At 56.4% G+C, this 57,671-nt stretch carries 46 protein-coding genes, 2 tRNA genes and 2 pseudogenes (1 of these 50 running past the window's edge); 34 read left to right on the forward strand and 16 right to left on the reverse strand.

The genetic code is table 11. From position 1 onward, the window contains the following. A partial coding sequence (locus QP381_RS06590; RefSeq protein ID WP_285068167.1) for a transposase occupies positions 1-144 on the forward strand: 144 nt, incomplete at its 5' end. Here QP381_RS06590 and QP381_RS06595 read toward each other — a convergent pair. Both QP381_RS06595 and QP381_RS06600 read right to left on the reverse strand, forming a co-directional pair. Next, positions 134-553: a hypothetical protein gene (locus tag QP381_RS06595; RefSeq protein ID WP_179369986.1), complete on the reverse strand. Its 420-nt coding sequence runs from the start codon at positions 551-553 to the stop codon at positions 134-136. The two genes, QP381_RS06590 and QP381_RS06595, sit on opposite strands and share 11 nt — an antisense overlap. A gap of 91 nt (positions 554-644) precedes the next feature. Beyond that, entirely contained in the window at positions 645-1,049 is a 405-nt protein-coding gene (locus QP381_RS06600; RefSeq protein WP_285068115.1) for a hypothetical protein, read from the reverse strand. Positions 1,050-1,386: 337 nt separating this feature from the next. Here QP381_RS06600 and QP381_RS06605 point away from each other — a divergent pair. After that, positions 1,387-1,581: pseudogene (locus QP381_RS06605) on the forward strand (terminase TerL endonuclease subunit); the annotation flags it as partial. Here QP381_RS06605 and QP381_RS06610 read toward each other — a convergent pair. After that, a complete protein-coding gene (locus QP381_RS06610) occupies positions 1,551-2,342 on the reverse strand; it encodes a hypothetical protein (RefSeq protein WP_179369987.1) in 792 nt (263 codons plus the stop codon). The pseudogene QP381_RS06605 and the gene QP381_RS06610 sit on opposite strands and share 31 nt — an antisense overlap. A gap of 137 nt (positions 2,343-2,479) precedes the next feature. On the opposite strand from QP381_RS06610, the pseudogene QP381_RS06615 reads away from it, so the two are divergent. The 6 genes and pseudogenes from QP381_RS06615 to QP381_RS06640 all read left to right on the forward strand — a co-directional run. After that, positions 2,480-2,611: pseudogene (locus tag QP381_RS06615) on the forward strand (ATP-dependent Clp protease proteolytic subunit); the annotation flags it as partial. A gap of 407 nt (positions 2,612-3,018) precedes the next feature. Next, positions 3,019-4,806 carry an ABC transporter ATP-binding protein gene (locus QP381_RS06620; RefSeq protein WP_285068117.1) on the forward strand — a complete coding sequence of 596 codons (1,788 nt, stop codon included), beginning with the start codon at positions 3,019-3,021 and terminating at the stop codon, positions 4,804-4,806. After that, complete coding sequence (locus QP381_RS06625; protein ID WP_285068119.1) at positions 4,803-6,551, forward strand: ABC transporter ATP-binding protein; 1,749 nt, start codon at positions 4,803-4,805, stop codon at positions 6,549-6,551. The genes QP381_RS06620 and QP381_RS06625 overlap by 4 nt, the downstream gene beginning before the upstream one ends. A 35-nt stretch (positions 6,552-6,586) precedes the next feature. Beyond that, a complete protein-coding gene (locus QP381_RS06630; protein ID WP_285068121.1) occupies positions 6,587-7,183 on the forward strand; it encodes an MptD family putative ECF transporter S component in 597 nt (198 codons plus the stop codon). Beyond that, positions 7,176-7,862, forward strand: coding sequence for an energy-coupling factor transporter transmembrane component T family protein (locus QP381_RS06635; protein WP_006680335.1), 687 nt, complete (start codon positions 7,176-7,178; stop codon positions 7,860-7,862). Before QP381_RS06630 ends, QP381_RS06635 begins: the two co-directional genes overlap by 8 nt. Continuing rightward, positions 7,859-9,271, forward strand: coding sequence for an ABC transporter ATP-binding protein (locus tag QP381_RS06640; protein WP_285068123.1), 1,413 nt, complete (start codon positions 7,859-7,861; stop codon positions 9,269-9,271). Before QP381_RS06635 ends, QP381_RS06640 begins: the two co-directional genes overlap by 4 nt. A 510-nt stretch (positions 9,272-9,781) precedes the next feature. Here QP381_RS06640 and QP381_RS06645 read toward each other — a convergent pair. Beyond that, positions 9,782-11,005, reverse strand: a complete 1,224-nt coding sequence (locus tag QP381_RS06645; protein WP_101628603.1) for an MFS transporter — start codon at positions 11,003-11,005, stop codon at positions 9,782-9,784. Between the two features lie 93 nt (positions 11,006-11,098). On the opposite strand from QP381_RS06645, the gene QP381_RS06650 reads away from it, so the two are divergent. The 7 genes from QP381_RS06650 to QP381_RS06685 all read left to right on the forward strand — a co-directional run bounded on the left by QP381_RS06650 (position 11,099) and on the right by QP381_RS06685 (position 22,360). Beyond that, a complete protein-coding gene (locus QP381_RS06650) occupies positions 11,099-11,800 on the forward strand; it encodes a TetR/AcrR family transcriptional regulator (protein ID WP_285068126.1) in 702 nt (233 codons plus the stop codon). Positions 11,801-12,698: 898 nt separating this feature from the next. After that, entirely contained in the window at positions 12,699-14,444 is a 1,746-nt protein-coding gene (locus QP381_RS06660) for a glycerol-3-phosphate dehydrogenase/oxidase (RefSeq protein ID WP_101628601.1), read from the forward strand. 343 nt (positions 14,445-14,787) lie between these two features. Beyond that, positions 14,788-15,231 carry a hypothetical protein gene (locus tag QP381_RS06665; RefSeq protein ID WP_101628600.1) on the forward strand — a complete coding sequence of 148 codons (444 nt, stop codon included), beginning with the start codon at positions 14,788-14,790 and terminating at the stop codon, positions 15,229-15,231. Positions 15,232-15,854: 623 nt separating this feature from the next. Further along, complete coding sequence (locus tag QP381_RS06670) at positions 15,855-16,061, forward strand: type II toxin-antitoxin system Phd/YefM family antitoxin (RefSeq protein WP_101628599.1); 207 nt, start codon at positions 15,855-15,857, stop codon at positions 16,059-16,061. A 16-nt stretch (positions 16,062-16,077) separates the two neighbouring features. After that, positions 16,078-18,102, forward strand: a complete 2,025-nt coding sequence (locus QP381_RS06675) for a type I restriction-modification system subunit M (RefSeq protein WP_243381299.1) — start codon at positions 16,078-16,080, stop codon at positions 18,100-18,102. Further along, positions 18,102-19,373 carry a restriction endonuclease subunit S gene (locus QP381_RS06680; RefSeq protein WP_101628597.1) on the forward strand — a complete coding sequence of 424 codons (1,272 nt, stop codon included), beginning with the start codon at positions 18,102-18,104 and terminating at the stop codon, positions 19,371-19,373. Before QP381_RS06675 ends, QP381_RS06680 begins: the two co-directional genes overlap by 1 nt. Continuing rightward, entirely contained in the window at positions 19,373-22,360 is a 2,988-nt protein-coding gene (locus QP381_RS06685; protein WP_285068168.1) for a type I restriction endonuclease subunit R, read from the forward strand. The genes QP381_RS06680 and QP381_RS06685 overlap by 1 nt, the downstream gene beginning before the upstream one ends. Before the next feature lie 459 nt (positions 22,361-22,819). Here QP381_RS06685 and QP381_RS06690 read toward each other — a convergent pair. Beyond that, positions 22,820-22,890 (reverse strand) — tRNA-Gly (locus tag QP381_RS06690). A 377-nt stretch (positions 22,891-23,267) separates the two neighbouring features. On the opposite strand from QP381_RS06690, the gene QP381_RS06695 reads away from it, so the two are divergent. From QP381_RS06695 to QP381_RS06730, 8 genes are all read left to right on the forward strand, one after another. After that, positions 23,268-23,702: a (deoxy)nucleoside triphosphate pyrophosphohydrolase gene (locus QP381_RS06695; protein ID WP_179369995.1), complete on the forward strand. Its 435-nt coding sequence runs from the start codon at positions 23,268-23,270 to the stop codon at positions 23,700-23,702. Between the two features lie 70 nt (positions 23,703-23,772). Beyond that, the gene (locus QP381_RS06700; protein WP_040318330.1) at positions 23,773-24,459 is read left to right on the forward strand and encodes a TetR/AcrR family transcriptional regulator; all 687 of its coding nucleotides are present in this window, start codon (positions 23,773-23,775) and stop codon (positions 24,457-24,459) included. Positions 24,460-24,679: 220 nt separating this feature from the next. Beyond that, entirely contained in the window at positions 24,680-25,042 is a 363-nt protein-coding gene (trxA, locus tag QP381_RS06705; RefSeq protein WP_103632972.1) for a thioredoxin, read from the forward strand. Between the two features lie 61 nt (positions 25,043-25,103). Beyond that, positions 25,104-25,928: a sensor histidine kinase gene (locus QP381_RS06710; protein WP_219810995.1), complete on the forward strand. Its 825-nt coding sequence runs from the start codon at positions 25,104-25,106 to the stop codon at positions 25,926-25,928. Beyond that, the gene (locus QP381_RS06715; RefSeq protein WP_285068130.1) at positions 25,928-26,620 is read left to right on the forward strand and encodes a response regulator transcription factor; all 693 of its coding nucleotides are present in this window, start codon (positions 25,928-25,930) and stop codon (positions 26,618-26,620) included. Before QP381_RS06710 ends, QP381_RS06715 begins: the two co-directional genes overlap by 1 nt. A gap of 214 nt (positions 26,621-26,834) precedes the next feature. Then, positions 26,835-28,214 (forward strand): MFS transporter, encoded by a 1,380-nt coding sequence (locus QP381_RS06720; protein WP_285068132.1) that lies wholly within the window; start codon positions 26,835-26,837, stop codon positions 28,212-28,214. An 82-nt stretch (positions 28,215-28,296) separates the two neighbouring features. Further along, a complete protein-coding gene (locus QP381_RS06725) occupies positions 28,297-30,843 on the forward strand; it encodes a substrate-binding domain-containing protein (RefSeq protein ID WP_285068133.1) in 2,547 nt (848 codons plus the stop codon). After that, positions 30,840-31,952 carry an ABC transporter ATP-binding protein gene (locus QP381_RS06730; RefSeq protein ID WP_285068134.1) on the forward strand — a complete coding sequence of 371 codons (1,113 nt, stop codon included), beginning with the start codon at positions 30,840-30,842 and terminating at the stop codon, positions 31,950-31,952. The genes QP381_RS06725 and QP381_RS06730 overlap by 4 nt, the downstream gene beginning before the upstream one ends. A 66-nt stretch (positions 31,953-32,018) precedes the next feature. Here the strand turns inward: QP381_RS06730 and QP381_RS06735 are convergent, their stop codons facing one another. Together QP381_RS06735 and QP381_RS06740 are read right to left on the reverse strand one after the other, a co-directional pair. Beyond that, on the reverse strand, positions 32,019-33,068 hold the full coding sequence (locus QP381_RS06735; RefSeq protein ID WP_179369999.1) for an aspartate-semialdehyde dehydrogenase: 1,050 nt from the start codon (positions 33,066-33,068) through the stop codon (positions 32,019-32,021). Between the two features lie 153 nt (positions 33,069-33,221). Further along, entirely contained in the window at positions 33,222-34,538 is a 1,317-nt protein-coding gene (locus QP381_RS06740; RefSeq protein ID WP_285068135.1) for an aspartate kinase, read from the reverse strand. A 238-nt stretch (positions 34,539-34,776) separates the two neighbouring features. On the opposite strand from QP381_RS06740, the gene ptsP reads away from it, so the two are divergent. The 5 genes from ptsP to QP381_RS06765 all read left to right on the forward strand — a co-directional run bounded on the left by ptsP (position 34,777) and on the right by QP381_RS06765 (position 40,268). Next, positions 34,777-36,471: a phosphoenolpyruvate--protein phosphotransferase gene (gene ptsP, locus QP381_RS06745; protein ID WP_179370001.1), complete on the forward strand. Its 1,695-nt coding sequence runs from the start codon at positions 34,777-34,779 to the stop codon at positions 36,469-36,471. Between the two features lie 230 nt (positions 36,472-36,701). Continuing rightward, positions 36,702-37,700 (forward strand): ABC transporter substrate-binding protein, encoded by a 999-nt coding sequence (locus QP381_RS06750; RefSeq protein ID WP_285068137.1) that lies wholly within the window; start codon positions 36,702-36,704, stop codon positions 37,698-37,700. Positions 37,701-37,798: 98 nt separating this feature from the next. Next, on the forward strand, positions 37,799-38,746 hold the full coding sequence (locus QP381_RS06755; protein WP_006680395.1) for an ABC transporter permease: 948 nt from the start codon (positions 37,799-37,801) through the stop codon (positions 38,744-38,746). Next, positions 38,746-39,546 (forward strand): ABC transporter ATP-binding protein, encoded by an 801-nt coding sequence (locus QP381_RS06760; RefSeq protein WP_006680396.1) that lies wholly within the window; start codon positions 38,746-38,748, stop codon positions 39,544-39,546. Before QP381_RS06755 ends, QP381_RS06760 begins: the two co-directional genes overlap by 1 nt. 344 nt (positions 39,547-39,890) lie before the next feature. Continuing rightward, entirely contained in the window at positions 39,891-40,268 is a 378-nt protein-coding gene (locus QP381_RS06765) for a TM2 domain-containing protein (RefSeq protein WP_083856915.1), read from the forward strand. A 61-nt stretch (positions 40,269-40,329) separates the two neighbouring features. Here QP381_RS06765 and recR read toward each other — a convergent pair whose 3' ends face one another. The 5 genes from recR to QP381_RS06790 all read right to left on the reverse strand — a co-directional run bounded on the left by recR (position 40,330) and on the right by QP381_RS06790 (position 47,589). Further along, positions 40,330-40,926 (reverse strand): recombination mediator RecR, encoded by a 597-nt coding sequence (gene recR, locus QP381_RS06770; protein WP_006680398.1) that lies wholly within the window; start codon positions 40,924-40,926, stop codon positions 40,330-40,332. A gap of 2 nt (positions 40,927-40,928) precedes the next feature. Further along, complete coding sequence (locus tag QP381_RS06775; RefSeq protein WP_285068141.1) at positions 40,929-43,784, reverse strand: DNA polymerase III subunit gamma and tau; 2,856 nt, start codon at positions 43,782-43,784, stop codon at positions 40,929-40,931. A 546-nt stretch (positions 43,785-44,330) separates the two neighbouring features. Beyond that, the gene (gene hemQ, locus QP381_RS06780) at positions 44,331-45,074 is read right to left on the reverse strand and encodes a hydrogen peroxide-dependent heme synthase (RefSeq protein ID WP_103632965.1); all 744 of its coding nucleotides are present in this window, start codon (positions 45,072-45,074) and stop codon (positions 44,331-44,333) included. A 66-nt stretch (positions 45,075-45,140) separates the two neighbouring features. Beyond that, a complete protein-coding gene (locus QP381_RS06785; RefSeq protein ID WP_285068144.1) occupies positions 45,141-46,445 on the reverse strand; it encodes a ferrochelatase in 1,305 nt (434 codons plus the stop codon). Beyond that, on the reverse strand, positions 46,390-47,589 hold the full coding sequence (locus QP381_RS06790; protein WP_179370005.1) for a glutamyl-tRNA reductase: 1,200 nt from the start codon (positions 47,587-47,589) through the stop codon (positions 46,390-46,392). The genes QP381_RS06785 and QP381_RS06790 overlap by 56 nt, the downstream gene beginning before the upstream one ends. A gap of 152 nt (positions 47,590-47,741) precedes the next feature. Here QP381_RS06790 and hemE point away from each other — a divergent pair, with 152 nt between their 5' ends. The 6 genes from hemE (at position 47,742) to hemL (ending at position 54,871) form a co-directional block, all read left to right on the forward strand. Beyond that, positions 47,742-48,851: a uroporphyrinogen decarboxylase gene (gene hemE / locus QP381_RS06795; RefSeq protein WP_285068146.1), complete on the forward strand. Its 1,110-nt coding sequence runs from the start codon at positions 47,742-47,744 to the stop codon at positions 48,849-48,851. Continuing rightward, a complete protein-coding gene (locus tag QP381_RS06800) occupies positions 48,848-50,398 on the forward strand; it encodes a protoporphyrinogen/coproporphyrinogen oxidase (protein WP_285068148.1) in 1,551 nt (516 codons plus the stop codon). The genes hemE and QP381_RS06800 overlap by 4 nt, the downstream gene beginning before the upstream one ends. Positions 50,399-50,600: 202 nt before the next feature. Continuing rightward, positions 50,601-51,617: a hydroxymethylbilane synthase gene (gene hemC / locus QP381_RS06805; RefSeq protein WP_179370306.1), complete on the forward strand. Its 1,017-nt coding sequence runs from the start codon at positions 50,601-50,603 to the stop codon at positions 51,615-51,617. Beyond that, on the forward strand, positions 51,614-52,453 hold the full coding sequence (locus tag QP381_RS06810) for a uroporphyrinogen-III synthase (protein ID WP_285068150.1): 840 nt from the start codon (positions 51,614-51,616) through the stop codon (positions 52,451-52,453). The genes hemC and QP381_RS06810 overlap by 4 nt, the downstream gene beginning before the upstream one ends. A gap of 6 nt (positions 52,454-52,459) precedes the next feature. Further along, entirely contained in the window at positions 52,460-53,443 is a 984-nt protein-coding gene (gene hemB / locus QP381_RS06815; protein WP_285068152.1) for a porphobilinogen synthase, read from the forward strand. 108 nt (positions 53,444-53,551) lie between these two features. Beyond that, a complete protein-coding gene (hemL, locus tag QP381_RS06820) occupies positions 53,552-54,871 on the forward strand; it encodes a glutamate-1-semialdehyde 2,1-aminomutase (protein ID WP_285068154.1) in 1,320 nt (439 codons plus the stop codon). 306 nt (positions 54,872-55,177) lie between these two features. Here the strand turns inward: hemL and QP381_RS06825 are convergent, their stop codons facing one another. From QP381_RS06825 to QP381_RS06840, 4 genes are all read right to left on the reverse strand, one after another. Then, complete coding sequence (locus QP381_RS06825; protein ID WP_285068156.1) at positions 55,178-56,410, reverse strand: N-acetylglucosamine-6-phosphate deacetylase; 1,233 nt, start codon at positions 56,408-56,410, stop codon at positions 55,178-55,180. After that, positions 56,392-57,168, reverse strand: coding sequence for a glucosamine-6-phosphate deaminase (gene nagB / locus QP381_RS06830; protein WP_179370010.1), 777 nt, complete (start codon positions 57,166-57,168; stop codon positions 56,392-56,394). Before nagB ends, QP381_RS06825 begins: the two co-directional genes overlap by 19 nt. Positions 57,169-57,408: 240 nt before the next feature. Beyond that, positions 57,409-57,497: transfer RNA gene (locus tag QP381_RS06835), tRNA-Ser, on the reverse strand. A 150-nt stretch (positions 57,498-57,647) separates the two neighbouring features. Further along, positions 57,648-57,671, reverse strand: the end of a protein-coding gene (locus QP381_RS06840) for a hypothetical protein (protein ID WP_285068157.1). The gene runs 1,659 nt beyond the window's last position; the window shows 24 of its 1,683 coding nt (coding positions 1,660-1,683); the start codon falls outside the window, past its right edge; its stop codon occupies positions 57,648-57,650.

Genomic DNA, 57,671 nt, shown 5'->3' on the forward strand with positions numbered 1-57,671 from the left:
TTCACCACCGGCGGTGCGACCAACGGCAGCACCGAAGCCATCAACGGCATCATCGAACTCGTCAGACGCATCGCACGTGGCTTCCGCAACCCCGAAAACTACCGCCTCCGCACACTCCTCGTCAGCGGAGGACTCAACCTATGACCCACGCCCAAGTACGAAGAGCCGCTAAACGAATCAGGTAGCCTGCCATGAAAATAACAGCTGGGATTCCGTAAAGTCCGCACCATTTAACATCCCAAGGGGAATTTGGAGCTACTGGATACCAAATGTGATTTCCGGTTGAAAACACGCTTCCTCCAGTTGAAATCCAAAATGCCATAATGTCAGCAACCAAGCCAAAGCAGTAAAGCAAGAGTGGCAAAACAAAAAAGTTTAGCTGCCAGTCTGCTACCTGGATTTTCCGGGTGATTAATAATGCGACTACAGCTATGAGAATCGGTTCAATGACTACCGCAGGGTACAGCACCCACACCAGGTCGCTGAGAAAAACAGTCTGGAATACCAGAACACATACGGCATAGACCAGAGCGATTTTGACGATATCACGCATCAGTGCCCTTTCCCTCACCATACCTAGTCAAAGATAAGCCAACTTCACTAGAGATTCGTTTGGCAGCTTGCCGAAAGCTAGCTGAATTCATCTACCGATAATTGATTTGGTCTTTTCCTTGGTGTGGCGCTTGGGTAAAAACGCTAAACCCAAGCGCTACACCACCAGCAACAAGAGCGCCGATGGCGGGAACGGAAAACTGGCTCAGCAGTTGAGAAAAAGAATCACTATGAACTAACGAGCCGACACCATCGAGTGAAAAGAGAAAAGCTGAGAGTCCGATAAAGGCTCCTGCTGAAAGTTGCAACGCGCGGGCAGATTGAATACCGATGATATGTTTATTGAAAAGCAGAAGAAGAATCGTGAAACACACATACATGAGTGGCATCAATAAGAAGACCACAAAAAATCTCTGATCCTGATCCTTGCACCGTTGAAAGATGGCGGCGAAAAGCCACGCGCCGACAAAATATGCCAGAGCGGATACAAGAAACACAGATATTTTTTTGATGACCAGTCCCTTCAACTTTTCGCTACACATTTTGATACGGCAACGGCATCAGGAGTTGTATGCCCCAATAGGTTTTCATTCTACAAGAAGGGTTTCCCTGCATTGCTATGGATAATGCTGATCGGGGCGGATATCGCTTGAATGCGGGCACGAGGCCTGGTGCGTTGAACCCGACAGTCACAAAAAGGCGCACGGGAGCGCCTATACCAGAGGCTCCCGAGTATCTGTCTGATGCTTCTATATTTGTCAAGCTACTAGAGTGACGTGTTTCTTGGTTAGTTCTTTGCTGAGGAGCTGGTAGATTTTGCGGGCTAGGTGAAGCGTCCTGTCATGGATGGTCGATAACATTCACGTACGCACGGATCCGGCCGGGAACATCAAGCCCGACAAGTAAAAGAGCACGGAGAAGATTGACGGCGTGGTTGCCACCATCATGGCGCTCGATCGTGCGATCCGAAACGGTACCGGACACGTGAGCGGCAGCGTTTATGACGAGCGGGGGCTTCTACTCCTTTGACTCTTTCTAGCTAAACACTCAAGCTTCTCCCAGGCTGGTGAAAAAGCTGTTCCGAGGGTTTCGTTTGATGGCCAACCTCTTGGGTGGTAGTTATTTCTCACGGAAAGCAGGCGGTCATTCCTATCAGAGATGTCCATATCATCAAAGGTGCCCTTTAGAAGTGGGAAGATTTTTTCAAATCCTTCCCATCTCCAGTCTGACGGTTTTATCTTCACGCCGAAAGCGGGAATTAAAATAAAGTTATCTTCGATGGCAAGCAGTCTGCTTAATACTTCGAGATTGGTTGCCAGAATCTCTGCATGATAACTACCTACTTTGTTCCACTTTTGCTGAGCTTCGGAAGGATCCTGATCCACAATAGGAATGAGATTGAAGAAACTCAAGCGAGAGACCGGGTAGAAGTCTTCCGGTAAGTATCCGCCAGCAAATGCGTTGACAATTCTTGCACAAGTTAAATCACCTTGCTTTTTATTTGAATCACCTTCCTCTTTAGTTGAATCACCTCCCTTTCTAGTTGGTCCGAAATACGTCGCCTGGGCGGGGTTCATTCCGATAAAGATGAGATGGGTGCCCGAACTTGAGATCTGTCCAGAAGATGCCTTGACATTTTTTGGCTTATCCTCATTCAAATCGCGCGTGAGAAACCACCGGAATTCAATATCAGGGAATTCATCAATTGGAGCATTGCGCAGGCAAGGTTCGTCATCTTCCAAGGCTACTTCAATGCTTTTCGTCATTTCTGCAACAAAGGCTTCGTCCATTTGTCTATTATTGCACGGAGTCAATCTCAATGAGGCTAATCGAGTGGCTACGTGGTGACACCACCCGGAAAACTGACGATCACACCCTTACCGGCGGTGGCTACTCGTTCTTCTTCGGCGGCACCACGTCAGGCCGTCCGGTGACGATCTGGCTCAATTCGCCTGGCGGTGATGTGGTGGCTGCCGCGCAGATCTACAACATGCTCATCGACTACCCAGGCACAGTCACCGTCAATATCGACGGCATCGCCGCCAGCGCCGCAGACGTATCTCGTGGCCACCCACTGACGGATGTGCTGGATGTGTTCGCCGACAATCGACCAACTGTTGAGGTCGAAGAAGTACACCGAGCTCGATGCGTACTACCCGTAAGACACTCGCACGCAAAACAAGCCTGGAAGCAGATATCGCAGCAAAGACAGCCAAACATGCGGCCGTCACCACAGCCCTAGGCGATCTGGCAGGGGAACCTGCGAGCGAGTTCCGCCCCTCACAGTGGAGCGCACTCATCGATCAGCCATCGTAGGCGAGGACACGATCCGGTTCGTGTTCCGCACCGGTGAGCAGGTGAGGATTGCCCTGAAAGGGTGATGCTCGTATCGGTTGACGCGCACGGTTAAGTACACCTCCCAGAATTTAGATAAGATTAGCCTTGCCTAAGAAGGATGGTGTTTGCATGGACGATAGTGCAATGGATCAGGTTGTTGACGGTGAGTATGGGTCCGCGAAGGAAAAATCTGTCGCTGGCCAGAACGCAATCCGTCAGCTATCGCAGCCGGTGAAAGGCAAGCTGTTCGTCGCGCAGGTTTTGGCTTTTCTCTCTGGTGTGTTAGCTATTGCCCCGTATGTGGCTCTGGTGGAGCTTGGCAGAGAACTTATGCAAGACCAGATGGACCCGGCGCGGGTGAACTGGATTGTCATGCTTCTCGTCAGCGCATACATGACCCGGTTGACCTTATATTTTGTTGCATTGGGCGTGACGCATTTTATTGACCTGTCGTTGCGTAATCAGATGCGTCGGCAAATTGCCGCCCGAATGTCGACTGCTCCGCTGTCGTGGTTTACCCGCGAGGGTGAGGGGAAGATCCGCAAGACCATTCAGGATGATACGTCCACGGTGCACACAGTGATCGCGCACGGGCCGATCGAGAAACTGAACGCGATCGTATCCCCGCTCGCCTTGTTGATATATGCGTTTGTGGTGGATTGGCGACTCGCGTTGCTGTCGATTGCGACGATCCCGCTCTATGTGGGCATGTATGGCATGTCGATGCGTGGGATGAATGAGAAGACCGCCCAAATGGACACCAAGCTCGCTCAGGTTTCGGCAACGATGGCCGAGTTCGTTGCCGGTATCTCAGTGGTGAAAGCGTTCGGCAAGGTTGGCCAAGCACATAAAGCCTATTTAGATGCAGCTAACGAGTTTTCTAAGTTCTACCGGGCGTGGTGTATGCCGCTGGTGTCGATGTCGGTCGCCTCATTTTCGTGGGTGTCGATCCCGGTGTTGTTGATCGTGAACCTTGGCGGTGGCGCGTTGATGATGAACGCCGGTTGGGTGAGCATCTACGAGGTGATAACGACGACGTTGATCGCCTTGGTGTTGCCGGGAGCGTTGATGACGGTGGCAACGATCGCCTGGTCGTACCAGCTCGCAGGGTCTGCGGCAGTGAGGCTGGTGAACGTCATGGAGCTACCGGCGTTGAGTCAGCCCGATGCGCCACAGACACCACACGGTCATGATATTGAGATTCGGGGTGTGTCGTATGCCTATGACGACACCCAGGCATTAGACGAGGTGAGCCTGAGCGTTCCGGCAGGCACGGTGACCGCGCTGGTTGGTCCGTCGGGTGCGGGGAAGTCGACGTTGGCGAGTTTGATGGCCCGCTTCGATGACCCGGACGCTGGCATGATCACCATCGGCGGGGTTGATCTAAAGAGCATTTCCCAGGATGTGTTGTATTCGACGGTCGCATTTGTCCTGCAAGATGCACAGCTTATTCGCGACACCATCCACAACAACATTGCCCTGGGCGCGCCAGACGCAACCTTGGATCAGGTGCGGCAGGCGGCGCGGGCAGCGCAGATCGATGAGTTCATCATGAGCCTGCCAGATGGCTACGACACCGTGTTGGGGGAGGACACCCACGTTTCGGGCGGGCAGGCAGCCCGTATCGCGATCGCCCGGGCGCTCATGGTTGATGCCCCAGTGTTGGTGCTGGACGAGGCGACGGCGATGGCGGACCCGGAATCGGAATCGAAAATCCAACAAGCTCTCTCGACTCTTGCCAAAGGCAGAACCGTGATTGTGATCGCCCACCGACTGGCCTCGATCAGAGGGGCAGACCAAATCGTCGTCATGGAACGCGGGCGCATTGCTGTGGTCGGTACGCACGACGACCTGGTGGGTAATGCGCACTATCAGGCACTTCTTGCCCAAGGTGCATGCGAGGAGATGACACGATGAATCAACTATTGCTGCCACGCTTTAAGCGTTTGATGGAACCCGCCTCGTGGCGAGACCTCTCGGTCGGTCAAGCGTGGGGTGCGGTCTCAGGACTGTGTCACGGCTTTGCCCTGCTGACTTTGCTTCCCGCAGCAAGTGCCCTAGCGACCGGAATGCCGGTGTGGGGGTTATCGTTTTGGGGCTGGCTCATCGCCTTGGCGGTGATCTCGGTAGCGGGTGTAGGCACCGAGTTTTATGGCATGCGCACCGGCTATATCGGCGCGCTCGGATTCATTCACGACGTCCACCAAGCGGTGGGTAACAAGGTAGCCCGCCTACCACTGGGCATGTTCGATTCGGGTAGCTCTGGCCGACTGTCGCGCATGGTCACCCAGGAAATGATGAACCTGGGCGAGTCAGCGGCACATTTCATTTTCTCCCTCGTCCAAAAACTCTCAGCCGTGCTCGTAGTCACTGTGGGAACCTGGTTCTGGGATTGGCGGCTGGGTCTAACCTTGACGATCGCCTTCCCGATCATGCTCGCCTTCCTTCATAGCTCCCGTGTCCTACTCAATAAAGGTAAGCAGATTTCCGAACCAGCCGAATCAGAGTTGGCGGCTCGCATGGTCGAATTCGCCACCTGCCAAGGCGCGTTACGTTCCTGCCACGTCGCCGACGACTACCCGGCCCTTGATCGGGCATTCAAACAGGCTGACCGCAAAAGCCGCAAAGCATTGTGGATCGAAACATTAGCGAACCTGATAAACGGAATGTTCGTCCAAGCGCTTGTCGTAGTAATGATTTGGCTGACCGCCCAACTCGCCCTCGGCGGGCAGATGAATGCGTTGAACGCTGTGGTCACCATCGGCATGTGCCTGCGGTTCACCACCATGCTCCAAGACATCGGTGGCTGCATGACCGGGCTGGAAGAACGCCGCCAGCAGATGAATCACGTCGACAAGGTCATGGACGCTCCCGAACTGTCCGAACCCGATGTCTCCACACCGGTGAGCGCTCCTGGCGATGTTCGTTTCGAGGACGTCACCTTCGGCTACGATCCGGACACTCCGGTGCTGCACGATATTTCCTTCCATGTCCCGCAAGGCGGCATGTGTGCCCTGGTTGGCCCTTCCGGCTGCGGAAAAACCACAATCGCGAGGTTGGTTGCACGTTTCTGGGATGTGCAGTCCGGCAGCGTGCGCGTTGGCGGAGTGGACGTGCGCGAGCAGACCACCGAAGATTTGATGCGCCAGATATCCCTGGTCTTCCAAGACGTCTACCTATTCAATGACACGCTCGAGGCTAACATTCGCCTTGGCAACCCCGAAGCCACCGCTGAAGAGATTCGATGGGCGGCTGATCTGTCGGGCGTGACGGAAATCGTCAACCGGCTCCCAGATGGCTGGGATTCACTGGCCGGAGCTGGCGGACGCGCCCTGTCGGGTGGGGAACGTCAACGTGTGTCCATCGCTCGCGCCTTGGTGAAGAAAGCCCCGATCGTGCTGTTCGACGAGGCCACCAGCGCGTTGGACGCGGAAAACGAAGCCAACATTGTTGCGGCAATGAACGAGCTACGCAGGCACTCCACGTTGATCGTCATCGCCCACAAACTGGAAACCATTCGCCAAGCTGACCAAATCATTGTGCTCTCCCACGGTGGGCGTATCGCCCAGCGCGGGTGCCATGATGAGCTGGTTAACCAGCCGGGTCAATACCGCGATTTCTGGCAAGAACGCATCAATGCTGCCGGATGGCAACTCGTCTAAACACAGAACTGTTCACAATCATGAAAGGAATAACTATGTCCACACGCACGTCCTCGCACCTCAACACGCGCGACTTCATCAACATTGGCGTCTTCACCGCTTTGATGTTCGTCATCGTATTTGCATTCGGAATGCTCGGGTTCATTCCCGCCGCCATGTATGCCGGTTTCTTGCTTTCGATCCTCGTTAACGGCATCGTCTTTGCGCTGTTCACAGCACGCACTCCGAAGATGGGGGCTTTGACAATCACGCTGATTATCATCGAAATCCTCTTTTTCGTGACCGGCCACTGGGTGGGCGGCATCGCGGTGGCCGCTGTGTTCGGCCTGCTCGCCGACCTAGTCATCACCAAGGGGCCGAAGAGCGTGAAGGTTCGCGTTCCGCTGGCATACGCACTGTTTATTCTGCCGATCTACGTGTCACCGTGGATGCCGCTATTTATGAACCAAGACGCATATATGTCGCAGATCGCCGAACAAATGGGCGCAGACTACGCTGCCAAGATGGCGCAGGTCGTCACGATTCCGATTCTGCTGGGCTTCTTCGTCGTGATGCTCATCGTGGGCTGGCTTGCTGGTCTGTTGGGAACCCGGGTGGCGCGTAAGCACTTTGAACGGGCCGGTCTTGTCTAAACTTCCCGACCCGCGCACGATTATCGCAGCGCTCGTCATCGTCTCCACCACGATCTACAGTGCCTACTCGCCGTGGTTCGTGTGTACTCTGGGCGGATTCGCCGCCGTGATGCTGGCGAGCGCTGCGATCAATCCCAACACGCTCGTGCGCCCGAGCTGGGTGGCCGTCTACCTGGCCACGTTTGCGCTCCTCGGCGGGCTCGTCTTCGCGATACCACTGGTGTGGAAGTCAACGGCCAGCGCGTTCCTCGTGCTGTTTTTGCAGTGGATGTGGCGATTCAGTGTCAGCGCAGGAATGGGAGCCTACGCGATCGGCGTGATCCGACCCGCCACCTTGCAAAAAGCACTCGCCAGCTCACGAATCCCAACCTGTTTCACGATCCCAATCTCGGTTGCCTTACGTGTGCTGCCCGTGATCGGCCACGAGGTTAAAGCGATCTCAGATGCGATGAAGCTACGCGGCATGTCCGCGCTTTCCCTGCGCGCGGCCCAGTACTTCACAATCCCGCTGCTATCGACCGTGGTACGCAGCGGGGACGAACTGGCATCTGCTGCCCTCGTGCGCGGACTGGGCGGAACCGCAAAGCCCACCTCAGTCACAGTCGTGAAATTCCGTGTGATCGACGCAGTCATTCTGCTCATCGTTATCGGCTTCGCGATATGGAGAATCGTCCTATGACAACAGCCCAAGCAACTGGGGTCACCTTCACCTATCGAGGAGCAGACCACCCCTCAATCAATGACGCAACCATCACCATCACACCTGGAACCGTCACCTTGCTGTGTGGCGCGTCAGGGTCTGGGAAAACTACCGCGCTACGGCTGTTTAACGGGCTGATCCCGCACTTCCACGACGGCGACCTTACCGGAAGCGTCACAGTCGACAACATTGACGTGGCACGAGCCGACCTGCCACGCCTTGCCCACCACTGTTCGACAGTGTTTCAAAACCCGCGCACCCAGTTCTACACCACTCACGTGCGTCAAGAACTCGCCTTCGGCCCAGAAAACCTCGGCCGCGACCCGCAGGAGATTTGTGCGCGCATTAACGAAGTCGCTACCGAGTTAGGCATCGCCGACCTGCTGGAATCCCGCGTCACACAACTGTCGGGTGGGCAGATGCAACGCGTGGCCTGCGCCGTCGCCATGTGCAACAACACGTCGCTGATCGTCTTTGACGAGCCGACCGCGAACTTGTCCGCTGACGTTATCGATCAACTCGCCACACTCATCGCCAGGCTCAAAGCCGATGGACACACCATCATCATTGCTGAACACCGGCTAAGTTTCCTTTCCGGGATCGTCGACCGCGTCTATTGCTTCGACAAAGGCAAGATAGCCCTCACCGCAACCGGCGAAGAGTTCTACGCTACCTCGGATGAGGAGCGCAAACAGCTTGGACTGCGATCCCTAGTGACTGTGTCTATGCCACAACTTCCGCAACCGGCAGGAGATGGGCTGGAGATCAGCAATCTCACCTTCGCCTACCGGCACGGGAAAACGGTTCTCAACATCGACCATGTGCTCTTTCCGTCAGGGAAAATCAGCGCACTGTTGGGCCCGTGCGGGTCGGGCAAATCAACACTGGCACGGATCCTCTGCGGACTTGAAAAGGCCAAAGGTGCATCCATCACACTCAATGGACAGAAATTCGCCAGCCGGGACACATACCTTGTCATGCAAGACCCCACACGGCAGCTGTTCTCAGACACCGTCATTGACGAAGTCACGCTCGGGATAACGAGAGCCGAAAAACAACACATCGATGCCCAGGCGATCCTTGAAGAACTCGATCTTGCGGAGCACGAGTCCGATCATCCGCAAGCGCTGTCTGGTGGGCAGCGCCAACGCCTGGTCATCGCCACAGCACTTGCAGCGAACAAAAATGTCTACATCTTTGACGAGCCGACCTCGGGTGTGGGCTACAAGCACCTCGTCGCAATCTCTCAAGTGATGCGCAAACTCGCTGATACCGGTGCCGTCGTCATCGTCATCACCCACGACGCCGAACTCGTCACCGAAGCCGCCGACCACGCTATCCACCTCGACCAAATCAACACCTGCTCAGACATGTGCCTACAAGAGTGAACGAGGGATTCACGAGCCGGGTTTCTACAAGGAACTCATCGTGAACGAACACCACCACGATCACGGGCCGAGTGCGCAAGAAGCCGCCACAGATTCACATCTGCGAAAAAGCTCGCCATCGCATTCGGACTCGTGTTTAGCATCGTCCTGGCGCAAGCTATCGGCGCGTTTATGACAGGAAGCTTGGCACCCTCCTCGTCGACGTTGTTCACTCGTTCGCCGACTCTCTTTCCCACTGCGGCTTCTTTTGTCACGATCGCGTAAGCGCTCAACAAAGTTTTCTGTCTTGCCTATATAGCGCCAGGTGTTCTCAATAGCTTCAGGGTCATTACCAATGAAGAATATACACACCATTACAAGCGATTGAGCTGAATGCCCCCGTGTTTACATGGGGTTTTTGAGACGTTTGAGTTTGTTTGAATCTCGCAGCGACTAGACATCATAGTTCTGCTGAAGTCAACACCGCTTTAGCAGGGATTTTTATGGTTTTTGCTTCTAATCATAAAGAGATTATTCGCGGAACTCGGGATGATAAAAACTCAGCAAAACTGCCGTAGCTATCAGAACTGTGCAACATGTCATTGGTAGCCACGGAGAGAGTCCGTAAAGTGCGGTGGAGGCTATCGGTGCCACTACATAGGCTGCACCATTGTTAGCATTAATCAACCCGGCCAGCCCACCTTGCTCTTCGGGCTTCATTTGCAAAGTAGGCGCCGTGTTGTAGCCAGGCATCGCCAGACCTAGACCAAAGCCTGTCAAGATGCTGGCCACGATGAACAGTCCAAGATTTAGTGGATAAACCAAGAGCAGTAACCCGAGAAGAACGATTATTAACCCTCTTCTAAAGAGTTTTTTAGCACCCCAGTTTAACCTTGGAGCCACCAAGGCCTGCGCCAGTATCATCACCACACCCATTATTGACATGCACAAAGCGGTGAACCCTGCTGTGGCGCCGGCCGCTAGCTTCAAAACATCCTGCAGTAAAAAGCCGAAAAGTGTAGCCACGGTAGAAAAAGCGGTAAACATGAGGAAACCGCAAGCCAGGAACACGAATACTCTTGAATCAAAATAGGAAACTTTTGCCGGTTGAGCGACTTTTTCTTCGCCACCTGTGGGTTTGAATGTTAGCAGCAAAACGGCAACGCCTAAAAGCATGACCAGAGGCATCACCAGCAGGGGCATCATGAAACCGCCTATAGCTGCAAGGCTGCCACCCAATAAGGCTCCAAGAATAGACGAGAATCCTTGCGCAGCGCCCAAGATTCCCACACCTTTTACCCGTTGCGTCTCACTGTAGGTATGCGTCACAACGTAGGTTTGCGCGGCTGGGGAAACTGATGCGATGGCACCGCCGTACAGCACGCCCCTAGTTATGACCACTCCTATAATCAACGCTATGCCGGTGAGCAGACCCTTAAATCCTAGCCACACCACCACAGCGAATCCGCCTAGAGCCAGGATTCCGGCAAGCATGCCAATAAGCAAGATACGCCGAGATCCCCATCGCAATGAGACCCGTCCCCACCTGGTGGAGGTAAGAGAAAACATTACGGCTGCTAACGAAATGGTGGCGCCAATGTGCCATTCCTTCAACCCGATTTCGCGCGATAGCGGAGCCAGAATTGGATTAAGAATCATCTGCCCCATATACGCCAGTAACACCGTCAAAAACAGGGGAAACAGTCCCGTTATTTTTGATTCGACTTTCTCGTTTTGTTCGTTAGTGGCGCACATTAAAACATCCTTTCCAAAGTGAACAGCCAATCAAGCTGAAACAATACTAGAACAATGTTCTAGTATTGTCGAGGTTGAGGGTATGCTGTTTTCGTGGGAAATAAAGACAAGCGGGTAAACACGGGTAGACGCGCCTGGCTGACGCAGGAAAAGATCACGCACACCGCAATGGAACTGACCCGAGAGTGCGGTCTAGAAAAATGGTCGATTCGTGACCTTGCGCAGCGTCTGGGAGTAGTTCCCTCTGTCATCTACCACCATTACCAAAACCGTGACGCCATTACCGCTTCTGTAATCGGCGAAATCACTAGCACCATCGAGCTACCGGACGAGCAGCTGGAATGGAAAGATTGGTTCATCTCCCTAGCAGAAAATGTCAGGCCCGTCTTTCTTGAATTCCCCGGAGTCACCGACAAACTGATGTATGGACATATAGACGCCGCGTTTATACCAATCTTGGAGGTGGCTTACGAAAAACTACGGGACGCTGGTTTTAACAAGTACATTCACATCGCATACTCAATTATCACCAACACGACGCTGTGGAGCATCACTGCTCGCAACTTGCGCAGCCCAACCAAGCAGGAACAGCGCCACGACCTAGGCCAAATGATTACCCAACTTCAGCCCCTAGCTGCCTGCTCCACAACGCTGACCGACATAATCCAGGGCTACTTAATTCCGCTAGCCAACCCGAAAAACGAAGACCGCATGAGTCAAGAATACTTTGAAATCATCATAGAAGTCGTACTCACCGGTTTAGAGATAGTGATCTTGCCTCGCGAAAACGCCTAACAAACCCGTGAACAAGAGAAATCATCAATACGCATAAAATATTTCCCAAAATCGCAAGTCATCCAGCTAAGAACAGAGCCTTTCAGCCTCTCCCTCTATTTCCTGCGATTTTCCAATAAACACAAGAAAATCCACCGCATCCAGAGCTTTCCAAACAACTGGTACGACTACATCAAATACGCCACCACCAATGAACTAGCTATCGCTCTTCACAGCACGCAGGCTTCTCCCAGGAATCCGCAGCCTATACCGAAGCCTAAGCCCAGCCTATTGCGTATGGACGAAGAGGAAACATCATGGCAACTGAAGGATTTAAATCCGGCAGACTAACCCTCGACGTCGATGGTCTCTAGGTCGAGGCAGCAGCCGCACTCACCAGGGCAACACTGGATGTCAACGAAGTACTGATGCCCGCTTCGGAAGATGTCAGGACTGTGGTAGCTACCGGATTCCGTGCCGCTAGATGTTTTCTCACACAGTCCACCCTCGCAGAACGGCGTTTAATAAAGGCCGCACAGCGAGGTTACATTGCCCTTAAGTAGAATTGATACTTCCTTTTGGCCGCATCTGTGATTGGCCAACGAAAGCTTGTCGGGGGTTCGATTAATAACCGCCACCCCCATTTTATGTTTCCTTCCGCGCATTAGGGCCTGTTTTGATTGCCCCTTTACTGTTTTAGGGCTTTTAGCGGACCTGGGGAGTTTTCAAAGGACACAATTCTTTCTACTTATTTTAAGTCCGGGTTATTTTTCACGGGTAAATACGTGATTTTATGCCCTAAGGCGAGAGGCCGGTGAAAAAATGTTCAAGCGTGATGACCATTAGTGCTCACTTAGGTTAGCCTAACCTTAGGGGCTGATTGGGTTGCCCTAAATCAACTAATACGACTGGAGCTACGATGTTCACAACGCAGTTATCGCCAAGCAAGCGCGAAGAGGCGCTACGCGACATGGAGGAAAAGCCGCTTGATGTTTTAGTGATCGGCGGAGGTGTTACGGGAGCGGGGATCGCACTGGATGCGGCAAGCCGTGGTTTACGAGTCGGTATAGTCGAGGCGCAAGACTGGGCCTCCGGCACTTCGTCGCGATCTTCAAAGCTGGTGCACGGTGGTCTGCGATACCTTTATCAACTTAATTTTGCCTTGGTTGCTGAGTCTTTGAGGGAACGTGGCTTATTACTTACCCACACGGCTCCACATTTGGTGAAAGCACAGCCTTTTTTGTGGCCCATAAAAATGCGCGTAATAGAGCGGGCTTATTCGGCTGTTGGGGTGGGAATGTATGACGCCATCGCACAGTTTGCACATAGGGGTTCAGTGCCCATTCAAAAGCACTACTCGAAGAAAGGGTCATTGGAGCTTGCGCCCGCGTTGAAAAAAGACGCACTTATTGGCTCTTTGGTTTACTACGATGCCAGGGTGGACGACGCCCGTCTGGTGGTGAATCTGGTTCGCACGGCCGCTCAGTTTGGCGCTTTGGCTGCGAATCGTACCCAGGTTGTTGAAATGCTCAAGGATGGAAACAAGGTGGTTGGCGCCAAACTTCGTGATATGGAAACAGGCGCTGAACATGTGGTTAAAGCAAAATCCATCATTAACGCAACGGGGGTTTGGACTGAGAAAACACAGTCTCTTTCCGGTTCTACGGGTGGCTTGAAAGTTTTGGCCTCCAAGGGCATTCATATTGTTGTGCCGAAGGAAAAGATTGATTCCAAAGTTGGTTTATTCTTGCGCACAGAGAAGTCTGTGTTGTTTATAATCCCGTGGAAGCGTTATTGGGTTATAGGAACTACTGATACCAAATACCATGAAAACAGGTTGGAACCGGTACCTGATTCTGAGGATATTGATTATCTGCTTGAACATGCGAACTCGGTGCTGGCTAACCCGCTAACACGTGATGACATCATTGGGGCTTTCGCTGGGCTACGGCCTTTGTTGCAGCCAGGAACTTTGGACGGAGATAAGGCTAAGTCAACCAAGGTTTCCAGGGAGCACACAGTTACCGAAGCTGCTCCGGGGCTCACTGTTATAGCAGGTGGGAAGCTTACGAGTTACAGGCAGATGGCTGAAGATGCTGTTGATTTTGCCTTGGGTAAGGAGCTGGCTAAGCGAATGCCGTGCGTTACCAGAAGCACTCCGCTTTCTGGAGCTGTTGACTATGAAGCTATGTGGGAACAGCGTGAGGCGCTGGCAAAGAAAAACGGTTTGAGCGTGGATCACGTAGAAGATCTGTTAAACAGGTATGGAAGTGATATCAAGCTGATTTTCAAAATGATTGAGAAGGATCCTTCTTTAGGGAAGGAGCTTAAGGGCGCTGAAGAGTATCTGCGTGCAGAAATAGCGTTTGGTGTTTTGCATGAGGGTGCTTTGCATGTGGAAGACTTACTGGCGCGTCGCACCAGACTCTCTTACGAGCATCGGGATCGCGGATTGGCTGTTATTGACGAGGTTGCGACAATAGCTGCGGATATTCTTGGCTGGGACGAGGCGGCCAAGGCGCATGAGATAGAAAACTACAAGGCGCGGTGTGATGCCGAAGAAAAGGCGGAGGCTATAGTTAGCGAAGCCGAAGCGCAAAAGGTACGTGAGCAGGCGGCGCCTATAACCGAATTTGTTGACGTGTCTCCGCAAATTGACGGTTAAATCCGTGGGGATTTTTCCCTTTTAAATCGCTGACTCTAAGGCCTTGGAGGCGTGTACTCCAAGGCCTTAGACGCGCTTCGGATTCCACTATGCCCGCTCTGGCAACAGAGCAAAATTCAGTTTTAGGCGCTTGCTTTAAAAGCACCTTCGATAATGCGGTATCCCAAAACTGCCCAAAGAATAATCCGCACCCCCATCAGGTAATTTTTGCGATGCGAGAATAGTTTTATCGCAGAAAACTAATTATTAAGACTTTAAGTTTGGGTATTAATTTTTACGCCTCGATTTAGTATACTTTGAGCATCTCGATACATAGAGGAAAATACGTTAGGAGTGTTGAATCGTGGTAAAAAACATGCCCAAACGGATATTTGCACTTATTGCAGGCATCCTATTGCTCACTTTAATAATCGTTGCTATTTTTGTTCTCCTCGATAGAAAAATTGATTCTGAGCAGGAAGAATTTGCGATGAATTCTTCCTGGGTATACGACGAGTTGAAGAGTGGTGACCAGCTTGACACTAGATATGCTAATAAGGAGCCTCTTTACCTTTTCGCTTCTCGTGACTTGCTCGAGACCGGTTATGACTTCACTCAATGCAAACTAGGCAACGATAGCTTGAGCACCCATGATTCACATTTCAATCTTCCATCAAGCTCCGGAACCGCATTATTTCTTGTAGCAAAGTTTGACCGCGCAGTTTCTGAGGATGCAAAACTGAGCTGCAAATCCATTCCAGAAAAAGGTCAGTTAGCGATTGGGTTTCAAAAGGAGAAGAGGAAATAACTCAATATCGTTCTAAGTTTACTGACCTAGAACCAACACCACTGACCCACCGTTAACTCCGGATCAGAGAGGCGCATTTTTCATCTCCGTTAACGAGTTAAACCCCAAAACCCTATCCGAACAGGAAAAACACGATACTAGGTAACGCAAAACCCAAACCCGCTAACGCGGTCGATTTTTCACACCCCCTAAGCGATACTCGCTAACGCAAAAGGGTACTTATCAAATCCGACGTCTAAGTGGATATTAAGACGGCGGATTTGATAAGGCGAACTCTTGCCACATAACCACTGCTTAACGGGGAGTTTGTTGTTTCTGGGGTCGGTTTGGGTGCTCAGCACGCAGCATCTGGGGGACCTCCGTGGGGGTAGCCCACGCTGAAGAGCCACGCCGCTGGCCGTCGAGGGGGTGCGGTTGTTACCTTGCGTTAACGCGTTTCATTCGTGGGGGGTATCCAACTACTAGCAGACGAGCCGCCCCAATCAATACTTAGAAATTTACACAAATTTCTACATGTAATTTAACTAGTTATTCTAAATGTAAATTAAACCCGTGTTTTACATGTGTTTAGACACTTATTTGTGGAAAACTTAAGACAAGACGTTCGAGTTAGAGGGAGAGCTATGGCAGCCAAACGACGCAAACCGCCAATGCGTCACATCAACATTGGCGACCTTTCGCGAGGTCAGGCTTCCAAGCTGATCAAGGAAGCCGTAGAAAAAGATGAGCCCGCCTACATACTGCGCTACGGCAAACCAATCGCGGTGTTGATCTCCAATGAGCGCTACGAACGGCTGATGAATGAAGGGATTGACCCTAGTGAGCACTGAGAAACTAACGAGCCATGTGTCCCTAATATGGAACATCGCAGAGATCCTACGCGGTGACTACAAGGAACACGAATACGGCGACGTGGTCTTGCCCTTCACCGTGCTCACCCGCCTCGATTCGGTCCTGGTCGATACCAAGCAGGCAGTCCTGGACATCAAGGCCACCTCGATGCCGAACCAGATCAAAGAACTCCAGTATGCCAAGGCAACGGGATACCCATTTTGGAACACCTCGAACTTCACCCTAAAAACCTTGCTTGATGATCCCGACAATTTGGAGCAAAACCTGTCGTACTATGTGCAGGCTTTCGCCCCAGCTGCGCGCGAGGTTATGGAGGCCTACAACTTCTACAATGTGATTGAGCGCCTCGACAAAGCTGGCCTGCTCTATCACGTGCTCAGCGAGTTCACCTCCGCGAAGGTAAACCTCCACCCCGACGTGGTCAGTAACGACCAGATGGGTTACATCTTCGAGGAGCTAATCCGCAGGTTCTCTGAATTGTCAAATGAGACCGCTGGTGAACACTTCACCCCGCGTGAGGTCATCAGCCTGATGGTCGATCTCTTATTTAACCCCGAAGAAGACATCAATCGGCTCTGCGCAGACGGAGCCATGGCCTCGCTGTATGACCCTGGGGTCGGCACCGGCGGCATGCTCTCCATCGCTGCCCAGCACGTTGATGACCTGAACGGGACTGCACGCCTCGAGGTGTACGGCCAAGAGCTTAACCCGCAAACCTATGCGGTGGCTAAGTCCGACATCATGATCAAGGGCGAACGCCAAGAACGCATCTACCTCGGCAACTCACTGACTAACGACAAGACAGCAGGCATGCGGTTTGACTACATGCTGTGCAACCCACCCTTCGGCGTGAACTGGAAGAAGTACGCCGACCCGATTCAGGACGAGGCTGAACGCAAGGGCTACCATGGTCGCTTCGGAGCGGGAACGCCGCGCGTGTCGGATGGCTCGTTCCTCTTCTTGCAGCACATGATCTCGAAGATGAAGCCCTACGACCCCAAGGACCTGGTGAATGCCCCTGGTACGCGGATTGGGATCGTGTTCAACGGCTCTCCCCTCTTCACAGGTGGAGCCGGGCAGGGCGAATCTGAGATCCGCCGCTGGATCCTTGAAAATGACTGGTTGGAAGCGATTATCGCCCTACCGGATCAGATGTTCTACAACACCGGCATTCTCACCTACATCTGGGTTCTTTCAAATAAGAAGGAACGTCGCCGCAAGAACAAGGTGCAACTGATCGACGCCACCCAGTATTTCCAGCGGATGCGTAAACCCTTGGGTGAAAAGCGCAAAGAACTCACCGAAGACAATATCGCTGACATCACTCTCATCTACGGCGCGTTCCAAGAAACCGAAGAGTCGAAGATCTTCGACACCGAAGACTTTGCTTACCATGAAGTTGTCGTGGAACGTCCGCTAAGGTTGAGTTTCCAAGCCACCCCGGACGCGATCGAAGCACTCAAACAAACCAAGCCATTCACGGATCTTGCCACGTCGAGGAAACGAACCGAACCTGCGCGCACCGAAGAAATCGAGGCAGGCAAGCGGGTGCAGGACGCTATCATCTCCAGCCTAGAGGCGCTCGACCCTGAGCACGTGTATCTCAATCGAGATGAGTTCACCGATCTACTCCGTGAAGGCATCAAGGATCGTGGTGAGAAGATCGGCATCGCAGCACTACGCAAGATCGTCGCGGAACTCGGCACAAAGAACCCTGACGCGGACATCTGTGTGGATACGAAAGGTAACCCGGAGCCAGACACGGATCTACGCGACACCGAGCAAATACCGTTCCGTGAGGACATTGAAGCGTACTTCCAGCGCGACGTTATCCCATACGCTGGCGATGCCTGGATCGACCACAATAAGACCAAGGTCGGCTACGAGATCCCCTTCACCCGTTATTTCTACAAATACGAAGAACTCGGTGATCCCGCAGAAACCCTCGCCGAAATACAAGCCCTTTCGGCAAGTATTCAAGCCGACATAGCCAAACTCTTCAGCGAGCAGGTGAAGTGATGCGAGGGCAACTCGACGAGTGGATCGATGACTTGCCTGAAGACTGGGACGCGGTGAAAACAAAGTCGCTGTTCAAGATCCTGAAACGGCAGGTTCCCCACGACGGTCAAGCGATCTTGTCTATCACTCAAAGCGGGATCCGGCCGAAGAACATATCTGAAAATGAAGGCCAGATGGCCGGTAACTATGACGGGTACCAAGAAGTGTTCATTGGTGACTTCGCCATGAACTCCATGGACCTCCTGACGGGCTGGGTTGACCAGTCGCGATACGACGGTTTAACCAGCCCCGATTATCGCGTATTCGTCACAACTGACCTTACTCGGGTTTACGGGAGATTCTATTCGTACGTATTCCAGACCCTGTATAGCCGCCATATCTACTATAAATACGGTCAAGGTGTCTCCAACATGGGGCGGTGGCGTCTTCCTGCGCAAACCTTCCTGAACTTCCCGTTGCCAAACCCAACATTCGTAGAACAGCGGGCAATAGTTAGCTTTCTCGATGCAAAGACTGCTGAGATTGATGGGATCATTAACAAATTGCAGCGTGAGGTTCAGCTGTTAGAGCAGTATCGGCGTGAGTTGATCGCTCGCACCGTGACTCGCGGCCTCAACCCTGACGTGCCGATGCGTGACAGCGGTGTCGAGTGGATTGGAAAGGGGCCGACATCTTGGACTCTCTATTCCGCCAAAGCGCTTTTCCAGCGTAGGAAAGAGTTTGAGCGTCCAGCGGATATCCACTTGACCCCTTCGCAGCTATATGGGGTTCTTCCTCAAGAAGAATTCATTAATAAGAGCGGAACGAAGCCTACTCTGAAGCTCTCCGAGGCTGGAAAGATGCGACACGTGGAACCGGGAGATTTTATTATTCACTTGAGAAGCTTTCAAGGGGGGCTTGAACTATCCGAGCTAGCAGGGAAAGTCAGCGCTGCATATACGGTGCTTTCACCCCGAGATTCAGGACTTGTTGATTCCGGGTACTTCAAATGGTTATTTAAATCGGATCCGTTCATTCGATCATTGGCGTCACTAACAAATCAGCTGAGAGATGGCCAATCCATCAACTTCACAACCTTTAGCCGTACAAGTTATTACATACCCTCTATTGACATTCAAAGGTTGATTGCGGCTTTTCTTGATCGAAAGACTCTAGAGATTGATTCGGCTATCACGGGTATCAAGCGACAGATTGAGCTGTTGGGCAAATACCGCAAGCAAATTATTAATGATGCCGTTACCGGCAAGGTTCGTGTGGGAGAGATGGCGTGATGGATACGTCTGAACGCAGGTTTGAAGACGAGATCGAGCACGCGCTGACTCATGTTGGCCCCTCGGAGCTTGACTTGTACGAGTCGCGCGATCCAAACGGATACGACAAGGCGCTCGGCCTGTATCCGCAAGATTTGCTTGACTTTGTGCGGGAGACTCAGCCGCAACAGTGGGAGCGTTTGGAACGTATCCACGGGGCGAAGGCCGGCGAGAAGTTCTGCAAACGGGTGGCCCGCGAGCTGGATCGGCGTGGCGTTGTCGAAGTGTTGCGTCGCGGAGTGGAAGATCTTGGTGCGCGCTTCAAGCTGGTGTTCTTCGCCCCTGGTTCTGACCTCAACGAACTGCTGGCAGAGAAGTACTGGGCGAACCGGATGACAGTGGTCCGTCAGCTGCAGTACTCGACGAAGAACACCAATTCCGTTGACACCGTGTTGTTTGTCAACGGTATCCCCGTGGTGACGATGGAGTTGAAGAATCAGATCACAGGTCAGACCTACAGGGATGCTGTTGATCAGTACAAGCGTTCTCGGCCTGCCTCTGAGTTGTTGTTCGGGCTAAACCGCCGTGCGGTGGTGCACTTCGCTGTTGACACGGACGAGGTGTGGATGACCACCAAGCTGGCAGGGATGGACACGGTGTTTCTCCCGTTTAACCGTGGCTTTGACAACGGTGCAGGTAACCCGCCCGTGCCGGGTAAGTACAAGACGTCTTATCTGTGGGAAGAGGTGCTGGCGAAGGATTCACTGTTAGATATTCTGCATCGCTTTGTCCAGTTCATCCCGCACGAGAACGACCGGCGCAAAGACAAATTGATCTTTCCTAGGTATCACCAACTCGACGCCGTGCGCGCTCTCGTGGCTGACGCGAAGGCTCATGGTGCGGGGAAGAATTATTTGGTGCAGCACTCGGCTGGCTCTGGTAAGTCAAACACTATTGCTTGGCTTGCCCATCACCTGTCGAATCTGCATGACGACCAGCAGCGTGCAGTTTTTGATTCGATCATTGTAATCACTGACCGGCGCGTGCTCGATAAACAGCTCCAAGACACTATTTACGCGATGGACCACACCGCTGGCGTGGTGGTGAGGGTCGACAAGAACGCCCGCCAACTGACGGAGGCGCTAGCCGATGGTTCGAAGATCATCATTTCCACGTTGCAGAAGTTCCCGTTTGTTGACGTGAGCAATGTGACGACGGCTGGTAAGCGCTTCGCCGTCATCGTTGATGAGGCGCACTCGTCTCAGACAGGTGAGGCTTCGGAGAGGCTCAAGCAGGTGCTCGCGGATACTGCCACGGCGGGTAAGGAGTCCGAGGAGGATCTGCTTGACCGCTATGCGGCTGCCGAGGCGCAGGTGGAGGCCGAGCAGCTGGAGATTGATGAACAAATCGCCGAGGAGCTGCGCATGCAAGGACGCCAACAGAACCTGTCTTTCTTCGCGTTTACTGCGACCCCGAAGCAGAAAACGCTCGAAATTTTTGGCACCCCGGTACCTGATGCCACCCCGGTTCCATTCCACGTGTATTCGATGCGTCAAGCCATCGAAGAGGGCTTCATTCTTGACGTGCTCAAGAACTACACCACCTACCAGACCTTTTACCGGGTCGGGAAAACCATTGCGGATGATCCTGAATACTCGACCAAGCAGGCGAACAAAGCTCTGGGAAAGTATCTGAGCCTGCACCCGTATAACTTGCGGCAAAAAGCGGAGATCATTATTGAGCACTTCCGCGCCAACGTCGCCCATAAGATTGGTGGCAACGCCAAGGCAATGCTGGTGACTGGTTCACGCCTGCATGCGGTGCGCTACTACTTCGCTTTCCGTGACTACATCAAACAAAGGGGATACACCGATCTTGGCCTGCTGGTGGCGTTCTCAGGCACGGTCGAGGACAAGGGGGCGGAATACACCGAGGAACAGCTCAACCAGATCCCCGAAGCGGAGTTGCCGGAGAAGTTTGCCACTGGCGAGTACCAACTGCTGCTGGTGGCTGAGAAGTATCAGACGGGCTTCGATCAGCCATTACTGCACACCATGTATGTGGACAAGAAACTCCACGGGGTCAAAGCGGTACAAACCCTGTCGCGGATCAACCGTATGCATCCGGGTAAGACCGACACATTCGTGCTCGACTTCGTCAACACCGCAGAAGATATCCAGAAGTCGTTCCAGGACTACTACATTTCCACCGGGATCACCGAGGAGACCGACCCGAACATCGTCTACGACCTCTACCACTTCCTCGCTTCCTACCATTTGTGGACAGACAAGGAGATCGAGGGCTTTACCAAGGTGTTCTTCACCGAGTCGAAGAAGCAAACGAACCTCGACTTCAGCCGCCTTAATGCTTACCTTGACCCTGCCGTCGCCCGGTTTGACGAATTGACCGACGAGGACAAGCTCGAGGTGAGGGCGCGGATGAATAAGTTCAACCGTAACTACGATTTCCTGACCCACATAATCCGCTACGACGACGAGCGACTCCACCGCTTCGCCGCCTACGCCAAGCTCTTGGTGCGCAAGCTCCACATCGAGGGCGACCCCGCCCCACATTTGGAAGACGAAGTTGCCCTGCAGTACTACCGCCTCCAGCAGGTCTACGAAGGCTCTATCGAACTGGAGGACGAAGAAGGGCAGCTGTCGAATAACCCCGACACCGGCGGTGCGAGCGAGGACGAGAAGGACAACCTGTCCAACATCATCTCCAAGCTCAACGACCGTTGGGGCACCGAGTTCACCCACATGGACAAGGTGATCGAGCAGCTCACCGAAGACATGGTTGAAGATGCCGAGGTCAAGTCACGCGCCCACAACTCTCTCGACATGTTCTCCATCGTGTACGCCGAACGCATCCAAGACATTGTGCTTGATCGGATGAATCAGAACCAAGACTTCGCAATCAAGTATCTGTCGGACCCGCAGTTCAAGGCCGATGTGGACCGGGTCCTCCTCCCGTTGATTCACGCACGCCTCAACCACAAAGACTGATAACTGTCCTAGATTGTAGGTTCGCTCGACACGCCGTCATTGGCGCAAACCAGATCCGGTTCATTTTTAGAACCGGGAAAGAAATCAACGTCAATCTCTAATCCCACGCCCTAACACGGCTAGAGCACCAGACTCGAACCGACACCGCTAGAACAGCGTTATTTGCGATTAAGAGAGGCGCATTTTTCATCTCCGTTAGCGAGTTAAACCCTAAAACCCTACCTGAACAGGGAAAACACGATACTAGGTAACGCAAAACCCAAACCCACTAACGCAAGCGATTTTTCACACCCCCTAAGCGATACTCGCTAACGCAAAAAGGTACTTATCAAATCCGACGTCTCAGTGGAGCGGGCGACGGGATCCCCAGTGCCACACCGTGGCACAGTGGGCCCATTTCGATTCCCGGCCCGACACTAAAACCGACCACAAGGGAACAACCTTGTGGCCGGTTACAAGAGCGGGCGACGGGAATCGAACCCGCCTCTGAAGCTTGGGAAGCTTCCATTCTACCGATGAACTACGCCCGCAATTCATCGCCATTGGCAACAGGTTTGATCATACCAGAGGTCAAACATACTGGTCAGCCAAGGCGACAGACAAAGAGAGGAGGGACGCTGTCCCACAAGGAATCGCGCCCCTCCTCTTGATCAACGCTTGACTAGGCCGACAGCATCAGCCTGGCGCACGCAGATCAACAGCGGCAGAGACGGTGCGCCCACCCCACGCAAGTACCTCCGCGTGGGTTTCGACTCCGTTGGAATTCAGATCAGACCAACGAGATCCATCAGGACCCGTGTGGCCAAGCTTAAAATCGGCAGTTTCAACGGCTCGTTGAAGGGAGATCTTTTCAAGTTCGTATGACCACTATATTACCTTCGTCCCACACACTGCCTACACTGCAGTCATGCCCCGCTTAGTTGTTGCCGCCGCCATCGTCGACTCGCTCGACAACCCAACGCAGTTGCTCTGCGCCGCACGCTCATACCCGCCCGAGCTGGCAGGAAAATTTGAGCTTCCCGGTGGAAAGATCGATCGCGACGAGACCCCGCTTCAGGCACTTCACCGCGAAATACGCGAAGAAATGAACACCGCCATCCGCGTGGGCGCTCAGGTAATGACGGAAGAGGGCACGTGGTGGCCAATCCTGCAGGGGTGCACGATGGGAGTCTGGTTAGCTGAACTAGCGCCGGACGCGCCCGCCCCCACTTTGAATGGTTCCCATAGTGAGTTCCGCTGGACTCCTTTAGACAAGGTCGACACGCTTGACTGGATTGGCCGCGATCTTGAGATTGCGATGGCCGTTGCACGCACATCCGGTTTCGAGCCAGCGGACCGCTAAGAGCCTGAATATATGACCAAATACCTAGATAATTTGGCGACATATGGGGTACATCTGTCAGAATAGTCCTATGCCTAAGATCATCGGAGACTCCCTAGAAAACCACCGCGCTCTGACTCGCCACAAGCTTTTCGACGCGCTCGGAGGGCTCCTCGCCGAACAGTCTTTCGACACGATCACCATGTCGCAGATCGCGTCACGCGCCAACGTCGGACGCACCGCTGTGTACAACCACTTCGAAGATAAAGAAGTTCTGCTCCTTGCCTACATGAACGAGGCAACCGCAGAATTCTCGGCACTTCTTCACGAATCAATCGACACAGAACCCGACCCGATTGAGCGTCTCCGCATCTACGTGCACGCACACTTGGAGATGACCAGTCGCTACCACCTAGCAAGTCGCGTTCACCTGCGCGATCAGATGTCGACGGAAAAGTCCGAACATCTTCACGAGCATGCAGGCGTGATCGGCAACCTCCTTCTCAACATCCTCATCGATGCAATGAAGTGCGAAGCGATCCCCATGCAGGACCCGCACATTCTGGTCGCGCTGATCCACGCCTGCTTGTCCGGGCAACGCCTGCCCTCGGATCCCGACAAGCGACGCGCACTCTGCGTAGCATCGGAAGCGTTCGTCTTGCGCGCAGTTGGAGCCTCGTCGGAGAAAATCCACGCACTCCCCTCGCCGAAAAAGCGCGCCGAAGCCGAAGAGCACAATACCCAGGCCTCTTTTATGCGGTGCCCGGTCGCGCACTGACGCGCAGATACGAGGCCCCCTGAAACAGCCTTACCGTCACAGACGTGCGACGCACACCATACCTCTAAACCAATCACAGGGAATAGATTCACTACTCAGGCCGTTGAACTCTACGAAACGGGAAACCGCAACGAAATAATCAAAGCGATTCCCAGCAATAGATCACGCTCATACAATCGCACCTCGGGTTCACTCGAACCCCGCACATAAGGAGACCGCATTGGCCACCGTCACGCTTCACAACGACAACTTTGAAACCACCGTCGCCGAAAACGCCATCGTCTTGGTTGACTTCTGGGCAACTTGGTGCGGCCCGTGCCGCCAGTTCGGTCCGGTCTACGAAGAAGCCTCCAACAAGCACACCGACATCGTCTTCGGCAAGGTCGATACTGACGCAGAGCAGAACCTTGCTCGCGCAGCTCAGATCTCGTCCATCCCGACGATCATGGCGTTCCGCGACGGCATCGCCGTCTTCCGTCAGTCCGGCGCCCTTCCGGGTGCTGCACTCGACGATCTGATCCAGCAGATCCGCGACCTCGACATGGATCAGGTTCGCGCATCCATTGCCGAATCCCAAAAGTAAACCGGCAGAAAACCCACCTTCCAGGTTTGGCAAGTCGCACTATTAGCGACACACTTGGACCATGAGCCACCCGACGATGATCTTCACAATCGTCGGGTGGCTTTTGTTTATTGCAACCGCAATCACCCTGATTTACGTCATTTCACGGGCGCACAACGGCGAAAAAACGCGAGGTGCCATCCTGCTGAAAAAGAAGAATCACGATGACGAAACAGGCGACGATCTGCTGAGATACCGGCCCGCCATCATCGCCCACGAAATCCGTACTCCGCTGGCACTCATCCGCGGAGCCGGCGAACTGCTCGAAGAAGGTCTTGCTGGCGACCTGAACGAACAGCAACACCACTTCGTTCGCACCATGACAACGAACACTCAGCAGGTCATCGACCTGACCGAGTCAATCATCACCGACCTCAAACTCTCACGTGGCGGAACACTGTCAACCGAGCTCGTCGACGTGAGAGACATCGTTGCCTCAACCGCACGAGAAATGCGACGCATCACCGACATCCCCATCCATGTGAACGCGGTCGGGGGAGTCCTCAACATCCACGCGAACGCTTCCATGCTCCGGCAAGTCATGTGGAACCTGATCAACAACTCACTCCACCACGGAGACGGCACCTCGCCGATCACGATCAGCGTCGCCTCAACCGAAGATGGCGGAGCGCAAATCACCGTCGAGGACTCCGGCCCGGGAATTACCCCTGAAACCCAAGAAAAAATGTTCGACGCTTTCACGTCGGAAACCACCGATGGCCGGGGATCCGGAATCGGACTGATGGTCTCCCAACGAATAATCGAGGCGCACGGTGGCAGAATTATGGTGGACTCGTTGCCTGAGTGTGGCACGGTCATCCACGTTGTACTGCCGAAGGGGAAGTGATGAGACAGCACGCGCTTATCGTCGACGACGAACCCCAGATGCTCTCAATCATCGCCTTCGCGCTGGAAACCCAAGGCTTCACGTGCGAAACGAAACCCAACACCACAAAAGCCTGGCAATACCTTCAAGATCGCAGTGTTGATCTGGTTGTCCTTGACGTCATGACGCCGACCGGATCAGGCGTTGACCTGACCCGAAGAATCCGTGGCGCCGGCATGGCGGTTCCGATCATTTTGCTTACTGCCCTTGGTGATGAAGAAGACCGTATCGTTGGCCTCGAGGCAGGCGCCGACGACTACGTGACCAAACCCTTCAGTCCCCGCGAGCTCGCACTGCGCGCCCAAGCAATCGTCAGGCGAACCCAGCCTGTACGACAACAAGAATCCGTGCACCTCGGGCCCATCACCATCGACGCTGATATGCAACGCATAACCTGGGACGGAGTCGTCATTCCGCTCAGCCCTACCGAACAGCGTGTCCTGACAATCCTAGCCTCGCGACCAAACCAGGACATCCCCTGGCGAGACCTCCTCAGCGAAGGCTGGTCCACAACCGACCAAGTCGGCGCACACGACATGATCAAAACAACGATGTATCGCCTTCGCCGTCAGCTAGAACGTGCGGGCATCGACTCTTCGTGTATCCAGTCGGTCAGGGGACGAGGTTACCGTTTCGTCATCGAGGCCTCATAACGCTGACTTTGAGCACTCGCGCTTGATAAGGGGCCTCGTGCCCCCACTTATGTCCGCCAGACTGCGCGCACGCACCTAGCCCGCACACTCTGGAACGTAGCCCGCCCACTTTGGTAACAGCACTGTTTCCAAACGCCACCAAAACCCGCCCGAATTGTCACCAACCAGAAGACACAATCGTTGAGTCTTAACTCTTCAACTAAAGGAGACACTGTTGTCTTCCCAGTCAAACTCTTTGGGTTTCCTTTCGGCGCCACCGGCAGCACCGCCCGTCAGCCCCGAACGCGTCGACTCGATGTACCGCTCATGGCGCTTCAAGGTGTTCATGGGAATCTTCCTCGGATACGCCGGCTTCTACCTGATCCGTAACAATGTGTCACTAGTGTCGGCAATCCTAAAGGAACACGACATCATGAACGCTGCCGGCATCGGCATCGTTGCCAATGCAGTGCTCTTCGCATACGGCCTGTCGAAGTTCTTTATGGCCATGCTGTCCGACCGCGCAAACGCACGCTACTTCATGCCGATCGGCCTGGCACTCTCGGCAATCATGAACCTGCTGATCGCATTCGTGCCCGTTCTTTCCGCATCAGTCGGCCTCTTCGCGATCATGATGTTCATCAACGGCTGGTTCCAGGGCATGGGCTGGCCTCCCTCAGGTCGCGTCCTGGTCCACTGGTTCTCCACCACCGAACGTGGCTGGATGACCTCGATCTGGAACTGTGCACACAACGTTGGTGGCGCGGGCGTCGGCCTGCTCTCCGCTTGGGCACTCGACACCTTCGCAACCTCCGATGCTGACTGGCGTCCCGCCTTCTGGGCACCGGCAATCGCAGCGCTCATCGTCGCCCTCATTGCACTGATCCTTGTCCGCGACCGCCCCGAAGCCCTCGGCCTTCCGCCGATCGAGGAATACCGCAACGACCCGGCAAAGGTGAAGGAAACCTCGGATATGCCGTGGAAGGAAATGCTGTTCAAGCACGTCCTGACCAACCGCGTCGTCGTCCTCCTGGCCGTCACCAACGTCTTCGTCTATACGCTCCGCTACGGCGTCCTCAACTGGATCCCGATCTACCTGACCGAACAGGTTCACGGCGTCAACGTCAAGGAAGGCATCCTTGGCTTCGCAATCTACGAAGGCGCCGGCATCGCCGGCACCCTGCTCTGTGGCTGGGTTTCCGACAAGATCTTCAAGGGCTGGCGTTCAGGCGCAGGCATCCTCTTCCTGGCAGGCGTTGGCATTTCTCTTCTCGCCTACTGGCTCATGCCTCACAGCGCCCCCATCTGGGTCTTCTACCTGCTCATCGCCGTCATCGGTGGCCTGATCTACGGCCCGGTCATGCTGATCGGTCTTCAAGCAATCGACCTTTCACCCACGAATGTTGCGGGCACCGCAGCTGGCTTCACCGGCCTCTTCGGATACCTGCTCGGCGCAACCCTGGCATCGTCCGGCGTTGGTCTGCTGATCCACAACTTCGGCTGGAACATCGCCTACGGCTTCCTTATTGTCGTTGCCGTCGTCGCCGTCATCCTGATGATGATCGTCGGCAAGGAGGAACGCGCCCTCATGAAGCGTCACGTAGCCAATACGTGACCTTCTTCCCCGATGTGTATCGCCGGCGACTTCCCAATCTTGGTCGCCGGCGATACTGCATCCTCGCACTAGTCTGGTTCCTATGAAATCCCTACGCCAAAGCCGCCTCAGTTCACTGATCGCGGTGGCAATCGTGGGGATCATCAGCATCTCGCCGCTCTTTCTTCTTTTCGCAGACTCAAAGCCGGACCTCAGAATCCTGTGCTCCAACACGTCAACGGTGTGCGAAGCTCTAGCTAGGCGCTACGAGCAACGCGAAGAAACAAGCGTCGACGTCGTACGAGCACCAACGTCAGAAGCCCTTGCTCGCCTGATATCAACCCGCGCCCACTCAGAATTCGACGTCTGGGTTGGTGGTCCAGCCGAAGCGCACGTCCAAGCCGAAAACCTCGGACTACTTCGCCTTGCCCCGGACGTTGACACCAGTGGGCTACCCGATGCTTTCCACTCTCGATCGTGGTTCGGGATTTACGGTGGCATCTTGTCCTTCTGCCAGTCACGAACGGTCACACGATCCCCAGAAGGTCTTCGAAGCTGGCAGGACCTGTCATCAACTTCCCTCCCCCTGATCGTCCCTTCTCCCCTGACCTCGGGAACAGCAGCAACATTCTTGAACGTGCAGAAAGAACGCTTCGGCAGCGCCTCGCAAGCAATCCAATTCCTGCGCCAAGTCGACGCTCACACCCTGACCTACGTGAACTCAGGAACCGACCCCGCACACCTTGTCGCAATCGGACGCTCACCCGCATCCATCACTTTCGACAACTACTGTCGCCTTGAAGCACACCATGGCGCCGACGTCATGGTCACCTACCCACTTGACGGAACCGGCTTCGAAATCGGAGCAGCATCTCTTCCCCGACGCACTCGCGAATCAGAGGACGCACAAAAGTTCCTGCAGTGGGTTGTCAGCGACGAAGGACAGGCGCTCGGTGCCGAGGTCGCAGACCAATCTCCCGTCAGTACGCGCCTCCCCGAACACATTTCACGACGTCTTGAAACACTCGGAATATCAATCTTCGGCGAGGATCCCAGCGCGGCCTCCCTTCAGCGCGCCACCCTGATTAAGCGATGGACGAAAGACGTCTACCTTCCATCGTCCACCCAGGACGCACCCGCCCCCATTGGCGCGCCCCGCGCCAACCACCACGTGTCAGACACTGAATCTTTACCTCTAGCCGATGAACTGTCATGGAGTGACCTCGTCCCCACTGCCATTCGCACGCTGAAAATCAGCACATTAGCCGGACTGGGTGCGACAATCCTCGGAATCACAATCGCACTCCCCCTGTACCTGCGCTCCCGACGAACATTCATCTGGATTCTTCCAGCACTCTTGCCTGCACTGATCCCACCGGCAGTCATCGCTCAAGCACTGATCTGGATGGGCGCCCCACCCTACTCGCAGGCAACAATCGTCGTCGCGCTTGCCATCAACGCAAGCCCCTTCGCTGTCCTCATGCTGAGCTTCATCCTGTCGTCCTTCAACCACGGCGAAGTCCAAACAGCAGTCACTTTCGGGAGCCCCGAGCGAAACATTTTTAAAAAGCTTCTTGCTCCACGCATCCGAGCAGCCCTGATCCCCGCATTCGCGTTGACCACATTCATGGCAGCTTCCGACGTATCAGCAACAAGCACGAACGCGTCGGCTGAACCGTACCTACCGGTGTTGGCGCTCAATGCGTTGAACTCAGGACTCGATTCTTCCGTCCCCACTCACATCGCACTCATCTACGTTGGAGTCGCGTCCGCGACCACGTTCATCGTTTTGCGTAGCTTGACGCTGACTCGTTACACAGCCCGGCAGACAACGTACCCAACCCCGCTGAAGGAATACCTTCCGACGCTATCCGCAAGCGTCATCCCCTTCGCGTTGATATTCGTAATTATGAGTGCAGGAATCATCATCGTGATGCTCGTCGGAGCGTCCAATTGGTTCATCCACACCGCATCTGCGGAACTCTTGGGGCAGACCGTCAGAGAATCACTGCTGATCCTGGGCATCGTCCCGCTGAGCGCAGCAATAGGATTCTTGATTGCCAGGCACCGCTGGGCATTCCCCCGCGCGATCAACGCCCTGTTCCTGACTGCCTTGTTGTCCGCCCCCATTGCCGGCGGAATTCTGATTCACTTAGTTTTCCAACACCCGATATCAATCGGCGACCACACGATCCTGCCACGTTTGTTGGGTGGTGGCTCGATTGCGGGTGGCATGCTGACGGTGGTTCTCACCAATCTTCTTCTTGCCCTGCCGGCCTCATATTTCCTGATGTCGTTCTCACTGCTCTCTGTTCGCCAAGCGATGAGGACCGCGGAAGAACTGGGAGCAAGCACTACGCGCACCACTCTCACAGTGGTGATTCCCGCCTTGGCAGGTCGACTGATCGGTGTGTTTGCAGCACTCAGCGGGTTGCTCATGTGTATGAGCGCCCCCTCGGCGTTCGTTGTCCCCGTCGGTTCCGCGTTCCCAGCCGTTGCGCTTCTTCCACTTGGCATCCACGGCGATCACTGGTCAGTGTTAGCTCTTGGCACGCTCGCCGCATCATCTGCCCTCGTCATGATTAGTTTGGGCATCGCATTCATTACCTCAACGACACGTCACTCCGGATATGCCAGGAAGGGCCTATGACAACCTCTACTCACATGAACTCCGGACTGCATGTTTGTGGTCTGGACGTTCACCGTGGCTCACGCATCCTGAGCGACATTTCATTCGACGTTGCCCCGGCCGAGATCCTTGCTGTCGTTGGACCGTCGGGGTGCGGCAAGACAACGCTCTTACATACCCTTGCGGGCATCGAAGCGGCCAGAAGTGGCTCCATCGTCGTTGACGGCTCGGACATCACCACTCTTCCCGCAGGAAAACGCCCAACCGGCCTACTTTTTCAGACGCCCTCGTTGTTCAATCATATGAACGTCCACGAAAACATTGCTTTCGCGCTGGATAGTACGAATGTTCCCCCTGCTCAACGCGAGTCTTTGATCGATTCGATCATGGTTCGCATGGGTATCGTCGGCCTAGCATCACGCTACCCCTACCAGCTGTCGGGCGGTCAGGCTCAACGCGTCGCTCTGGCACGGACACTTGTGCGACGACCCTCCGTCCTGCTGTTGGACGAGCCCCTCGCGCACGTGGGCGCATCCGTTGCGTCAACGATCCGAGCTTCCCTGATTCGCGAGGTTCGACGCTTGGGCAGTGCAGTTCTCTACGTGACGCACGATGTGACCGAAGCGTGTCTGGTCGCCGATCGAATCATGCTGTTGGATTCGGGGCGGTGCCTGCAGATCGACACCGCGCGGATGCTGTATGCGCAACCGAGTTCCATCGAAGTTGCGCACCTGATGGGCATCCCCAACATCGTGTCGGGCACGGTCGAAAGTGTTGATGAGGCTCCCGATTCATCGCTTCTTCTGGCAACGGTGACGTGTGGGACTGTGGCCTATTCGATTCCTGCTCCCCACGACACGAAGCCGGGAGACGTTCAGATCAGCATTCCGCCCGAGAATATTCATTTGACTCCCAGTGCCCCGTATTCGGTGATCGGGCGTCACGGGCAAATCGTTTCCGCTTCGTTCGTCAGATCCCATATGTCCTATGACGTAGAAACCGAGATCGGGACGTTGGTTGTCCGCACGCCCGACACATCAATTCCCTTTGAAGTCGGTGCACTGGTTGAGTTTGATGTGACGTCGGGGTGGGTGCTTCCGAGCTCAGATGCGGACAACGAAGTCGCGTAAAGAAATGGGGCGCTGGGGTTTCATCCCACCAGCGCCCCTTCCCTAGGCTTGGCTTGATGCGCCTGGTCAGGCAAGCAGTTCAGCTGCCACCAGTTCGGCGACCTGGATCGCGTTGAGGGCAGCGCCCTTACGCAGGTTGTCGCCGGCGACGACCAGAACCAGACCGCAGTTGTCATCGACAGCCTGATCCTGGCGGATACGACCGACCAGAACCTCGTCGCGCCCCGCAGCTTCAAGCGGAGTCGGAACGTTGACGATGCGTACACCATCAGCGGTTGCCAGAACGGAACGCGCCTCGTCGGGGGTGATAGCGCCGGAGAATTCGGCGTGGATCGAAAGCGTGTGGCCGGTGAAAACGGGGACGCGGACGCAGGTGCCCGACACCTTGAGGTCCGGGATGTGTAGGATTCGGCGGGACTCGTTGCGGAGTTTCTGCTCTTCATCGGTCTCTTCCGATCCATCGTCAACGATCGAACCGGCCAGAGCCACAACGTCGAATGCGATCGGGGCGACGTAGACCTGCGGATCGGGCAGAGTGACCGCGCGGCCATCCAGTGCAAGACCGGCAAGATTCTGAGTGACGCTGGCTTCGGTCTGGCGCACGAGTTCTTCGACGCCCTTCACACCGGAACCGGAGACTGCCTGGTAGGACGAGACGAACAGGCGCTTCAGGCCACCCGCCTTGTCAACCAACGGGCGCAGGACCGGCATAGCTGCCATGGTCGTGCAGTTCGGGTTCGCGATGATGCCCTTGGGACGGTTCGCGATGTCTTCGGGGTTGACCTCAGACACGACCAGTGGCACGTCCGAGTCCTTGCGCCATGCGGAAGAGTTGTCGACAACAACCGCGCCGGCAGCAACGAACTTCGGCGCGTACTCAAGCGAGGCCGAGGCACCCGCAGAGAAAACAGCAATATCGATACCGTCGTAGTTCGCGGTGTCGACGTCTTCGACCGTAATCTCTTCACCCTTGAAAGTCAGGGTCGTGCCCGCCGAGCGAGCAGAAGAAAAGAAGCGAATCGACTTCACGGGAAAGTCGCGCTCTTCGAGCAGAGTGCGCATGACTCGGCCAACCTGTCCGGTTGCTCCGACGACTGCGACGTTCAGTCCGGTCATTGTTTTCTCCTTTGGTGTGGGCGCCCATACGGTGGGGCGACCGAGGGATCCGGCGTGGTTTTCACGCGGAAGTCTGCGATTTTAGATTGACGAGGCCACCTAGCGTTTCTCCCCTATCCCTATAAGGGGGCGGAGCAACAGGCGCTACGCCTTTCAACGCCCGGTGCCACCGTAGACGACTGCCTCAGATTCGGTGGCGTCAAGGCCGAATGCCGTGTGGACGGCCTGGACTGCGCGGTCAAGATCGTCGAGGCGGGTAACAACGGAGATACGAATTTCGGAAGTCGAAATCATCTCGATGTTGATGTCGGCATCAGACAGGGCCTCGAACAGCTTGGCGGACACGCCCGGGTTGGTGCGCATGCCCGCGCCGACCAGCGAGAGCTTGCCGATGTTCGGGTTGTAACGCAACTGGTCGAAGCCGATTTCGTCGCGCGCAGCTTCAAGAGCGTTGAGCGTGCGCTGCGCATCGCCTTCGGGAAGCGTGAAGGTCACGTTCGCGCGGGTCGAGTCAGAGACTGGAACGTTCTGAACGATCATGTCGATATTTGCGCCGACCTCGGCGCAGATGGAGAAGACGCGCGCTGCCATACCGGGGGTGTTCGGCAGGTTGGTGACGGTGATCTTGTCCTGGGAGCGGTCGTGGGCGATACCGGAGATGATTGGCTGTTCCATGGGGTCCTCCTGCGGATCGACAAGTGCGGCTGAGGGAACGAGTCCCTTAAGTTCTGGGTTTGCTGGACCGTCGAAGATCCAGGTGCCGTTCTTTTCTGAGAACGATGAGCGGACGTGGAGCGGCACCTTGTAGCGACGCGCGAATTCGACGGCGCGCAGGTGCAGAATCTTTGCTCCGTGCGCAGCGAGTTCGAGGGTTTCTTCCTGGGTGACGCGACGCAGACGGTGCGCCTTGGGGACAATACGAGGATCTGCAGAGAACAGGCCGTCGACGTCGGTGTAAATTTCGCAGACATCAGCGTGCAGGGCTGCCGCGAGCGCGACTGCGGTCGTATCCGATCCGCCACGGCCCAGCGTGGTGACGTCGTCATCTTCGGAGATTCCTTGGAACCCTGCGACGATGGCAACGTGGCCGTCTTTGACGGTGCGGGCAATGCGTTCGGTTACCAGACCGACGATCTGGGCACGCCCATAGTGTGAAGTCGTTTTAATGCCGGCCTGAGCGCCGGTGAACGCCTGGGCTTGAACGCCGAGTTCGTTGACTGCCATGGACAGCAGGGACATGGAGATGCGCTCGCCGGCGGACAGCAGAATGTCCATCTCGCGTTCGGGAGCGTGCTGGGTGATTTGCGTGGCTGTGTCGAGCAGGTCGTCGGTAGTGTCGCCCATTGCGGATACGACGACAACGACTTGGTGTCCTGCCTGGTGAGTTTCGACGACTCGGCGGGCGACTCGTTTCATCGCTTCAACATCTGCGACGGATGAGCCACCGTACTTCTGCACGATGAGTGCCACGATTCCCCATTTCTTCTTTTACTACGCACCTTCGTGCGTCCTTTCATCCTAGAGATGCGCCCTATCTAGCTCGAGTGCGACCGCCATACGGGCAAAGGAAACACAATAGGCGGACAAACGAAACATCAATCAGGGCTCTTCTAGGTCACTTGTGCAGGCTCAGGGTTGACAATCGCTTGAGTCCAAGTCAGCTTTTATGCTGGTCACAGCACGTGACCCGTTGAGCAAGGAGGCTCGCATGGCTGACCCGATCACAATCTATGGAACTCCTGTTGTTCAAGGTGTTGCCTACGCCCCGGCACTCTGGGTGCGCAGGCCTGAACTTCCGCCTGAGTCGGCTCCTGCTTTGCCGGAGGATGTCCGCGAAGCCGAAGTAAGTCGCTTCCTTGATTGTGCAAATGCCGTGGCTTACTCGCTCATGAATCGTGCTTCGAAAACCACCGGACAAGCGGCTGACGTTCTGATCGTGACCTCGTCGCTGGCCACTGACCGCGCGTGGACGAAGGACGTGTCGAAGCGCATCCGCGACGGCATCCCCGCGATTCAGGCGGTGATGAAGGCGACCGAGCGGTTCGTCGTCATGTTCGAGACTGCCGGCGGTGTGATGGCGGAGCGCACGACCGACTTGCGCGACGTTCGTGACCGCGTGATCGCGCACCTTCAGGGCGTGCCTGAACCGGGCATCCCGGACTGCGATTGCCCGTTTGTCCTGTTGGCGGATGATCTGTCGCCCGCTGACACCGCAAGCTTGGACACGAATGTGTGCGTCGCGATCGTGACTCAGTTAGGTGGTCCGACCTCGCACACGTCGATCATTTCGCGTCAGCTGGCGATTCCGTGCATCGTGGCAGCACGCCAGGTGGACCAGATCGCGTCGGAGGTGCCCGTCTTGGTCGACGGTGGGACGGGTGCGATCACAACCGGAATCGACGAGGCCGTGGCACTCGAAAAGGTCCGGGCTGATGCAGCGCGACTGGAACTGATTCGTTCATGGACGGGTCCCGCGCAGACCTCGGATGGGGTGCATGTCCAACTGTTGGCGAACGTTCAGGACGGGCCCAGCGCTACTTCGGCTCACGAGTCCGGCTTCGCTGAGGGCGTCGGTTTGATGCGCACCGAGCTGGCATTCCTTGACCACCCGACTGAGCCCAGCGTCGAAGAGCAAGCGCGCTCCTATTCTCAGGCACTGCTGGCATGGAGCGGCTCGAAGGTTGTGATTCGCACTCTGGATGCAGGATCTGACAAGCCCGTTGCCTACGCGACGCTACGTGATGAGCCGAACCCCGCGCTGGGTGTTCGCGGTATCCGGATTAACGGCATTCACCCGAATGTTCTGGCTAATCAGCTGGACGCGATTGCCGTCGCAGCCATGACTGCCCCCGACACCGACGTGTGGGTGATGGCACCGATGATCGCTACTGCCGCTGAAGCACGCTGGTTTGCCGGGTTGATTAACGAACGCAACGACGTTTTTGGCGTGTCTTTGAAGGCTGGCGTGATGGTCGAGGTTCCCGCGACCGCGATCCTGATCGACCAGATCATGGAGTACGTGGACTTTGTTTCTATCGGTACGAATGACCTGACCCAGTACACGATGGCCGCTGACCGTCTGTCAGCAAACCTGGCGGAGTACTCCGATCCGTGGCAGCCCGCACCGCTTGCGCTGATCCGTAAGGTCGTCAAAGCTGGCCTGCGGTTGGGCAAGCCCGTTGGCGTGTGCGGTGAAGCAGCCGCCGATCCGCTTCTTGCGTGCGTGCTTGTGGGCATGGGTGTGACATCGTTGTCGATGGCATCAAGTGCGATTTCCGGTGTGGGCGCCCAGCTTGGTCAGGTTTCTCTTGAGCAGTGTCGCGCAGCCGCCGATGCGCTTGTCGGCGCCTTCGATGGTGGCGATGGGCGCTATCGCGCGCGCCAAGCTCTTGGACTTGAGTGAGTTCTTTCATTGAGCACCGTTTTTGCCTGATTTTTAGCCGTTTTTGTTTCGACTAAGAATCAGCATGCTGAAAACAGAGTAGCCCGTTTCATATTCTGAGATATTTTCGACCGCTCTATGTTCACCCACTGAACACCCACTCCCTGAAAACCACTTCACTCGTTAGCGTCATGGAAGAAGGTCAGCCCGGCTGCCCCTCCAACCGTAAACGTCAACACGTGGAGTTCACCATGAAACGCACCGCGCAGATCAGTGCCGTCACTGGCGCAGCGCTCGCCCTTGTCCTTGCTGGATGCTCCGGCTCAGCATCGACCAGATCCGAATCGGGAACAGCCGGCGCGTCTGAGGAATACTCAATCGGCATCAGCCAGATCACCACTCACACCTCGCTCGATGCTGCACGTGAAGGCTTTAAGCAGGCGTTTACCGACGCTGGCTTGAACGTGAAGTTCGACGAACAGAACGCCCAGGGTGATCAGGCAACCGCAACTTCGATCGCAGCGAAGTTCGCAGAAGCAGATCACGACCTGATCCTGGCTATCGCAACCCCTTCAGCTCAGGCAATTGCGCAATCCATCGTTGACACTCCCGTCCTGTTCACATCCGTCACCGACCCGGTTTCTGCTCAGCTCGTAGACTCGCTCGACGCCCCTGGCTCGAACCTAACGGGCACCACCGACATGAACCCGGTCGAAGAGCAGATCAAGCTGGTCAAGCAGTTCACACCCGGGGCGAAGAGCATCGGCATCATCTACTCGTCCGGTGAAGTGAACTCCGAAGTCCAGGTGAAGCTTGCCAAGACGATAGCCGAATCCGAAGGCCTTTCCGTGAAGGAAACGACCATCACGAACTCCGCCGAAGTTCAGCAGGCAGCCCAGGATCTGGCAGGCACGGTCGACGCTATCTACGTCCCGACCGATAACACCGTCGTCTCTGCATTCGCTTCTGTCGTCCAGGCAGCTGAAGATGCAAAAATTCCGTTGATCGCAGGCGAAGCTGATTCCGTTGCTAAGGGTGCGCTTGCCACATACGGCATCGACTACAACGCACTCGGCTACCAGACCGGCCAGATGGCAATCAAGATCCTCACCGAAGGCGCCGAGCCTGCCACCATGCCTGTCGAATCCCAGACCGAATACAAACTGACCGTCAATAAGACGACACTTGAAGCAATCGGTTTGACTCTTCCGGATGCTCTCAAGGACACTGCCGTCCTGGTCGGAGAATAACTCAACGCGCTGACGCGCAACCCACGCACAGGTGCTCAGTGAACAACCAATGTTCCTGAGCACCTGCGCGTGAAAACAAACCCTGAAAAGGAAAACCAGTGCTTACAGCTCTCGACCTTGGCCTGATCTACGGCCTCATGGCACTCGGCGTGTACCTGACATTCCGAGTACTCGATATCGCTGACCTCACCGTCGACTCATCCTTTACAACGGGCGCAGCGGTTGCAGCAATCATGATCACCGCCGGCCAGAACCCGTGGCTTGCCTCGATCGCCGGCTTCTTTGCCGGTTGTATTGCGGGCTCAATTACCGGTTTCCTTCACGTCAAAGCAGGCATCCACCCCCTGCTTGCCGGAATTTTGACGCAGATCGGCCTGTACTCGATCAATCTGCGTATTCTCGGCAAAGCAAATGTTCCGCTTCTTCGTGGTGTAGAAACTGTCCTCACTCCCCTGCGCGAGGCGGGCCTGAACGGCTCGTGGGCATCCGTCGTTATCTTCGCCGTCTTGATCGGCGTCGTCACCACCGCCTTCAACTGGTTCTTGTCCACCCAGATCGGTCTTGGCATGCGCTCGACCGGTGACAACGAAGGTATGGCTCGCGCCCAGGGTGTTCCCACAGGAACGATGAAGATTATCGGCCTTGCCCTTTCAAATGGCCTCGTTGCCGCCTCTGGCGCTCTTGTCGCTCAGTACCAGGGCTACGCCGACATTTCGATGGGCATCGGTTTGATTGTTGCCGGCCTGGCATCGGTCATTATCGGTACCGCACTGATCGGGTCGCGTGGCATGTGGATGACCTCGCTGTTCGTCGTGATCGGCTCGATCGTCTACCGCGTCATCATCCAGCTTGCCCTCGGCATCGAGTTCCTTGAAGCGAATGACATGAAGCTGATCAGCGCAATCATCGTGTTCCTCGCCCTGATGATTCCTCGCGTCGGTTTCTTCTCGAAGATCCGCGAGCGCCGTCGCGCCCACACACTGGTTCCCGAGCCTGACATTACGCACACGCCTGAAGAGCGCGACAACGAAAAGGTGGTGCTCTGATGCTTGATATCGAAGCCGTCACTAAGACATTCTTCCGCGGTACCGTCAACGAGCGCGTGGCGCTTCGCGATATTTCACTCCACCTTGACGAGGGTGACTTCGTCACGATCATCGGCTCAAACGGCGCCGGCAAGTCGACACTGCTGAATGTTATTTCTGGCCGTTACCAGGCTGACGTGGGACGCGTGACAATCGATGATACGGACATCACGAAGCTTCCGGATTATGCGGTTGCGCGCTACGTTTCGCGTGTCTTCCAGGATCCGATGGCTGGCACCGCGCCCCACCTTTCGATCGAAGAGAATCTTGCGCTCGCATGGTCACGAGGCAACCGCCGAACCCTGGGGCCTGCTCTGACAGCGAAGAAGCGCGCCATATTCCGAGACATTCTGGCACCTCTCGAACAGGGCCTCGAGAATCGTCTGACTGCCAAGGTTGGTCTGCTGTCCGGTGGCCAACGTCAGGCTCTGTCGCTGACGATGGCGACCTTCTCTAACCCGCGCGTCCTGCTTCTTGATGAACACACCGCCGCTCTTGACCCGAAGCGTGCTGCTCTGATTACCGAGCTGACCCGAGATGCTGTCGCGTCGAAGAATCTGACGACGCTGATGGTCACGCACAACATGGAGCAGGCACTCTCCATGGGCAACCGCCTGATCATGATGCACGAAGGTCGCATCATGTTCGAGTTGGCGGGTGAAGAAAAGAAGAATGCAACTGTCGATTCCCTTCTTGCGGAGTTCGATAAGCTGCGAGGCAAAGATGGAGAGGGACTCTCTGACCGCACTCTCTTGGCCTAGCACCCGGTGACGCACTGAAGCGTTACCAACAGTGTTGGGGGAGCACGTCAATGATGTACTCCCCCAACACTGCTTTTCACGGTTAAACCACTAGGCGACAACGGCAGACGGCAAGCGAAGACTCTTCATCCACGCCAAGGATGCGAGCGAGCGTGCCATCAGAGCGAACACATGACGATTCAGATGCTGGACTCATGCCCAGATTGTTTCGCTAGCTCACTATCTGTCCCGCTCGCCTGCTGTGGGTTCCCTGTGATCATTCACTGCACACATGGTCTAGGTCGTGACATTTCCTTGTGTCCGTAGTAAGTATTCAGTACCTTAGTGGCGTAAACGTTCTCACAATGAAACGAGTTCATACGATGACAACGCCGACTCCGCAGTTCAACGGCCAATCAGACCCGCAGTACACCAACCAAGAGCAAGCTTACGCCCAGCAGGGACAGCCTTACGGCCAGCCTACATTCGCACCCTCCGGCCCGGCGGGCTACCAGCAGAAGTCGAAGATTATCGCCGGTATCCTGGGCATCTTCCTTGGAGGTTTTGGCATCCACAACTTTTACCTTGGTCGCACCACCCGCGCTGTCATTCAGCTGGTTCTGACGATCTTCACCTTCGGTGTTGCTTCGCTGTGGGGCTTCATTGAAGGCATCCTCATTCTGGTGTCCGCTCCGGGTAGCGAGTGGCACCGCGACGGCAACGGCATTGAGCTCACCGACTAAGTTTCTTCGTCTGTGTCGGACTTGCAGTCCGAACACACCGCACCGCTCTGGGATGGCACTGTCAACCCAGGGCGGTTCGTCCTTCAAGGGCCCGACCCAGAGTCTTCGAGTCGGCGTATTCAAGGTCGCCACCCATTGGCAAGCCCATGGCAAGACGCGATGTTGAAACGCCGATGCTCTTCAACATTCTGACGATGAACGCAGCGGTTGCGTCGCCTTCGACATTCGGGTTGGTCGCGATAATGACCTCGGTAATCTGATCGTCTTCAAGACGCGACAACAGTTGACGGATGCGGAGTTGCTCGGGGCCGATGCCACGGATCGGGTCGATGACCCCGCCGAGCACGTGGTAGCGTCCGCGGAATACCCGTGACGCTTCGATCGCTTGGATGTCTTTCGGTTCTTCGACGACGCAGATCATTGTGGGGTCACGCCGGACGTCTCTGCAGATAGAACAGGTTTCTTCTTCTGTCAGGTTCGCGCACACCGAGCAGTGGTGAACCTTTTTCCGCACCGCCTGAATAGCATCGACGAGTCGAGCAACGTCATCTGGTTCCGCATCCAATATGTGCATGGCCATGCGTTGTGCAGACTTCGGTCCGATTCCGGGAAGCTGACCGAACTCATCAATCAAATCTTGAAGAGCACCTTCGTACATGGTCAACGTTCACTTCCGTTCGGGATTGTTTCAATGATCTTGCCACCGAGGACGTCGAGGACAACGGGGAGGCCAACCATGGTTGTGGTTTCAATATCTTCGTCATCCATTGAGGGCAGGTCTTCACCCATGTCGAGCGGAGCGGAATCCTGATCGTCATCGATAGGCCCATCATTATGGGCATCGCTACCAGCGCTGTTGTCACCGTTAGCCCAGGCATCACCTGCAGATTGAGCCGTATCATCTGAGTCTTCAAAGCTCACCGAGTTCGTCTGAGCAACGGGAGCATCCGCCCAGCCACCGGGCGTTGTCTGCTGATTATCGCTCGTATTTTGCGGGTCAAAATCGTCGTAGGTGAAGACGCTCATGGCACGGCGTACCGGCCCCCCGGTAGGCACCGGTTCTGCCTGAGCTAAAGACTCAGAATCTGCCTGCTCGTCGCCGTGGCTATCGGAGGGGCGATCATCGGATACTCCCGACGAATCCGAGTGAACCTTAAAACCCGGGCTGGAATCCGCAAGCGGCCAAGCGGGATCCGCATCCACGCACGTTGAAGCAGAGTCAGCCCCAGCTGACCAAGCGTCATCACGGCGAGGTTGCGGGCCGTTGTGCACCTGTTGTGATTCGCTCAGACCGTCCTGCGGTTCAGGTTCACACGCTTGGGCTGGCTCTTCAACGTCTTCGTGCGGAGTGCGAATAACTACTTCACCCCACGGGTCATCCGACGCTACCGGATCAGAGCCGACGTGTGGGGCTGAATCGGGGGCAACACGTGGCGCTGGATCACCCAGGGCCTGTGAACCGACGTCAGGAGCCTGGACAACGCGGTGCTCAAAAGGGGGCGGCTCCGAAACCCATCCAGCATCGGGCCGTCCATCTCGGTTCGCGTTGTTGTTGAGTGGGATGTTCGGTGTCTGACCTGAATAGGAGTGATCGGCGTGAGCCGGATCGGAATATGCATGGTGTGATGCAGGTGCCGAAGGTGCCGTTACTGCCGGCCCTCCCGATGCTTGTCCCACCTGTGCGCTGAGTTCATAGCGCAGACCAGTGACCTCGTAGATCGCGTCGGAGACGATCTGATGCCTGCCACCGCGTTCAAAGTTCGCCATGATTCCTTCGGAGGGGAACACCAGCACAAGGTTCGACCCATCGATCGCACCCAACTGCGCGTTCGTGTTGATCAGCGACCATGCGACGCGGCTCATCGAGGCCAGACGGTCAAGCACTTCATTCCATCGAGCTCGAACGATGTCCGCCTGCTTCCCGCCGTTCTGACGTGGTGTCTGGCGAGCTGGTGCTTCAGTTGACGAGGCCGCGTCCACCGAACGGGGCTCCGCCTTTGGCGCAGGCGCGGGCTCTTCAGGCTCAACAGCGGGAGCACTGTTCTGGGACTGGGCGACCGACGAGTCATCCCACGAGGATGAAGGGGTCACAGCCACATCGGGCCACGAGGACCCCTGCTGAGGCATTGAGGTAGGAGCATCGGGAACCGATTCCCCATCACGATGTGGAGACGAAGGAGCTTGGGCACGTGGTGTCAGATCCGCCGGCTGGTTCTGCCGGTTCGAATCAGGGCGCGAAGCGCGTTGGGCTGTCTGCGCCAACGCAGCGCGAGCCGCCTGGGGGCCAGAAGCTGAAGGGGCGGCACCAATCGGCTTATTTCCAGCATAATCAGCACCGTGATGTTCCCTTGGAGCACCCCCACCGGGCATGCCAACCGTGCCGGGAAGTGGCATATCTGCAACGGCCTGGCCAGAAGGTGTCGGCACAAGAATGCGCCCAATAAGAAGCTCAAGCTGGAGGCGCGGTGATGTTGCACCGGTCATGGAACGAAGTGCCTCATCGGTCAGATCAGCTGCGCGAGACAGCGGACGCGGACCCCAATTCACTGCCTGATGGCGCATACGATCGAGGCGCTCAGCAGGGATGGATGTCAGGACATCGCCTGCGCCGTCACCTGCGACCGCGATAATCAGCAGGTCACGCAGTGTTTGAAGGAAGTCTTCAACGAAGCGACGCGGATCATGACCAGAATCCACCATGCGTTCAATAACGCGGTAAGCCGCCGCACCGTCGCCACCAGCGAGGCCATCAACGATCTCGTCAAGAAGAGCAGAGTCCGTGTATCCCAGCAGCGAAACAGCGGTTTCATACGTGACAGCCGAGTCGATGGAGCCTGCCATCAACTGATCAAGAACGGAAAGAGTGTCACGCACTGAACCGCCACCGGCGCGCATGACCAGTGGCAGAACACCGGAGCCAATGTTGACGTGTTCTTCGTCCGCCAACTGCTGCAGGTAGGGTTCCAACACATCTGGCGGAACCAGACGGAACGGGTAGTGATGGGTACGAGAACGAATCGTTCCGATCACGCGCTCTGGTTCTGTCGTTGCGAAGACAAACTTCACGTGCTCTGGGGGTTCTTCCACCAGCTTCAGCAGCGCGTTAAAGCCCTGATTTGTGACCATGTGGGCTTCGTCAATGATGAAGATCTTGTAGCGATCACGCACGGGCGCGAAGGTGGCGCGCTCACGCAGGTCACGCGCATCATCAACGCCACCGTGGCTGGCTGCGTCGATTTCGACAACGTCGAGCGACCCCGAACCACCGGTGGCCAGTTCCACGCACGACGGGCAGGTTCCACACGGAGTATCAGTCGGTCCTTGCTCACAGTTCAGACAGCGGGCCAGAATACGCGCTGACGTGGTCTTTCCACACCCGCGCGGACCCGAGAACAGGTATGCGTGGGTCACTTTGTTTGCACGCAGAGCAGCACGAAGTGGCCCCGTCACATGGTCTTGACCGATGACGGAAGCGAATGTGTCTGGACGATAACGACGATACAGAGCTGTGGTCACAGTCCAACCCTACGTGTACCCATGTAGAAATGCGTTTGCATGGCAGAAAAATGGGAAGAACCACTCCCCCATATTCACCGTCATTATCGCCTCAATAGCAAGGAAAAGTCGGTGTTCAGATCCCGTTTATTCAACGAACGTGAGAATAATCAGATTTCGGTGCTCCCCCTTCGCTTTTCCGACTCGCCACTAGCCCATAAACGCAACCGCACGACGGAGACATCGAACGCTGGAAAGACGAAATTGACTCTGGATTCCCTCACAGCTCCCTCGAACCGAGGGTTCCACGGGCATGGGAATACACAACCCAAGCAATGACCCCTCGGACGATTCACGTTCCCGACGCACTATGGAAGCTTGCCGAGATTCGAGCCAAACAGCTCTGCTCCACGCCTTCAGAGTGTGTTCGCCAGTCCCTAGCTCGCCAACTCGTCGAATCCTGGCCGCGCGTGTCACAACAATCGGGCTCGCACCACGGTAGTGGCACGAGCCCGAAAGATTATGTAGTCAGTTTATGTAGTCAGGGGCTTCACCCCATCGCGAGTATCACGCCTGTGGCTGAACGTCAGCCCATTCGCCAAGCGAGACGCGGTGACCGGTGTAGAACGGACGATCCTCGCGCACGTGCAGGCGAGCCCGGGTGTAGCGCTGAGCGTGAAGCACGCCCTCCAGGCGATCGAGCGTGTCAGCCTCGAATGCGAGAATCCACTCGTAGTCGGACATACCGAATGCGGACAGGGTCGAACCCTTGACATCCGGGTACTGGCTGAAGCCATTCTTGCCGTGCTCGGCCATGATGGCGCTACGCTCTTCGGGCTCCATCAGGTACCAGTCGTAAGAGCGGACGAACGGGTAGACGGTGATCCAGTCGCGCGGTGCGACGCCTGCGAAGCATGCGGGCACGTGGCGGGTGTTGAATTCTGCGGGAGTGTGCTGGCCCATGACGGACCAGACGGGGATCAGGTAGGCACCCAGGGGCGACGCGAGCAGACCGCGGTAGGCCTTCTGCAACGCGAGCGGATCGTCGGCGAGCCACCACACCAGCAGGTCAGCGTCGGCGCGCAGACCAGCAAGGTCGTAGGTGCCACGCAGTTCCACGCCCTCGGGGGTGATGGCTGCCAGGGTTTCCTCAACCAGGACCTTGCGTTCTACTTCATCAGTCGGTAGCGGTGCACCGGTCGCGAAGACCGAGGTCAGGCCGTAGTGGAAGCCGTTGTTGATGGCGTCGATATCGACGTCGGTGGCGTCGCGCGGATCCTTGTGCGAGTAGGTCTTTCCGGTTTGGCTCATTGGTTCTCCTTTGATGTGAGCTTTGTGTGAAGCTATTTGCTTGTTTGTTTCAGTTGGCGCGAATGTTCAGCGGGCAGTTTTCTCCGATTGACGAGGCCGCCCATCGCGCTTATTCGCGTGACTTTTCTGGGCGGGTTCGGCCGGGTGGTGTGCGTCGCGCGGGTGAGTGTGCGTGGGTAGTTCGCCGTTCTTCGCGGCGGTTGGCCCTGCAACGACTGTCTTTCCCGTGTCGAGACCTTCGATCATGCGACAGCAGTGGCTTGCGCATTCGTCCGGCCACGCGCCCAGCGGAAGGGTCGAGGGTTGTTCTGGGTTTTCTCCGCGAGCGCGGGCTGCGCGTTCAAGGATGAGGTCGGCAAGGGATGCGATGAATGCGGGGTGTGTGTCGACGGTGCGCGCGCGGTCGTAGTCGAGTTCCAGGTCGGTAGCGGTTTGCTTGGCTTCGGTGTCGAGGTCAAAGACGACTTCCATGTGGTCGGAAATAAAGCCGATGGGTGCGCATGAGACGGCTTTGACGCCTTCGGCTTTGAGTTCTTCGAGCCGATCATTGATGTCGGGTTCCAGCCAAGATGCGTTCGGGTTGCCCGAACGCGAGCAGAAAGCCAAGTCGGTTTTCAGCGTTCCTACTTTGAGTCCAAGCTTTTCTTCGACTGCGGGGACGATCAGTTCCATGAGCGCGAGATGCTGACCCGCGTAGTCTGAGCCGGTCTTGTCGGAATTACCGGATCCGCCCTGCATCGGGGTGGGGATGGAGTGGGTGACGAAGACGAGGTGCAAATCGTCAATCACAGTTCCTCGATCGAGTAGTGTCTTCACTGATTCGCTGACAACGTCGATCTGGGCGGTAAGAAAGCCGGGGGAATCGTGGTACGAGCGAACCTTATCGACGATCACGTCCTTGCCACCATCGGGGAGCAGGGCGAGTGCGTCAGCGACATCTTCGCGGTACTGCCGGCATCCGGAGTAGGAGGCGTAGGCAGAGGTCTGCATCATCAGGATTCTGCGGGCACCACCCTGGACAAGTTCCGCGATCGTTTCCGACATGAAGGGGTGCCAGTTTCGGTTTCCGAGACCAATAGTGATGTCCGCGCCTCGTGAGTGCAGTTCCTCGCGCAGAGCTTCTAGCAAGGCCTCGTTGCAGGCGTTGATGGGACTGACTCCCCCGAAACGTCCGTAGTGACCAGAGACTTCCAGCAGGCGCTCGTCCGGGATCCCCTTGCCTTTCGTGGCGTTACGCATGAAAGGGAGTACGTCGTCGGGGCCGTTCGGGCCACCGTAGGAAACCACGAGAAGCGCATCGTAGGGTGCGGTCAGATCAGACATTTTCTGCTCCAATTCCAAGGACTCGTTCAAGCGCTTCGAGGTATTCATGCGCATTTCCGTCTGCTACTGCTGCCCTGGCAGTACGGCAGGGCGCGTTCACCAAACGCGCCGCCAAGTGGTGGAGGGCTCGAGCAGTGCGCGCGGCCTCGTCCTCATCACGGTGAGAAAGAGTGGCACATTCTTCTTCGACGATCGCGTCAACTGCGTTTCTGAGGTTCACAATCGCACGGTCAACATCCGCCCCATGGGCGACGTTGACGAAGGTTGTGACAGCGTCGGCGATGATGGCTTCGGCGATGTCGATGTCTTCACGTTGGACCGCGGGCAGACGATCAGAGACGTTGTCCAAGCCGATGCGAACCACCTGGTCTGCTTCGAAATCGTCGATTTCAATATCGGGAACCAACGCAAGATCGACAATGATCAGTGGGCTGTCGGCGCCTCGGGTGGATACGACCGCGCAGATCTGATCTGCGGTCAAGACCGGCTGACCACTGCCTCTGCACGAAACAATGAGGTCCGCGTGGGCAAGCTCGTCATCAATGGTGTCGGGGACAATTGGACGGGCACCGTGACCTTCACAAAACGCTTCGGCGCGCCCCGACGCTGAGTGGACTCCGATCTCGCGGACGCCATAGTCGCGCAGGGCACTGACAGTTGCACCCGCGTAGGACCCGGTTCCAAAGAGGATGGCGCGTTGGTCGCCGAGGTCGCCTCGTATTTCCTTCGCTAGGTCAAGGGCGACGTGAACAATGGAGCGTCCATGGCCAGCAAGACTTGTTTTCGCAGCTACTTTGCGTGACACCGCGGACGAGGATTGGAAGAGGCGCGAAAGAGCGGGAGTGATCGTCCCCCGTTGCGTGGCCACTTCAGCTGCGCGACGGACTTGACCGACAATTTCACGTTCGCCGATAACCATGGAGTCCAAGCCCGAGGCAACGCGAAACAGGTAGGCGACAGCGTCCCGACCAGAGCGCGATGTCACCGCATCGAGTCGTTCACTCAGCGCCACCGGGAATTCAGCGGAGTCGACAACAATATCGACGCGGTTACAGGTCGATATCGTGACCGCACCGTCGATCACTCCGACTTTGAGGAATTCATCGACAATCGACGGGGTGGTGCGACTAGCCTCGGCCACGGCATCAAGGCCCTGGTCGGAATGGCTGACGGATAAAATATGAATTCCCATTTCGTCGCAATCAAACCATAATTAAACCTATGATTCACAATTTATGTGAATCATTTTGGAAATTCATTTAACGACAATCTGACAGATAAAATAAATGACACTTTGACATAAAAACAAATTGTTGAATCTGCCCCCACCATGTAAGGAAAACCGTGACCCTTTCGGACAACGCGCCCTTGGCGACGAAGGCCACCACGTCACCCGTGGCCGAGTCTTCGTTCATGCAAGCAGTGTCAGGCCGTCGACCAGCCACGACCCCCGTCTGGTTTATGCGCCAGGCAGGACGTTCTTTGCCCGAGTACCGCGAGCTGCGCGCACGCTCGCAGGCATCAATGTTGGACGCGTGCCTGACTCCCGAATTGGCAAGTGAGGCGACACTACAGCCGGTTCGTCGCCACGGGGTTGACGCAGCGGTGTTCTATTCGGACATCATGGTTCCCCTGCGACTTGCGGGGGTGGATGTGGAGATAGTGGGGGGCGTTGGCCCTGTCATCGCGTCTCCGATTCGTTGCGCGGATGACGTTAATCGTCTGACAGAGCGCGGAGCGTCGCTTTCAATCGCGCCCGGAATTGAGCAGATCCGCCAAGCCGTACACATGACAGTTGCCCAGCTTGGGTCCACTCCCCTGATCGGTTTTGGTGGCGCACCTTTTACCCTCGCCTGCTACCTGGTTGCCGGCCGACCTTCTCGCGACCATTGCGAAGCTCGAGCGTTCATGTATTCGGATCCGGAGTCATGGGATCGGCTGATGACGTGGTGCGCAGATGTCACCGGAGCGTTTATCGCCGAGCAGGTATCGGCTGGCGCATCAGCCACTCAGCTGTTCGATTCGTGGGTTGGCGTGCTGGGCGAAGACGATTATCGGCGCCACGTGTCCCCCTATTCAGCGCGTGCGATCGAGGTTGCCGGTCGCGCCCTGAGTTCAACAACTGGAACGCGCGCCCCAATGATCCATTTCGGCACAGGCACACCGCAGTTGCTGACCGCGATGCATGATGCAGGTGGCGATATCATCGGCGTTGACCAGCGCATTTCTTTGGACTCAGCATCCGCGCTTTTTGACGATACTGTTCCCCTGCAGGGCAATCTGGATCCCGCCTACCTGACCGTTCCATTCGACATTCTTGAAGCAAAGGTGCGTCAGATTATTCGTCAGGGTAAGGCCGCACCGTCCCATATTTTCAACCTTGCTCACGGCGTTCCAAAGGACACAGATCCACGCGTTCTGACACGTCTGGTCGAGTTGGTGCATTCGCTATGAACGCCGGAAATCGCACGATCTCATCGACAAACGAATTGTCCCGCAATCACTGGGACACGATCGTGATCGGTGGCGGAATTGCTGGACTTGTTTCCGCCTGGGAATCCGTCAAAGCAGGCCAGACGACCCTGCTTGTTGAGTCGCGAGGCTATGTGGGCGGGCAGGTCGCGTCAATGATGGTGGGTGGTGCCCACGTCGACATCGGCGCGGAGAGTTTTGCTCTACGAGGCACCGCGATGACCTCCATGGCTGAAGAGCTGGGGCTGAAAGTCACAGCACCCAGTGGAGGGCGCTCGCATTATTTCCTGCCGCCCGTTCCTCATTCTCTCCACACCACATGGGGTCTTCACCGGTTCCCATCGGACTCGATGATGGGCATCCCTTCTGACCCAGCATCGGCAGAAGTCCGGGCAATTCTTGGGGATCAAGGGGCGATGCGCGCATGCGAAGACCTGACTTTACCTCCCCACGTCGGCGCCGAATGCGCCGACGTGGCCTCGTTTATTGAAGCCCGCATGGGGCGAGTCGTGCTTGATCGCTTGGTCCGCCCGCTGGTTGCTGGCATTCACTCGCAGGATCCTGAGAAGCTGGATGTCGACCGCGTACTACCCGGGATGCGCGCTGACCTACTCCATCACGGGAGCCTTGCGAAGGCTGTTGGCGCACGACTGGAAAAGTCGAGCGGGTCACGTGGCGACGTCAGCATCGAGGGTGGAATGCAGGTTCTGATCGACGCCCTTACAGCTGAGATTCTGGCAAAGGGTTCCGCGATTGCGACGCGTTGCGGCGCGGAAGCGATCTGTCGCGCATCTCTCAGCGCCAGCAACTCGAGCACCGTCCAATGGCAGGTGGATATTCGCGATACGACCCCGGCTGGAGCTCCTTCCGCAGAACCTCGTCGAACGTCGGTCGGACGTCTGCTCACAGCCAGTCGCGTCATTCTGGCGTGTTCGCACGCACCCGCTCTGCGTGTGCTCACCCCTTTGTTCCCGGAAGCCCAAGAATGCACGTTTGCGCCGGGCGCGCCGATTGTGCGGTCTTTCCTCACTGTTCGAGCAGAGGCGCTGGATAGCGCTCCGGTTGGTCCTGGATTGCTGGTTTCGCCCGATATTTCTAGCGTTGCCGAGTGCCCTGTAGGCGCGAAAGCACTTTCTCAGCTGGATGTGAAGTGGGCATGGATTGCCGACGAATTGCGCGAGGCTCACGGGGAGCACGTTCATCTTCTTCGCCTGTCTCACGGTCGACCAGGGGATGAAGATCGAACGCCATCACTGGGCGAGCTTCTGCATGACGCTAGCGTGCTGACCGGTACGGATCTTGGAGCCGAGAACGTGATCAATCACAGGGTGATTCACTGGAATGGCACTTTGGCGCAGGCGACACCCGACTTGGCTCGTCGAATCAGCGCCCTGCGTCAGAAGGCGGAATCATTACCCGGCTTGTTGATTTGTGGGGCGTGGGTATCAGGTTCCGGAATCGCCAGCGTGGTGGCAGATGCACGTCAGCGCGTACGGGGTGAGAGGCGCTCACTCCTTTTCGGCAGGTGAAAAGAATTCATTTAATCCTGAAATACGAATTACGTCATTACCTATTGCCGAATATCTGTCACATAAATTCCGACTCTCCAGATAGTTTTTAATTCACTCTGTCATAAAATAATTGAATCCGAAGAATTACGTGAAGAGAACCGACTTTTGTCACTATCAATTATCGAATTACCCTCATCTCGTCTAATCTGCAATGGTGACCATGAACTCCCCCATCCCCGCTTCCGATACCCCCGTCCTCAAGCTGGGCACGCGAGCTTCGAAGCTTGCCCTCACCCAATCGCAGATAGTGGCGGACGCGATCGAAGAAGCTGGCACACATGCGGGCACCCCCGTCCGCGTGGAGCTTGTTCATATCACGACTCACGGCGACGTTGACCCAACTCCTCTGTCGAAGCTGGGGGGAGCCGGGGTATTCGTTGCCCACCTGCGCGAATCTCTACTGGCTGGCGAATGCGATATTGCCGTGCATTCGTGTAAGGATCTGCCGACCGGCGATATTGACGGTTTGTCCCTCGTCGCGATGCCACCGCGCGAGGATGTTCGTGACGCTCTCTGTTCGCGAGGTGGCGCGCCGTTGGCAGAGCTTCCAGAAGGCGCAAAGGTTGGCACGGGTTCTCCCAGGCGTAGTGCGCAGATTCTGGCTACCCGCCCCGACATTCAGATCGTCGATATTCGTGGCAATGTTCCGACGCGCCTCGCACGCATCAACGAAGATCTGGACGCCGTCATATTAGCAACCGCAGGGCTCAACCGTTTAGGCATGTCAGAGGCGATTGCACAGTACCTTCCGACCAATCAGATGCTTCCTGCCGCCGCCCAAGGGGCACTGGCTATTGAAGTGCGATCCGACTGGGATCCCGCGTTGATCGCTCTTGTTGCGTCGTTGGATGACCCGGCAACACACATCGGCGTAACTGCAGAGCGCTCGCTCATGAACGCATTGGGTGCCGGATGCGCTGCACCACTTGGAGCGCTTGGCACAATCGACGACGGAGTATTGACCCTGCACGGACGCGTGATCGCGACCGATGGCAGCCAGGTGCTTGAACGTGTGGCCTCGTGCCCCATTCCCCAGGTCCACGATTCCACGTCCGCGATCTCCACCGAGACGCACGAGGCCGCAATCTTACTGGGACGCGCGCTTGCGCAGACCCTGCTTGGGGCGGGGGCCGAAGAAGTCGCTGACATACACGCCACGAAGAATCAGACGAAATGAGCACTGACGCACACGTCTTCATCACGCGCTCGCATTCTAAGGAGCGCCCCGACCCGTTTGGGCAGGCGATCGAAGCCCTCTCGACTCCGAACGTTCACGTTCACGCTGAATCTTTGGAACTCACTCGCACCACAGTGAGTGACGAGGAGTGCAAGCGTTTCGCAGATGATCTCATGACGTACGCGTCAACGGGTTCGTGCGGATGGATTCTGTTTACTTCAGCGCGCACGATTCGCGTATGCGCACATCGCATCGAGAATTTTGTCGATTATATGAAGTGCGTGCACGAACGAGGCGCGCGCATCGGCGTGGTTGGCCCCGCCACAGCAAAAGCATTGAAAGCGCTCGGCATCGACGTTGATCTGCAGTCCGAAGGGTCCGGGGAGGACTTGGCGAACGCTGTTGTCGCTTTCGATCGCGAGCGCAGTGTCCAGACTCGTGAAGTACTACTTCCACAGTCGGCAATCGCCAGGGTTCAGCTTCGCCAGATACTGAGCGAGGCCAGCTATCCTGTCCGTCATTACCCGGTCTACACAACGGTCACGATCGCTCCACGGTATTCTCTCGAGCTTGCCAGAATGTGCTCGTCCACCTACGTGGCCGCAACGGTCATCACCGCCCCCTCATCAGCGCGAGCTTTGAAAGACGTTGCGCCCTACTTATTCCCCCATATCCCCGTCATTGTGTTGGGACAGGCGAGCGCCACAACGATGGCAGAGATCGCTCCCGAAGCTCAGGTCATTGTCGCCGATCATCCCACTCCTGACGCGGTTGCCGACTGTATCAAGCGCATTCTTGAAACACATGCTGGTCATTCACCACAGAAAGGGATCTGACTTTCCATGACTTCTCCCGCTCCATTCTTCCGCCCCCGCCGAGTTCGACAGTCTGCTGCGATGCGTGGCCTCGTCCGCGAAACTCGAGTGAGCGCCCAGCAACTGATCGCACCCGTGTTCGTCCGCGAAGGCATCGACTCTCCCGTGCCGATCACTTCAATGCCGGGCCAGTTCCAGTTCGACATTGATTCGTTGCGTCGCTACGCAGCCGAGTGCGCCGAAGCTGGCATCGGCGGGATTGACCTGTTTGGTGTGCCCGAGGTGCGTGATCCGACCGGTTCGCAGGCGTGGGCAGAAGACGGGATTCTGAACCGTGGCATCACTGCCATTGCCGAAGAAGTGGGCGACGCACTCGTCATCTGTGCCGACACCTGCCTCGACGAATTCACTGACCATGGGCACTGCGGTGTCCTCGACGAACAGGGTCGCGTTGACAACGATCCAACCTTAGACCTGTACGTCAAGATGGCTCTGTCTCAGGCTGAAGCCGGCGCCCACATGGTGTCCCCATCGGGGATGATGGACGGCCAGGTGCGCGCAATCCGCGAAGCGCTTGACGATAATGGGCACGCAGACGTTGCCATCCTTGCCTACTCGGCAAAGTACGCGTCCGCGTTCTACGGCCCATTCCGCGAAGCCGTCGACTCGACCCTGAAAGGCGACCGTCGCACCTACCAGCAGGATCCCGCGAACAAGCGCGAAGGCGTGCGCGAGGTTCTGCTCGACATCGAGGAAGGGGCTGACATCGTCATGGTCAAGCCCGCGCTTGCCTACCTTGATGTTTTGGCTGAAGTCGCTTCACTGTCGAGCGTCCCAGTCGCCGCCTACCAGGTGTCCGGCGAATACGCCATGGTCGAAGCAGCCGCCGCAAACGGGTGGATCAACCGCGATGCCATCATCGACGAATCCATCACCGCGATCGTGCGCGCAGGCGCTGACATGGTGCTCACCTATTGGGCGCTTGAAGTTGCCAAACGCTTTCGAAAGTAAACCCGCGCACCACCCAGCGACACCCGGCAACTGCGCAAAACAGCGCAAAACTGACCGGCCTCGTCAATTTCTATACGACGTTAGACTCATGAATATACGGAGAACCCGATGACCACCAACGAAGAACTATTCACCCGTGCTTTAGGCGTGATTCCCGGCGGAGTTGATTCTCCCGTGCGCGCGTACGGATCCGTCGGTGGCGTCCCGCCGTTCATCACATCCGCGAAGGGCGCATATGTGAAGGACGCGACTGGGCGCGAATACGTGGACCTGGTGTGTTCGTGGGGACCCGCCCTGCTGGGACACTCGCACCCAGCAGTCATCGAAGCCGTTCAGAAGGCGGCAGCGAAAGGCTTGTCGTTTGGCGCGCCGACCGAGGCGGAAGTTGAACTCGCCGAACTGATCCGTTCCAGGGTGAGCCCCGCCGAGCGCGTCCGTTTCGTCTCCACCGGCACTGAAGCCACCATGACCGCCATGCGTCTGGCACGCGGAGCGACCGGTCGCGACCTGATCGTGAAGTTTGCCGGCTGCTACCACGGGCATTCTGACGCCTTGCTTGCGGCCGCCGGATCGGGGGTTGCTACCGGAGGTTTGCCCGGATCCGCGGGCGTGCCGACTGCGGTCACCGCTCAGACGATCGTGTTGCCCTACCACGATGAGGTGGCCCTCGAAGAATGCTTTGCCACCCGCGGTCAAGAAATTGCTGCCGTCATCTGCGAAGGTGCGCCGGCCAATATGGGCGTCGTTGATCCCGGATCGTTCAACCTAGCGATTCGTCGCGTCACTGAAAAGTACGGTGCGCTGATGATCTTGGACGAGGTATTAACCGGCTTCCGCGTTTCCGCCGGCGGAATGTGGGGCTTGCGTTCAGCATCCGAAGGTGGTTGGGCACCCGATCTTTTCGCGTTCGGGAAGGTTGTCGGTGGCGGTATGCCACTGGCGGCGGTCGGCGGACGCGCAGATGTGATGAACCTGCTGGCTCCGCTCGGTCCCGTCTATCAGGCAGGAACCCTGTCCGGCAATCCGCTGGCGACCGCAGCCGGTATTGCCACCCTGAAGCTTGCCGATCAGGGCGTGTACGACCATGTTGACTCAGCCGCGCAGACGGTCATCGACATCGTGTCGTCTGCCCTTGTCGCCGAGGGTGTCCCCTTCGGCATTCAGCGCGCCGGTTCACTGTTCTCCATCGCGTTTGGGGACGAGGCCGCGCAAGCTCCACTGGTCAACTACGCCCAAATGCAGGCGCAGGACACGTGGCGTCACCCGGCGTTCTTCCATGCTTTCCTTGATGCCGGCGTTTCCTTGCCACCGTCGCTCTTCGAAGCGTGGTTCGTGTCAGCCTCGCATGGCGAACGGGAGTTTGAAGCAATTGCCGCGGCGGCTCCTGTAGCGGCGCGCGCAGCTGCACGCGCCGTAAAGCCACAGTGAAGGCTCGCCTGCGCCCCCACAATCTGACGAGAATGTCAGAGCACTACCCCCTCCTGATAGGGCGTGCCCGCTACCTGGTTTCCCAGACAGCGGGCACGTCTTTCTAGACGCTTCTTCTACGCGAGTATCTTGAGGGAGCTACGGCTTAGAAGGGCTCGTAGAAGTCACGACTCATAAAAGCGCCGTAGCCCGCGGAGGCATTCCAACACAGCACACGTATGCCCTATACGCCACGGTGTCCCCGCTGACGTGCTCGTCAGCGGGGACACCGTGCGCTCAATGCGTGAAAACAGCGACCAGATTGGCCTACTTCAGACGCTGGCCTTCCCTGTAGACCTCAGCAACCTCAAAATCCTCGGTAAAGACAACGGCATTCAGGACGACACCAGGGGCGAAAGTGAGGGTCACGCCAGCGCGTCCCTCGATTCCGAGCACCGCGGCGGGCGCACCAACGCCTGCGCGAACAACCTGTTCAATGCTCAAGAATCCGCCTCGCACCAAGCGTTGCAGTTCCTCGGCGATACGAGCCGTGCCACCGGCAATCGTGTCCGTTCCTGCAAGAACAGCAACACCGTCAGTGATGTCCACGTCCAAGCCACCTAGCTGGTAATGACCGTCGGGCATACCAGCGCCCGCCATCGCGTCGGTCACGAAGACAACGCCGTGTGGGTTTTCAGGCTCGACGAAGCGGACGACGTCAGACACCAAGTCAGCGTCCACGTGGATCGTGTCAGCAACCAGTTCAACGGCGACCTCACCCGCACGAGCAGCAACGAGCAGTTCCCGGACAGGACCAGGAGCACGGTGCGTGATCCCAGGCATTGCGTTGAACAGGTGCGTCGCAGTCTGCGGCAGAGTCTTGAATCCGATCTGCTTCGCGTAGGCGGTCGTCTCAGCGATGACCTCGCGAGTACGAGGCCCCGACGACACCGTGTGCCCCCACGACGGGATTGCGCCGTAGTCCAACAGGAGCTTCGCAGCCTCGGTAGCACCTTCCACTTCGGGAGCGATCGTCATCGAGCGAATGTAACCCTTGCCCGCTTCAAGCCACGTGCGTAGCTCATCAAGGTCGGGGTTACGTACCGCTTCCGGATTCTGCGCACCACACTTGTGAGGCGAAATGTACGGGCCCTCCATGTGGATGCCAATCAGATCACCGGACTCGCAGGCTACGACGAGTTCGCGGATCGCCGGCAATGGGTCCACCAACGACACCGTTGACGCCAGCATTGCCGTCGTCCCCATCTGACGGTGAGCGTTGATCGCCGTCATGATCTTTTCAAACGTCGGCTCATCCGGGAACGAGCATCCCCCGCCACCGTGGCAGTGAATGTCAATGAAACCCGGAGTAATCCAGCCCTTCACAGACTCGTCATACGGCAGAACCTCGACAACGCGACCATCCTTCACAACCAGGCCGGAACCACGCGTGTGACCGTCAGCGTCCAGTACCTGCCCGGTTAGAGTGACGACAGAGTCCTCGTCGACCAGTCCGTTGACTGGGAGTGCACCCGCGGCGCTCATCGCAGGATCTCCCACGCGTTCGTGTACACCTCCTTGTGGGCGAGCTTTGAGGCAGCCGCTTCGTCGAGCAGAACCGTGACGCTGGGGTGCATCTGGATGATGGACGCCGGCCAGAGAGCCGAAACGCCACCCTCGATCATCGCTGCAACCGCGTCAGCTTTGCCTTCTCCGGTGACGATCATCAGCAGGTGCTTCGCATCCATGATCGTGCCCAGGCCCTGCGTCATGCAACGGGTCGGAACCTGGCTCACGTCGCCGTCGAAGAAGCGAGAGTTATCTTCGCGAGTCTGCTTGGTCAACGCATCAACGTGCGTGCGCGACACCAGCGAACCGCCCGGTTCATTGAAGCCGATATGACCATCTGAACCGATGCCGAGGATCTGCAGGGTCACGCCACCAGCAGCCTTGATTGCCTCGTCATAGTCTTTCGCTGCAGCCTCAAGATCGTCGTCGAAACCGTTGGGAACATTGAGGTTTTCTTCGGTCAGGCCGGTCTTGTCATCACCGACGAGCTCGCGGGACAGTACCTTACGGTAACCCTCCGGATGATCCTCGGCGATGCCGACATACTCGTCAAGCGCGAACGCCTTGAAATCCGTTAGAGAGAACGTCCCCGCTGCGTGAGCATCGCGAATACGAGCATAAAGAGCCAAGGGAGTAGAACCCGTAGCAACACCCAGCGTCTTCACGTCGGCGACCGACAGGACATCAATCAATTCCTTGATAGCGACGTCTGCAACTTCGTCAGCCGTCTTAAAAATACCGATCTGCATGGTGTGGGACTCCTTTGATGACCCAAGTGCGTCTTTTAACCGATGCCATCAGTTTATGATTTGGACGATTGTCGCGGAATACGTTCACCGCATGTGCGAAGCGCGGTGGAATTATGCCCATAACGTAACGCCAATCATGCCACCGGAACCGGCGACCACAACACAACCCCGCCATTCGTTGAAATGGACTAGCCCCAAAAATTGGACTGGTTTCATTCTAGGCGGTTAGCGCTTCAAGGGCGGAGACGGCGGGATTCGAACCCGCGGTACGCTTCAACACGTACACACCCTTAGCAGGGGTGCGCTTTCAGCCACTCAGCCACGTCTCCAGTACGGAAGTACCCACTAATCCTAACGGGTTTCGATGCCGTGAGGGAAATTGGCGCATCGAAATCACATGACGAAAGCATGGCACTCCCCGATGGAGAGAACTCGGCTCAGTCGAGCCGAGTTCTCTCGTCCTCAGGAACGATCAACTGTTACGAACGATCAACCGTTACCGA

Origin of the sequence: Pauljensenia sp. UMB6358, assembly GCF_030216865.1 — a bacterium.
In the GTDB taxonomy this organism is placed as follows: Bacteria; Actinomycetota; Actinomycetes; order Actinomycetales; family Actinomycetaceae; genus Pauljensenia; species Pauljensenia turicensis_A.

Bases quoted from the DNA above. Each gene is read 5' to 3' on its own strand.
- hemB (WP_285068152.1), top strand. From the start codon at position 52,460: ATGACTTCTCCCGCTCCATTCTTCCGCCCCCGCCGAGTTCGACAGTCT.
- QP381_RS06790 (WP_179370005.1), bottom strand. From the start codon at position 47,589: ATGGGAATTCATATTTTATCCGTCAGCCATTCCGACCAGGGCCTTGAT.
- QP381_RS06725 (WP_285068133.1), top strand. From the start codon at position 28,297: ATGAAATCCCTACGCCAAAGCCGCCTCAGTTCACTGATCGCGGTGGCA.
- hemL (WP_285068154.1), top strand. From the start codon at position 53,552: ATGACCACCAACGAAGAACTATTCACCCGTGCTTTAGGCGTGATTCCC.
- QP381_RS06785 (WP_285068144.1), bottom strand. From the start codon at position 46,445: ATGAATACCTCGAAGCGCTTGAACGAGTCCTTGGAATTGGAGCAGAAA.
- QP381_RS06670 (WP_101628599.1), top strand. From the start codon at position 15,855: ATGGCAGCCAAACGACGCAAACCGCCAATGCGTCACATCAACATTGGC.
- QP381_RS06810 (WP_285068150.1), top strand. From the start codon at position 51,614: ATGAGCACTGACGCACACGTCTTCATCACGCGCTCGCATTCTAAGGAG.
- QP381_RS06595 (WP_179369986.1), bottom strand. From the start codon at position 553: ATGCGTGATATCGTCAAAATCGCTCTGGTCTATGCCGTATGTGTTCTG.
- nagB (WP_179370010.1), bottom strand. From the start codon at position 57,168: ATGCAGATCGGTATTTTTAAGACGGCTGACGAAGTTGCAGACGTCGCT.
- QP381_RS06700 (WP_040318330.1), top strand. From the start codon at position 23,773: ATGCCTAAGATCATCGGAGACTCCCTAGAAAACCACCGCGCTCTGACT.
- QP381_RS06620 (WP_285068117.1), top strand. From the start codon at position 3,019: ATGGACGATAGTGCAATGGATCAGGTTGTTGACGGTGAGTATGGGTCC.
- QP381_RS06645 (WP_101628603.1), bottom strand. From the start codon at position 11,005: ATGTGCGCCACTAACGAACAAAACGAGAAAGTCGAATCAAAAATAACG.
- QP381_RS06640 (WP_285068123.1), top strand. From the start codon at position 7,859: ATGACAACAGCCCAAGCAACTGGGGTCACCTTCACCTATCGAGGAGCA.
- QP381_RS06660 (WP_101628601.1), top strand. From the start codon at position 12,699: ATGTTCACAACGCAGTTATCGCCAAGCAAGCGCGAAGAGGCGCTACGC.
- hemC (WP_179370306.1), top strand. From the start codon at position 50,601: ATGAACTCCCCCATCCCCGCTTCCGATACCCCCGTCCTCAAGCTGGGC.
- QP381_RS06610 (WP_179369987.1), bottom strand. From the start codon at position 2,342: ATGGACGAAGCCTTTGTTGCAGAAATGACGAAAAGCATTGAAGTAGCC.
- QP381_RS06800 (WP_285068148.1), top strand. From the start codon at position 48,848: ATGAACGCCGGAAATCGCACGATCTCATCGACAAACGAATTGTCCCGC.
- QP381_RS06685 (WP_285068168.1), top strand. From the start codon at position 19,373: ATGGATACGTCTGAACGCAGGTTTGAAGACGAGATCGAGCACGCGCTG.
- QP381_RS06715 (WP_285068130.1), top strand. From the start codon at position 25,928: ATGAGACAGCACGCGCTTATCGTCGACGACGAACCCCAGATGCTCTCA.
- QP381_RS06760 (WP_006680396.1), top strand. From the start codon at position 38,746: ATGCTTGATATCGAAGCCGTCACTAAGACATTCTTCCGCGGTACCGTC.
- QP381_RS06680 (WP_101628597.1), top strand. From the start codon at position 18,102: ATGCGAGGGCAACTCGACGAGTGGATCGATGACTTGCCTGAAGACTGG.
- QP381_RS06765 (WP_083856915.1), top strand. From the start codon at position 39,891: ATGAAACGAGTTCATACGATGACAACGCCGACTCCGCAGTTCAACGGC.
- QP381_RS06625 (WP_285068119.1), top strand. From the start codon at position 4,803: ATGAATCAACTATTGCTGCCACGCTTTAAGCGTTTGATGGAACCCGCC.
- recR (WP_006680398.1), bottom strand. From the start codon at position 40,926: ATGTACGAAGGTGCTCTTCAAGATTTGATTGATGAGTTCGGTCAGCTT.
- QP381_RS06730 (WP_285068134.1), top strand. From the start codon at position 30,840: ATGACAACCTCTACTCACATGAACTCCGGACTGCATGTTTGTGGTCTG.
- QP381_RS06695 (WP_179369995.1), top strand. From the start codon at position 23,268: ATGCCCCGCTTAGTTGTTGCCGCCGCCATCGTCGACTCGCTCGACAAC.
- QP381_RS06735 (WP_179369999.1), bottom strand. From the start codon at position 33,068: ATGACCGGACTGAACGTCGCAGTCGTCGGAGCAACCGGACAGGTTGGC.
- QP381_RS06750 (WP_285068137.1), top strand. From the start codon at position 36,702: ATGAAACGCACCGCGCAGATCAGTGCCGTCACTGGCGCAGCGCTCGCC.
- hemQ (WP_103632965.1), bottom strand. From the start codon at position 45,074: ATGAGCCAAACCGGAAAGACCTACTCGCACAAGGATCCGCGCGACGCC.
- QP381_RS06630 (WP_285068121.1), top strand. From the start codon at position 6,587: ATGTCCACACGCACGTCCTCGCACCTCAACACGCGCGACTTCATCAAC.
- ptsP (WP_179370001.1), top strand. From the start codon at position 34,777: ATGGCTGACCCGATCACAATCTATGGAACTCCTGTTGTTCAAGGTGTT.
- QP381_RS06710 (WP_219810995.1), top strand. From the start codon at position 25,104: ATGAGCCACCCGACGATGATCTTCACAATCGTCGGGTGGCTTTTGTTT.